This is a genomic window from Pantoea sp. VS1, assembly GCF_002207995.1.
Classification (GTDB): Bacteria; Pseudomonadota; Gammaproteobacteria; order Enterobacterales; family Enterobacteriaceae; genus Pantoea; species Pantoea dispersa.
The window spans coordinates 114,263-160,847 of record NZ_NHZE01000046.1 but is presented as its reverse complement, the minus strand read 5'-3'; the positions used below and the strand labels follow the sequence as shown (position 1 = coordinate 160,847).

The following is a 46,585-nucleotide window of genomic DNA, read 5'->3' as shown; positions in this document are numbered from 1 at the left end:
TCGCGCTGATCTAAACGCTGCGCCGCTGTGTTTTCGCGCAATAAATTGCGCCGCTACGATTGGTGCAGAATGTGATAACGGTACGGGTCGCTGGCAGGTTTCGTAGCGGCGCGATTTATCGCGCTGATCCAACCGCTGCGCCGCTGTGTTTTTGCGCAATATATTGCGCCGCTACGATTGGTGCAGAATGTGATAACGGTACGGGTCGCTGGCAGGTTTCGTAGCGGCGCGATTTATCGCGCTGATCCAACCTCTGCGCCGCTGTGTTTTTGCGCAATAAATTGCGCCGCTACGATTGGTGCAGTATGTAATAACGGAATTATTCGCTGGCACGTTTCGTAGCGGCGCGATTTATCACGCTGATCAAACTTCTGCGCCGCTGTGTTTTTGCGCAATAAATTGCGCCGCTACGATTGGTGCAGAATGTGATAACGGTACGGGTCGCTGGCACGCTTTGTAGCGGCGCGATTTATCGCGCTGATCTAAACGCTGCGCTGCTATGGCTTGTGCTGGCTGGATGAATACACCGCCGGAATCCGCATAAACAGCGTGCCGCGATAGGGGATCGGCAGGAAATCACGGAACAGGGTTTCCAGCGTCTGCTGCGGATCGATGTCGGCGAACAGCTGCGGGTACAGCGTTTTTGCCATGAACTCGGTCACCGCAATATGCCACGGGCTGAGATAAAAATTCATCCAGACTGCCGCTGCATGGCCGTTGCGAATCGCCTTCAGCTCACGCAAACCGTTCTGCTGCGCGGTGAGCTGGCGGAAACTGCTTAGCACCGCGTCGGGCGCGACGTCCGGCCCGAGGCGCAGCAGGCCTGCGCTGGCGTTATCGCCAAAGCCGGTGGCAAAGTAATACTCAGGCTGGGCTGCGATCACCTGCTCCTCACTCAAACGGCCAAACACGCCGTGCTGGGTTTTGCCAGCAATATTGTCGCCGCCGGCGGCGTTGAGCAGCTCGCCCAGACTGCCGTTAATCGCCGTCACGCAGCACTCGTTGCGCCGTCCCAGATGCAACTGCAACAGCACCGTGGGTTTCGGCCCGTGATAGCGCGCCAGCCGTTCCTCAATCACCTGCAGATGCGCACTGTAAAAGCGGTTGAACGCCGCCGCGCGCGCCTGCTGATTCAGCACCTCACCAAAAATCTCCACGCTGCGCCGGGTGTTCTTTAACAGATGTACGCGCAGATCGATCTTCACTACCGGAATATGCGCAGCATTCAGGATGCTGACCAGCCTCAGATCGGCATCATCGTAGCGCGCCAGGCTGGGCAGAATGACCACGTCCGGCCGCAGGGCGAGAATCTGCTCCGGATTGATCGCCTGAGGGCCGCCCGATCCGAGCGTCGGGATGTTCAGCATCTGCGGAAACCGCTGCGCAAAACTGTTCCACGTCTGGCTGTCATACTTTTGCAGATCGCGCGGCCAGCCGACGATGTGGCGGAACGGGTCATCCGGCGCCAGCAGCGCCAGGGTATACAGCATGCGGCTCTCACCCAGTACGATGCGCTGCGGACTATCGGGAACCTCCACCCGATTGCCGTCAATATCGGTGATCACCCTGGCCATCGCGCTGGTGCTGAACGCCAGCAGCAGGAGGGCAGCCAGCCAGGCTCGCCACGTCAGCGGTTTTTTCTCTCGATCAGAATTCAACGCTGGCCTCGACCATCAGGTTACGGGTTTCCCCTTCGCGCACGCGCAGGTTGCCGCCGCTGGAGGTGTAGTAGTGCTTATTGAACAGGTTATTCAGGTTAAGCTTCAGCTGGGTTTTCTCGCCAAACAGCTGATTATTCCAGGCGATAAAGCTGTCGGCGACCACATAATCCGGCAGCGTAAAGCTGTTCTCCGGATCGCCGGCGCGTGAGCCAACGTAGCGCGCACCGCCGCCGACGCGGAAGTCACCGGGAATGCCGTTCAGCGTCAGGTTATGGCTCAGGTAAAGCGCCCCGGCGTGACGCGGTGCATTCTGCAGGCGGTTGCCCTTGTTCGCCGGATTGACGCCATCGTCGACGATTTCAGCCTTATCGTAGCTGTAGTTGGCGCTCAGATCCCAGCCCGGTAGCACTTCACCATTGAGCTCAAATTCAGCGCCGCTCGAACGCGCTTTATTGATGGCGCGCGTGCTGCCGTTGATATTAAGCGACATATCGCGTTCGTCGATGCGGTACAGCGCTACGCTGGCAAACAGCCGGGGCGAAATCTGCCACTTGCTGCCCACTTCCCATGTGGTGCCCTGTTCCGGCTTGCCGACGTTGCCGTCATCGTCGACGTCAGTCGACGGCGTGAAGGATTTGCTCACGCTGCTGTACAGTGAGACATCCGGCGTCAGTTTGTAAATCAGCCCGGCCTGCGGCAGGAACTTGTTGCCCTCGCTGTCCAGCGTTTGCACCACCGGATCGAAGCCCTTTGACGCGCGCTGTTCATAGTGCTGATAGCGTCCGCCCAGCACCGCAATCCAGTCGTCGGTGAGCGAAATGCTGTCTTTGGCGTATACCGAGCGACTGTGCAGGCGGTTAAGCAGGTTGGCGTTGGCGCTATTTTCACTGCTGCTGTTGGTGATCGGTGCCAGCATATCGTATTGCGGATCGTACAGGTTGAAGCCGGTGTTCGCTTTACCCTGATACTGGTGCGCACGGTAAGTCTGGTTCATTTCATAATCGGTGCCGAACACCACATCATGCGTCATGCCAAACAGCTGCGGCGAACCGATCACATCCCACGCCACGTATTTGGTTTTATGGTTGAAGCCACGGTTGGCGTCGGCGCGGCGCGTCACCACGCCGGTGGTGGGGTTGATCGCCGTGACCCGCACTTCGTTGTTGTCGTACTGACGCTGGTTCCAGCCAAAAGTCAGGCGCGTGCTCCACGCCTCATTGAACTGCCAGTCGTAGTGCGCGTTCAGGGTTTTATTGTGGCCCCACGCATGGTTAGCTTTATCGTCCAGGCGATCTTTATAGCCAATCGCCACCGGCTGAGCGTTAACAAACGCCGTGCCGCGATCGTAGGGAATATCGTACTGATAATCTTCGTAGCTGATGAGGAAGCTGGCCTGCTCGCCATACCACTGTAGCGAGGGGGCGATTAAGGTGTGTTTATCGCTGCCGAAATTGCGCCAGTAATCCTGATTCTGCTTTTCGGCAATCAGGCGGAAAGCAAAACCGTTGCCGAGCGGACCGGTGACGTCCAGCGTACCGGCGCCGCCGCCCTCGCTGGCTGCGCGACCGCTGACTTTGGTGTGCCAGGTGTATTGCGGCTTTTTGCTCACAATATTGATCACGCCACCGGGATTCTGGATACCGTACAGCAGCGAAGCCGAGCCCTTCAGCACCTCGACACGTTCGGTGGTGGCGTCGAAATTCAACCCCTGGCTGCTGCGCACGCCATCACGATAGATGGAACCATCCGAGTTGCTGCCAAAGCCGCGGCGTACAAAGCCATCTTCGGTACCTGCCAGCGTATTGCCTTCGCTTACGCCGCTGACAAAGCGCAGCGCGTCGGCGAGGCTGGCGGCCTGATAATCCTCCAGCTGCTGTTGCGTCACCACGCTCACCGATTGGGCTTCATTGAGGCGCGACACCGGCGTTTTACTGGCGACCGAACTGCTGCTGGCGCTATAGCCGTCGTCACTGTTTTGCTGCTGCGCCGTCACGGTGAGGGTGCTGTTTTGTTCAGCGGCAAGGCTGTCAGTACTGCTGAGTGCCGTTACGCCGTAAATAGCGGCAAGGATAGCCGGATGGCACAGTAATTTAACCGCCCGCGGTGAGTTGTTCTGCATCGAATATAAACCTGGTGTAATTGCGGGATTATTTATTCCGCGCAACGAAGCTATCAGTAAAATGCTGCCGGTGACGAACAGGACATTCGCGGCCCGGCATTGTTATGCCATCAGTCAGCGGAAAAAGGCGGCTGAGATGTAATTGAGAATCATTCAAACATGAAAAAATGTAGTAGTAAACGTAAATGATGGTGTGGATACTACAGCAGAACGCGGCAGAAACTTTTGAACCGGGATTGTCATAAAATTTATTTTAAATCAGTTAATTATTTATTTTATGGCGTTTGAGGTTGGCCGGGTTAAGCCAGACGAGAAGGGAGTGGGCAGCGGTAGCAGCGCAAATTTTCACTACAAGCCGGCCTGCCGACGCGGTTCACAACGATGCGATATTACTAACAGGCAACATAATGGCGGCAAATAACATTAAAAATCGGGTGGATGTATTCGGTGAACGCTACCGTGCACGCGTCACGACATTATCGGCCAGCCTGCAAACGGTGGCGCGATATATCCACGAACATCGTGAGGCTATATTAGACGCGACTGCATTGGATATCGCCCAGGCCACCCAAACTTCTGACGCCACCGTGGTGCGCACCGTGCAGGCGCTGGGCTTTGCCGGTTTGCGCGATCTGAAAACCACGCTGGCCGCGTGGTTTGGTCCGGCGCAAAACTCGGAAGAGAAGATGAGCGCGACCATCAGCGAACTGTCGTGTGACATCAACTCCGGCATCGATTTTGTGCTGGGCGGCCATCAGCGCGCCTGCGAAGTGCTGGCAGAACCGGTCAACCGCCAGGCGGTGGCGGCTGCGGTGACACTGCTGCTGGAAGCGCGTCAGGTGGCGCTGTTTGGCATCAACGCTTCCGGCATTCTGGCGGAGTACAGCGCGCGACTGTTCCGGCGCATCGGCCTGCCGGCGGTGACGCTTAACCGTGCCGGGATTGCGCTGGCAGAACAGCTGATTACGCTACAGCGCGGCGATGTACTGATCATGATGGCGCAGAAATCGGCGCACCGTGAGGGCATGACGACGCTGAAAGAGGCGCAGCGGCTGGGTATGCCGGTGATTCTGCTGACCCACGCGCTGGATTCGGCGTTTGCGCAGCAGGCGGATGTGGTGATTAACGTGCCGCGCGGCGGTGAAAATGGCCGCATGCCGCTGCACGGCACGGTGCTGGTGTGCCTCGAAATGCTGATTCTGGCGGTGGCCTCCGCCAGTTCGGCACGCACGGTTAAAACCATGAAACGCATTCAGGATCTCAATCGATCGCTGAAACCCACGGCGAAGAAGGCGGGATAACCGCACATCACTCAGGCGCGGCGGCGGGACGATTCACTCCGCCGTTCGCTTCCGGATCTATTTCACAGACTCGCTTGCAAGGCGCGCGTGGCTGTCGTTAATATTAAGGAAATAAACATTTCCTTAATGAGTCCGCGTTAACGGCGCGGTAGCGCAGGATCGCATCCAATAAGGAAATAATCTTTACCAAAATAACCGGAGAACGCTTATGTCACTGCCTGCCCTGGACGCCGCGCCGCGCTGGTCACAGCCCGTCGATCACCTGCCGCAATTTAACCATGCTTACGCCACGGTCGCGGGTGTGCGGCTGCACTACGTCAGCGGCGGCAATGTGCAGGGACCAGTGCTGGTTCTGCTGGCGGGCTTTCCGCAGAGCTGGTTTGCCTGGCGTAAGGTGATGGCACAGCTGGCGGCAGACTACTTTATCATTGCGCCGGATCTGCCCGGCCAGGGCGATTCCGACAAGCCTGCCAGCGGTTATGACACCACCTCGCTGGCGCACAGCGTGCAGGGATTGTTGCAGCAGTTGGGGGTTGAGCGTTACTACCTGGCCGCGCATGACGTGGGTGCCTGGGTTGCCTGGCCGCTGGCGATGCTGCACGGTGATGCCATCAGCAAACTGGCGCTGCTGGATGCCGGCATTCCCGGCGTGACGCTGCCGGATGCGCTGCCTGCGACGCCGGACAAAGCCTGGAAAACCTGGCACTTTGCTTTTCACCTGTTGCCGGATCTGCCGGAAGCGCTGATCGCCGGTCGTGAAGCGCTCTATCTGCAGTGGTTTTTGCAGCGCAAAGCAGCCAGCCCGATGGTGTTTGGTGACGAAGAGATGGCGGAATATGTGCGGCTGCTGCAGCAAAACGGCGCGCTGCGCGCCGGCATGGCGGCGTATCGTGAGGTCAGCACCTCAGCGGAGCAGAATCGTCAGTTGTTGCAAACCCGGGGCAAACTGGCGATCCCGCTGCTGGCGGTGAGCGCCGATCAGGGCTCTATTGCTGATATGGCACAGCCGCTGCGCACTTTTGCGGCCGACGTCAGCGGGATTCGCCTCGCGCACTGTGGTCACTTTATCCCGGATGAGCAACCGCAGGCGCTGGCCGACGCGTTACGTCAGTTTTTTGTGTAACGCATCACTTAACCCTGATTATCCATGTGTAAGCGGCCGCGCCGTGAAGGGGCTGCGGCTGACTTGCAATAGCCACTGCATTGCGATTAATATAGGAACCAATCGGTTTATAATTACAGAGGAGGGCAGTGATGAAGAACCTGACCGTCATCGGTCGCCCGCGCGAGTTCGAGCTTGAAGAAGCCGCCCGCAGCGCCATGCACGTTTTCTGGGATCGCGGCTATGAAGCGGCGTCGCTACCGGATTTGATCGCCGGGACCGGTTTATCGCGCGGCAGTCTCTACAAGGCGTTCGGCGATAAAAAAGGGCTGCTGCTGGCCGCGCTGGATATCTACATGACCGAAGGTCTGAAAGCCACCTCGGATATTCTGGCGCAGCCCGGCGCGGTTAAAACGGCGATTCGCGCCTCGCTGCTGCGTTATGCCGCGCTCTCCAGCGGTGAGAAAGGGCGGCGCGGTTGTCTGGTGGTGTCGCTCACCACCGAGATGGCCGCGCATGATGAACAGATTGCCGAACGCACGGGGCGCATGTTCCGGCGTTTGCAGCAGCTGTATGCGGCAACACTGGTGCGTGGTCAGCTGAGCGGAGAACTGCCCGAGCGTGATGAGCAGGTGCTGGCCCGCTTACTGGTTTGCCAGATTGAAGGGATGCGCATCCTCGGTAAAACCGGGGCAACGGAAGCAGAAATGAACGCCGTAGTGGACTGCACGATGCGTCTGCTCGACTAATTTTTTTATATTTTGGAACCAATCGGTTCCTTAGTGAGGTGTTGTGATGTCCGATCCGCACGCGTTAAATCCCGAGCCACGCCGCTGGGCGATGTTTATCGTCCTGTTGACAGGCGCATTTTTACCCCCGCTGGACTTCTTTATTGTCAATGTGGCGCTGCCGTCGATTCAGAGCGATTTGGCCACGTCCGGCTCGGCGGAGCAATTTGTCATCTCGTCCTATGCCGGGTTTTATGCCGTCACGCTGATCACCGGCGGTCGCCTCGGCGATCTGTTTGGCCGCGGGCGCATGTTCTTCGTTGGCCTGACCGGTTTTGCGGCGGCTTCTGCGCTGTGTGGCTTTGCCTGGTCACCGGGCGCGCTGATCGCTGGCCGCGTGCTGCAGGGCCTCACTGCAGCGATTATGGCACCGCAGGCGCTGGCCTCGATTCAGGCGATTTTCCCGGAGGCGGAGAAATCGCGCGCGCTGAGCCTGTACGGCGCGGTATTTGGTCTGGCCTCGGTGATCGGTCAGGCGCTGGGCGGCATCCTGATCTCACTCAACCTGTTCAATAGCGGCTGGCGCGCCATTTTCCTGGTCAATCTGCCGGTGGCGCTGCTGGTGGTGCTGTTTGGCATCCCGTTGATTAAAGAGACGCGTGCTCAGCACGCGCGTAAGCTGGATTTTGGTGGAATGGGACTGTCGATGATGACGCTGGGTCTGCTGATCGTGCCGCTGATTGAAGGACGTGAAGCGGGCTGGCCGCTGTGGGCGTGGCTATCGCTACTGCTGGTGCCGGTACTGGGCACTCTGTTCTGGCGCTATGAAAGCCGGCTGGCAAAGCAGGGCGGCGATCCGCTGATCGATCCGGCGATTTTCAGCGTGCCGGGGCTGGGGCTGTCCCTGCTGCTGGCGCTGCTGTTCTACTCGATTGGCGTATTCTTCCTGCTGTTCTCGATCTATTTACAGGGCGCGCTGCATCAGGGCGTACTGAGCGCCGGGCTAATCTTTCTGCCCTTTGGTGCAGGTTTTCTGCTGGGGCCGTTATCCACGCCTTCTGCGCGACGACTGATTGGGCCTTACGTTAACGCCACTGGGATGGTGCTGGAAGTGGTCGGCCTGCTGGGTCTGGCGTGGCTGATGGCCAGCACGCCGGTTGGTGTGTCACCAGCGGCGCTGCCGCTGGCCGTGGGGCTGTTTGTGGTGGGGTTTGGCCAGGGGCTGGCGCTGCCGACGCTGATGCACATCGTCACCGGACGCGTGGCACCCGCCTGGGCCGGGATGATTGCCGGTATCGCCAGCTCCACCTTGCAACTGAGCACGGCGCTGAGCGTGGCCATTATCGGCGGGATCTTTTATGCCGTGCTGGGCACGGGCAAGGGACCGGGAGAGATTACCCATGCCTTCATCGTGGCGATAGTGTGTATGTCGTTCTGCCTGGCGGCCGGCGCGCTGCTGAGCATTCGGCTAGCGCGCAGGCCTGCCGCACAGGCGGCGGTGCTTAAAACACGCGGGAGTTCCAACGCGTTGCGGGACTGATGGCTGAAGACTGGGTGTGATCACCCCCATCACCTTACCCGATGGCGTCCATTCCTCAGAACGACATCGTGACACCGGCGTACCAGGCGCGGCCCGGTTCGTTATAGGTCGATGCCCCGGCATTTTCGCGATAAACGCGCTTATCAAACAGGTTGTTGATACCGGCGTTGGCGCTCAGGTTTTTAGTGATGTCGTAGTTGAGGTTCAGTCCGACAATGGAATAGGGGCTGATTTCACGCTGCGACAGACCGCGGCTGGCCTCGAGGCTGGTTTCGGCATACTGACGTGGCTTCTGCCGGCCGTATTGCGTCCAGTTGATGTTGGCGCTGAGCGCCTCGGTCGCCTGCCACTCCAGCTGCGAGTTGATGGTGAATTCCGGAATTACCGTCAGCGGGTTGCCGGTTTTTTTGCTCTCCGAGCGGAACATATAGGTGGCATTGGTGCGCCACTCCAGCGTGTCGGCGATCAGCGGGATGCTCAGATTGCCTTCCAGGCCTTCGACAATCGCCTTGCCGCCGTTTTCCCAGCGCAGCAGGTTATACGAGCCGGTTGAAGCCACCGGTGTGGTACCGGAGATGATTTTGTTTTTGTAATCATTGCGGAACCAGGTGATGCCCGCGACATAGCCCTGATTACTGAACTCAATGCCCACTTCTTTATTCACACTGATCTCGGGATCAAGGTCTTTGCTGCCCAGCAGGTAACAGCGTGACAGGCCAATCGGACAACCGTTGCCGCGCGTCGACAGGATATAGCCCTCAGTGGACTGATACAGGTTTGGCGCTTTAAAGGCACGCGCAATACCGGCTTTCAGCGTGAAGTAATCACCGAGGCCCTGCGACAGGTTGAGGCTCGGGCTCCAGTTAGCGCCAAACTGATCGTGATAGTCGAAGCGCAGGCCGGGGATCACTTCGGTGGAGTCGGTGGCGGCGATGTTGTCTTCGAAATAGAGCGAGCTGATGGTGGCGCTGTTTTTACTGTCACGCTGCGAACCGTCGCTGGAAACGCCGCCGAAATCGACGCCCGGTGCGCTGGTGGCCTGTACCGATGCCGGATCGTTAAGCTCATCGCGATTCCACTCCGCACCCAGCGTAACGGTTTGATCGACCAGCAGCTGCAGCGGGAAATTGATCTCGCCGCCGGCGCGATAGCTCTCCAGCCGGCTGGTAGCGTACGTATCGCTGTTGATCATCCCTTCGGTGCTGCCGCCGGAGCCTTCTTTCAGGCGGGTGTTATTGGTTTTCTCATAGCTAAAGTTGAGCTTAGAGGTGCCCCAGTCCCAGATGCCGTTGTGCACCACTCCGTAGTTCTGACGATACAGGCGGTTGGTTTCGCTGCCGTACAGCGCTTCCACCAGCCCGTTGGCGCTGGCATTGCTGTTGCTGTTCTGCGTGTCGCCGGCATAAATATTGCCCTGACGGCTGTAGCCATAGCTGAAATCGACAATCTGCGTCGGGGTGATTTTCCACGACAGCACGCCGTTGATGTCTTTGTTACGCACCCCTTCGCGTCCGGCGGCGTAAGCGCCATTTTGCGCGGTATTGATGTCGAAGGCGTCGGCATCCGTTTTGTTCAGGTTGCCGTACAGCCGCATGGTGAGTGCCTCACCGGCCAGCGGACCGCTGAGATTGAAGTTAGCGCGGCGGGTGGCGCCTTCCTTGTCATCTTCTGGCTGGTTAGTGAACAGCGACAGCGAACCGTGCCAGTCATTGGTCGGGCGTTTGGTAATAATGTTGACCACACCGCCGGCGGCACCGGAGCCATAACGGGCAGCGGCCGGACCGCGTATCACCTCAATGCGTTCCACCATTTCCGGCGGTACCCAGTTGGTATCCCCGCGTGAGTCGCGCTCACCGCGCCAGCTGTAACGCACCGAGTTACGGGAGGTGACCGGCACGCCATCGATCAGCACCAAAGTGTTTTCCGGGCCCATGCCGCGAATGTCGATCTGGCGGTTGTTACCGCGGCTGCCGCTGGCGCCGTTACCGGTGAGGTTAACGCCGGGCATTTTGCGGATGATATCCGCGAGGTCGTTAACGGGCGGACTTTTTTTGATGTCTTCAGCTGTAATGGTGGAAACTCCCGGCTGCTGCTTCAGCTCCTGCTCTGCCGTCACAATCATCGACTCATCGTCGGCCAGCTTCTCCGTGGGTTCAGCGGCAAACACCGGTGAGGTTAACAGGCCCGCCAGGCACAGTGCGACCGGACGCTTTTTGCCACATACAGTTACATTCACTTATATCATCTCCCTGATGCGTTAACATTTGTAAGCAAATGCGCATGATAATGAGAATGGTTTGCATTGTATATTGGTGTGCAACTTCTTTACATTCCTGCGTAAATCGCCTCATCGCGCCGCTTTTTTGTCAGTTTTTGTCAAGAGGGCAACATAGATGCTTAGACGGGAACGTTATGGCTAATAAGCAAATCATTCAGCATGGCAGCATAAGCAGGTGCCTGATTTGCAGTAACAATCTGATTTTTGCGCGACGACAGGGCCGCATTCAGGCCAGCAAAGAACCCTATTGCCGGATTTCGGCAATAGATATCTGTTTTTCGCATTTGTGATCGCTGCCTATCTTCCTGAGAATGGCTGCGGGACGTTCAGAGGATGACAATCCTTTGCGCCGCGCGGCTTTACGCGACATGGGCAAAGGGAAAAATACATCGCTACCTCGACGCCTTTTCCCTGCCGGGAAACATTTTAAATATCAGGAGAAAGGTTCCAGTGAAATTCGCAAAAGGTATCACCCTTTTCGCACTCGCTCTCAGTGCGCACACCGCGTTTGCCGCCGAACAATCCGTCCCAACCGACAGCTCACTGCATGTACAGGCTGATGCCGCGCTGAAAAGCCTGGTGCCCGCCGACGTGGCGAAGCGCGGCTATATTGTGGCAGGAACCAACCCCAACACGCCGCCCACCACCTTCTATAAAGAAGACAACAAAACGCTGGCCGGCCGTGAAATTGACATCATGAACGCGGTCGGTGAGCGTCTCGGCATTCAGGTGCAGTGGCGTGATACCGGCGGCTTCGACAACATCATTCCGGGACTGAAAACCGGTCGCTACGATGTGGCCTTGTCCAACATCAACGCCACGCCGGCGCGCGCCAAAATTATCGACTTCGTGAGTTACTACGACGCCAGCCGTCTCGGCATTATTTCGCGGAAAGACGCCAACGTCGCGCCGTTCAAAACCCTCGACGAGGTGTGCGGTAAAGAAGTCGGCGCCGGTTCCGGCACCACCCAGGTGACCCGTCTGGAAGAGGCCAGCAAAGCCTGTGAAGCGGCCGGGAAGAAACCGATTAAAGTGTCAGTGTTCCCGGATCGCCCGGCGGGTGTTCAGGCCGTGGTCAGCGGGCGTGTGCCGATGTTCCTCGGTCCGTACGAAGGCCTGTTGTGGCAGGTGAAAGTGATCAAACCGCTGACCATGAGCGGCGAAATCACCGTGCATGATGCGCCGGTATCGGTCGCCTTCCCGAAAGATTCCGCGCTTGAACCTGCCGTACAGGCAGCGCTGAACTCGCTGATTAAAGATGGCAGCTACCAGAAGATCCTGGATAACTGGGGCATCGGCTTTGGCGCGGTTAAAGAGTCAAAACGTAATCAGGATATCTTTCAATGAGTGACTTTCACGACCACACCGACGATCTGAAAATCGTCGGTAAACGCTACTACGGACGCTGGCTCAGTGCGCTGGTGGTGCTGTTGTGCGTGGTGGCGATGGCGCATTCGATGATCAACAATCCGCGCTTCGAATGGGGCGTGATTGCGGAAAACTTCACCGGCGAGTCAATCCTGCAGGGCGTGCTGATGACGCTGCAGCTGACCGCGATTTCGGTGGTGCTGGGCTTCGCCTTTGGCACGGTGCTGGCGCTGATGCGGCTGTCATCCAACCCGGTGCTGGTCGGCGTCAGCTGGTTCTATACCTGGTTTTTCCGCGGCGTGCCGATGCTGGTACAGCTGTTCCTGTGGTACAACATCGCGGCGCTGTACCCGACCATTTCGCTGTCGCTGCCGGGTCTGGGTGAAATCTGGAGTACTCAGTCTAATGCGCTGGTCAGTCCGTTCAGCGCGGCGGTAATCGCGCTGGTAATGCATCAGTCTGCCTATGCGGCTGAGATCGTGCGCGCCGGGATTCAGAGCGTTGGCAACGGCCAGCTGGAAGCTGCCCGTGCGCTGGGTTACCGTCCGGCGCAGATTTTCCGCCATACCGTACTGCCGCAGGCGATGCGCGCCATCATGCCGCCGGCCGGTAACGAAATCATCGGCCAGCTAAAAACCACGGCGGTGGTATCGGTGATCTCCCTGCAGGATGTGCTGTTTTCGGCGCAGATCATCTATCAGCGCACCTATGAAGTGATCCCGCTGCTGCTGGTGGCGACGCTGTGGTATCTGCTGATGACCTCGGTACTGTCGGTTGGTCAGTTCTACGTCGAGCGCTACTTTGGCCGTGGCGTCACGCGCCGTGAAAAGCGCAGTTTACTCAAGTCGCTGCCCGGTTTCTCCGCGCCTAAAGCCGAAAGGAGCGTAAGCAATGGCTGAAGCGATCGCCTTACGTAAGGTGACCAAACGTTTTTCCGGCGTCACTATTCTGGATGAAGTTAATCTTGATATCCCGGCTGGCTCGGTGACGGTGATCCTCGGACCGTCTGGATCAGGCAAATCGACGCTGTTGCGCTGCATTAATCATCTGGAAAAACTGGATGGCGGCACGATTCGTATCGGTGGCGAGATCATCGGTTACAAACAGAAAGGCCAGGCGCTGCACGAGCTGAGCAGCAGCGAGATTGCGCGTCAGCGCGCCGAAATCGGCATGGTGTTTCAGCAGTTCAACCTGTTCCCGCACCGCACCGTGCTGCAAAACATTGTCGATGCACCGATGCGGGTGAAGAAACAGAGCCGCCAGCAGGCGACCAGCAAAGCGCTGTCGCTGCTTAAGCAGGTGGGTCTGGCCGGGCGCGAAGAAGAGTGGCCGCAGAATCTCTCCGGTGGTCAGCAGCAGCGCGTGGCGATCGCCCGTGCGCTGGCGATGGATCCCGGCGTGATGCTGTTTGATGAGCCCACGTCTGCGCTCGATCCGGAACTGGTGGGTGAAGTGCTGCAGGTGATTAAACAGCTGGCGCACTCCGGCATCACCATGGTGATCGTGACACACGAAATCGGTTTTGCGCGCGAGGTGGCCGATAACATCGTGTTTATGGAAGGCGGGCGGATTGTGGCGGCGGGTCCGACGCAGCAGGTGCTCGACGATCCGGAAAACGGACGGGTAAGAAACTTTATTGCAACGGTGCTGTAAGCACCGTTTTTCATTTTTGACTCCAGGAAGCATGATGACGCAAAAACCGGTGATGCACAGCGCCCACTGGGGTGCTTTTACTGCCCGCCAGCAGGGCGATCGACTGACTATCGAACCGTTTCACGGCGATCCCGATCCCAGCCCGCTGCTGCAAAACTTTCACAATGTCCTGCATCATCCGGCGCGCGTGGCGCAACCGATGGTGCGCCGTGGCTGGCTGGAAAACGGGCCCGGCGCGGATCCGCGTCGCGGCAATGATGACTATGTGGCGGTGAGCTGGGAGCAGGCTTACACGCTGGTGGCGCGCGAACTGCAGCGCGTCGGTGACGCGTATGGGCCGGAAGGTATTTTTGGTGGCTCATATGGCTGGTCAAGTGCCGGCCGTTTTCATCACGCGCAGAGCCAGGTGCACCGCTTTCTTAACACGGTGATGGGCGGCTATGTGCGCTCGGTGAACAGCTACAGTTCCGGCTCGGCTTCGGTGCTGTTACCGCACATCGTTGGCGACATGAATGAGATCGCCCGCCGCGGCGTCAGCTGGGAAGAGATCGCCCGGCATAGCGAGATCGTGCTGGCGTTCGGCGGCCTGGCGCTAAAAAATTCGCAGGTGGCAAGCGGAGGTCTGAGCGAACACACCGAACGCGGCTTTATGCAGCAGGCGGCAGGACGCGGCGCACGCTTTATTTCGGTGAGCCCGTTGCAGAGCGATCTGCCCGATGAGGCGCAGGGAGAGTGGCTGGCGCTGCGCCCCGGTACCGATGCGGCCTTCATTCTCGGTCTGCTGTCGGTGCTGATTGACGAGCAGCGCACCGATGAGGCTTTCCTCGCGCGTTACACCGTCGGCTGGCCGCAAATGGTCGCCTATATTCGCGGCGAAGAGGACGGTACGCGGCGCGACGCACAGTGGGCGGCTGAGATTTGTGGCGTCAGCGCGGCAACAATCATCGATTTTGCCCGCCAGCTGCACGGCAAGCGCGTGCTGGTTACCGTGGCGCACGCGTTGCAGCGCGCGGAACACGGAGAGCAACCGGTATGGCTGGGGCTGGTGCTGGCGGCCGCGCTGGGACAGCCGGGGCTGCCGGGCGGAGGCTACACCTATGCGCTCGGCGCACTCGGCCATTACGGTAAGCATCATAATCTGGTGAGTTTCCCGGCGCTGCCGCAGGGCAGGAACGGGATTGACCGGCTGATCCCGGTGGCGCGTATCGCCGATATGCTGCTGCATCCCGGCAAGCAGTTTGATTACAACGGCCGGCGTCTGACCTATCCGCACATCCGTCTGGCCTACTGGGCGGGCGGCAATCCGTTCCATCATCATCAGGATCTGGCGCGGCTGCGGCAGGCGTTTTGCCAGCTGGATACGCTGATTGTGCACGAGACCGCGTGGACCGCCAGCGCGCGCCATGCGGATATCGTGCTGCCTGCCACCATGACGCTGGAGCGTGAAGATATCGGCGGTGCGCCGACCGATCGTCATCTGTTTGCCATGCAGCCGGTGGCACAACCTTACGCGCAGGCGCAGGATGACTACACCATTTTTGCTGAACTGGCGCGTCGTTTAGGCCGTGAAGAGGCGTTCACCGAAGGACGCGACGCCCGCGGCTGGCTGCGCCATCACTATGCGCAGACTGCAGGAAAAACTGGCCGCGCATCAGGTGACGATTCCTGACTTCGACCAGTTCTGGCTGCAGGGCGTGATTGAACTGCCGCAGCTGAAAGATGGCGGGCGGATGATCAATGCGTTTCGGGCCGATCCGGCGGCGGCACCGCTACCGACACCGAGCGGCAAAATCGAAATCTTTTCCGCCACCATCGCCAGCTTTGGCTATGAAAATTGCCCCGGCCATCCGGTGTGGCGCGCGCCGCAGCAGCAGCCGGATGCGGAACATCCGCTGTGGTTGATCGCGAATCAGCCGGCCACGCGCCTGCACAGCCAGCTGGATTTTGGTGACTACAGCCTGAGCGGCAAACGCGAAGGACGTGAGGTGTGCAGCCTGCATCCGCACGATGCCGCCGCGCGCGGCATTACCAACGGCGACATTATCGAGTTGTACAATCAGCGCGGTCACGTGCTGGCCAGCGCTCGCGTTACCGAAAGCATTATGCCGGGTGTGGTGCAGTTGCCGACCGGCGCCTGGTACGATCCGGTCGATCCCACCGCGCTGCGACCGCTGTGCCGCCACGGCAATCCGAATGTGCTGACGCTGGATATCGGCACTTCATCGCTGGCGCAGGGCTGTAGCGGACAAATCACCGTGGTGCAACTGCGCAAATACCGCGGCGAACTGACGCCGGTGCAGGCATTTATTCCGCCGCAGCCGGTCAGCTACAGCACTGAGATTATCTGAGGCCGTGCAGGGCTTCGCCTACCGCATCAAATAGCCGGTCCAGTTCGGCCGGCTGGGTATCAAACATCGGGCCGAACTGCAGCGTATCGCCGCCAAAGCGGACGTAAAAGCCGGCTTTCCACAGCGCCATGCCCGCTTCAAACGGCCGCACGGTCGCGTCACCTTCACGGGGTGCCAGTTGAATGGCACCGACCAGCCCGCAGTTGCGGATATCCACCACCTGCGGACAATCGCGTAGCCCGTGTAGCGCGCGTTCAAAATGCGGTGCCAGTTCGGCCGACTGGCTAATCAGCGCCTCGTTTTCCAGCACGTCCAGCGTCGCCAGCGCGGCCGCGCAGGCCACCGGATGCGCCGAATAGGTGTAGCCGTGCGCAAACTCAACCGCGTGCTGCGGCAGCGGCTGAGACATAAAGGTATGATAGATTTCGCTGCTGGCCACCACGCCGCCCAGCGGAATGGCACCGTTGGTAATCTGTTTGGCGAAGTTGAGCAGATCCGGTGTGACGCCAAAATACTCCGCGCCGCTCCAGCGTCCCATGCGGCCAAAGCCGGTGATCACCTCGTCAAAAATCAGCAAAATATCGTGCTGCGTACAGATCTCACGCAGGCGCTGCAGGTAGCCGTGCGGCGGAATAATCGCGCCGGCAGAACCGGACAGCGGTTCAACGATCAGCGCGGCAATAGTCGAAGCATCATGCAGTTCAATCAGCTTCAGCATCTCATCCGCCAGCGCCTCGCCCCCCGTGGCGGGCTGGCCGGGGGTGAACGCCAGCTCTGGCTGCAGCGTATGCGGCAGGTGATCAACCTCCAGCAGCTGACCAAAGGCCTTACGGTTGCCGCCGATTCCTCCAAGGCTGGTGCCGCCAATGTTCACGCCGTGATAGCCGCGCGCGCGACCAATCAACCGGGTTTTATTGGGCTGGCCTTTGGCCCGCCACCAGGCGCGCGCCATTTTCACCGCAGTATCCGCCGACTCCGATCCCGAACCGGTAAAGAACACGTGATTGAGATGGCCGGGCATCAGGCTGGCGATGCGCTCGGCCAGCTGAAACGACAGCGGATGGCCGTACTGAAAGCCCGGCGAGTAATCCAGCTTACCGAGTTGCTGCGCGACTGCCTGCTGGATTTCACGGCGCGTGTGGCCCGCTCCGCAGGTCCATAAGCCGGACAGACTATCGAAAATCTGGCGGCCGTCGCCATCGGTCAGCCAGTGGCCGTGCGCGGCGACAATAAAACGGGGATCCTGCTGAAAATAGCGGTTAGCAGTGAACGGCATCCAGTGCGCCTGTAAATTCAGGTCGGCGGTATTGATCGGCTGTGACATCGGGGTTTCTCCGGCATGTGTTAAGCAGAGTTTGCAATCCGCCGCCGGTTAAGTTAAATGCTAATTAACTTGTCTTCACTTATGGATTTACTCACCTGAATGAAAAAGAAAACGCTGGCCCAGGTGACCGACTTCGACCTCAGACTGCTGCGCGTTTTCAAAACCGTCAGCGAGTGCGGCAGCTTTTCCGCCGCCGAAAGCCTGCTTGGCATTACGCGCTCGGCCATCAGCCTGCACATGAGCGATCTGGAAAAACGGCTGGGCATGCGCCTGTGCCAGCGCGGTCGCGCCGGGTTTGCGCTCACTGAGGAAGGGCGTGAAATTTTACGACACAGCGAGACCATGATGGCGGCGGTGGAAGATTTTCGCCAGCAGGTGAACCAGATGCATCAGCAGCTGCGCGGGGAGTTCAACATCGGCATCATCAATAATCTGGTGACGCAGCCGCGCATGCGTCTCACCCATGCACTGGCGGCGCTGCGGGAGAGCGGGGCAGGGATCCGTATCAACATCAGTATGTTAACCGCGGCGGATATCGAGCGAGGTCTGCTGGAAGGACGCCTGCACGTGGGCGCGCTGCCGATGGCGGCGCCGGTCTCCGGGCTGGCGTACGCGCAGCTGTATGATGAACATGCGCAGCTCTATTGCAGCAACGCGCACCCGCTGTTTAACCAGGCGGAGCGGCCGGAACACCACGCGCTGGCAGCCTGCGATGCGATAGCGCCGCTGTTTCGCATGCCGGCGGAGGCGATTGCGCTGCATCAGCAGCTGAACTGCAGCGCCACCGCTTCCGATCGCGAAGGGATCGCATTTCTCATTCTCACCGGGCGCTATATCGGTTTCCTGCCGGACCACTACGCCGCGCAGTGGGTGGAGAAAAAGCAGATGCGCGCCCTCGCGCCACAGCAGTTCCATTACCACAGCCAAATCGCGCTCGTTACGCGTCAGGGGCCGCGTCACAACGCCATCCTGCAACGCTTTTTGCAGGCACTGGCGCTGGACGAGCCCGGCGCTTAGCGGAGGTGTTTACGCAATCTAGTTACAACATACTGTTATGTATACTACATCAACCCGGGTGCCAGCACCGTGCGGCGTAAATTCTGACAGGCCTTGATGGCAGGCGGGGTGACGAGAAAGAAGCGGGCGAAAAAAAGGGGAGAACCATGCGTTCTCCCCTGAGATATCACTGCTTTATGCGCGCAGCGGTTCGCCGCGTACCGGGCGATCGCCCGCCACGAAGTAGTCCGCTTCGCTGCGCGGCAGCGGCTGGCGGCCACGAATGTTGTCGGCGATCTTCTCACCAATCATGATGGTGGTGGCGTTCAGGTTACCGGTGATGATCAACGGCATAATTGAGGCGTCGACTACGCGCAGCCCCTGCAGGCCGTGTACGCGACCTTCGCCATCCACAACCGCCATCTCATCGCTGCCCATTTTACAGGTGCCGCACGGATGGTAAGCGGTCTCAGCATGGTTGCGCACAAACTCATCCAGCTGCTCGTCGCTCTGGCACTCCAGCCCCGGACTGATCTCTTTGCCGCGATACTTATCCAGCGCCGGCTGGTTGATGATTTGGCGCGTGATGCGGATGGCATCGCGGAACTCATGCCAGTCCTGCTCGTGCGCCATGTAGTTGAAAAGAATCGCCGGATGACGTCGCGGATCGCGCGACTTAATGCGCACGTGACCGCGGCTTGGCGAACGCATCGAACCGACGTGACACTGGAAACCGTGCGCTTCTACCGCATTCGAGCCGTTGTAGTTAATCGCCACCGGCAGGAAGTGGTACTGAATGTTGGGCCAGGCAAACTCTTCCCGGCTGCGGATAAAGCCACCGCCTTCAAACTGGTTGCTGGCGCCGATACCGGTGCCTTTGAATAGCCACTCGGCACCAATTTTCGGCTGGTTCCACCACTTCAGGGCCGGATAAAGCGATACCGGCTCTTTGCACTCGTACTGCAGGTACATCTCCAGATGATCCTGCAGGTTTTCACCGACACCCGGCAGATCATGCACCAGCGGGATGTCGTGCTGCTTCAGCAATGCCGCCGCGCCAACGCCGGAGCGCTGCAGAATCTGCGGCGAGGCGATAGCACCTGCGCACAGCAGCACTTCACGCCGCGCATGCACGGTGTGCGACGTATCGCTGGCGCCGTGCAGATACTGCACGCCGACCGCGCGTTTGCCCTCGAACAGAATGCGATCGGTGGTGGCGTGGGTGATGATTTTCAGGTTCGGACGCTGTTTTGCCGTATCCAGATAACCGCGCGCGGTGCTGGAGCGGCGGCCCTGCGGCGTCACGAAACGGTCCATCGGACCAAATCCTTCCTGCTGATAACCGTTGAGATCGTCGGTGCGCGGATAGCCCGCCTGCACGCCGGCTTCAATCATCGCGGCGAACAGCGGGTTGTTGCCTGGCTTACAGGTGGTGATGCTCACCGGGCCTTCGCCACCGTGATAATCATTAGCACCGATATCGCGCGTTTCCGACTTGCGGTAGTAGGGCAGGCAGTCGCGGTAAGTCCAGTTTTTCAGTCCCGGCTGCTGCGCCCAGTTGTCGAGATCCATGGCGTTACCACGGATGTAGCACATGCCGTTGATCAGCGACGAACCGCCCAGCCCTTTACCGCGTCCGCACTCCATGCGGCGGTTATTCATGTGCGGCTCAGGCTCGGTTTCGTACGCCCAGTTGTAGCGTTTGCCCTGTAACGGCCAGGCCAGCGCCGCCGGCATTTGCGTGCGGAAATCAAAGCGGTAATCGGGACCGCCGGCCTCCAGCAGCAGGACGTTAACGCTGCTGTCTTCGGTCAGTCTTGTTGCCAAAACGTTCCCTGCGGATCCGGCTCCGATAATGATGTAATCAAATTCCATTAGTCGCTCCTCAGGTTAAGCTTGATTAAAATACCGACTGAAAACGGGTCAGTTCGACCTGTACAGATTTCACCTGGGTGTAGCTCTGCAGCGTCATCAGGCCATTCTCGCGGCCGATACCGGAGTGCTTGTAACCGCCCACCGGCATTTCAGCGGCGGATTCACCCCAGGTGTTGATCCAGCAAATGCCCGCTTCAATCTGGTGAATGACGCGGTGCGCGCGATTCAGATCCCGGGTGACCAGACCTGCCGCCAGGCCGTATTCGGTGGCATTGGCGCGGCGCACCACTTCTTCCTCGCTGTCGTAGGTCAGGATCGACATCACCGGTCCGAAAATCTCTTCGCGTACGATGGTCATCTCATCACGGCAATCGGTGAACACGGTCGGTTCTACCCAGGCACCGTTATCAAACGCCGCGCCGCTCATGCGTTTACCGCCGGACAGCAGGCGCGCGCCTTCGCTGATGCCGGATTCGATATAGCGCAACACATTGTCACGGTGCGGGAAGCTGACCAGCGGGCCAAAGTTGGTGGCCGGATCGTTGACATCGCCAGCTTTGATACGCGCCACGCGTTCAGCGATTTTGGCCTCAAACGCCTGCTGCAATGCTGTCGGCACAAACACGCGCGTGCCGTTGGTGCACACCTGGCCGGAGCTGTAGAAGTTCGCCATCATGGCGATGTCGGCGGCGAGATCGAGGTCAGCGTCGTCAAACACGATCAGCGGCGATTTGCCGCCCAGCTCCATGGTCACCTCTTTCAGCGTGGAGCCGGCCGCGTTGGCCATCACTTTTTTGCCGCTGGCCACGCCACCGGTGAAAGAGATTTTGTCGATGCCAGGATGGTCGGTCAGCAGCTGACCGGTCACCGCGCCGCGCCCGTTCAGCACGTTGAACACGCCATCCGGTACGCCGGCTTCGCTGTAGATTTCTGCCAGCTTCAGCGCGCTCAGCGGCGTCACTTCGCTGGGTTTGAAGATCATCGCGTTACCGGCCGCCAGCGCCGGTGCGGATTTCCACAGCGCGATCTGAATCGGATAGTTCCATGCGCCAATACCGGCGACCACGCCAAGCGGTTCGCGGCGCGTATAGACGAAGGAGGTATCACGCAGCGGGATCTGCTGGCCTTCCAGCGCCGGAATAAGGCCAGCGTAGTACTCCAGCACATCGGCACCGGTAACAATGTCCACCGCCTGGGTTTCACTCAGCGGTTTACCGGTGTCGAGGGTTTCCAGCGCCGCCAGCTCATCGTTACGCTCGCGCAGGATATCCACCGCACGGCGCAGGATGCGTGACCGCTCCATCGCCGTCATGGCCGCCCAGATTTTCTGGCCTTTTTGCGCGGCGGCGACCGCGCGATCGACATCCGCCTGCGCGGCTTCATGGACCTCGGCCAGCACTTCGCCATTGGCCGGGTTGATGGTCTGGAATGTGTCACCCGCTGCTGCGGCAACGTATTGACCATCAATGTATAAATGCTGCTCGGTGAATCGGGACATGGTTGCTCCTTCCTCAGTGATTCGCGGCACCAGCCAGCTGCTGGCGAATGAATTGGGTGGTGAGCGTTCTGGCAATCGCCAGATCAAACGGTTTGCCGCTCAGCGCGGCGCGCAGCCACAGGCCATCAACTAGCGAGGCCAGACCGTGCGCGGCCAGCCGCGCCTGCTCACGCGGCAGCTCGCGGCGAAACTCGGCAGCGAGCGTGGAAAACAGGCGACGGCTGCTGACGCGTTCCAGGCGACCCAGCTGCGGCTGATGCATGCTGCTGGCCCAGAAGTCCAGCCACGCTTTCATCGCTGCGCTGTGCACCTGGGTGTCGTCGAAGTTACCTTCGACAATCGCCAGCAGGCGCGCTTCGGTGCCGGCTCCCGCCAGCGGTTTCAGTCGCGCCGCCACCGCATCACGCAGCTGACGCGTCACGTCGCGCATGGTGGCTTCCAGCAAACCGTTTTTGTCTTTGAAGTAGTGGCTGATGATGCCGGTCGAGACGCCGGCGCGCCGCGCAATCTGCGCAATGGTCGCGTCATTGATCCCGACTTCGTTAATGGTACTCAGGGTCGCATCAATCAGTTGCCGACGACGTATCGGCTGCATTCCCACCTTTGGCATGACTCCAGCTCCACCGCAATGTAAGGCCCCTATTAAAACTTTTTTTGATTGCACGTTCAATATAAAAAAGAAACTTGTTAGGATACTGTGCTTCGGTTGTTATAAAAGCGCAACGGGATGGTGAATGCTGAACCGTGCCGAACAATCAGGAGGGAAAACAGGAGAACGATACCGATAAGGCCGATCGCTACGGCCCTGCTACTTCATTGAATAATTACAGGAAATTAACCAGAGGTAACCGATGATTAATCCACCTGCCAGTGAAAAAGACAGAATCAATCCCGTGGTGTTTTACACCTCTGCCGGACTGATTCTGACATTTTCACTTGTCACCATTTTGTACAGCGATCTCGCTGCCGGCTGGATCCAGAGCGCCGTCAACTGGGTATCGTCCACCTTTGGCTGGTACTACATGCTGGCCGCTACGCTGTATATCGTCTTCGTCATCTATATGGCCTGTTCACGCTACGGCGCCATCAAGCTGGGCCCGGAGCAGTCCAAACCCGAATTCAGTCTGCTGAGCTGGTCGGCGATGCTGTTTGCCGCCGGCATCGGCATCGATCTGATGTTCTTCTCGGTGGCGGAACCGGTCACGCAGTATATGCAGCCGCCGGAAGGGGCCGGGCAGACCCTGGAAGCGGCGCGTCAGGCGATGGTGTGGACGCTGTTTCACTACGGTCTGACCGGCTGGTCGATGTATGCGCTGATGGGCATCGCGCTCGGCTACTTCAGCTACCGCTATAATCTGCCGCTCACCATTCGCTCAGCGCTCTATCCGATCTTCGGCAAGCGCATTAACGGCCCGATTGGTCACACGGTGGATATCGCGGCGGTGATCGGCACCATTTTTGGTATCGCCACCACGCTGGGTATCGGCGTGGTACAGCTCAACTACGGGCTGAAAGTGTTATTTGATGTGCCGGAAGGGCTGACGGCGCAGATGGCGCTGATTGTACTGTCGGTGGTGATCGCCACCATTTCAGTGACCTCGGGCGTGGATAAAGGCATCCGCATTCTGTCGGAGCTGAATGTCGCGCTGGCGCTTGGTCTGATTCTGTTTGTGCTGTTTATGGGCAAGACGGATTTCCTGCTCAACGCGCTGGTGCTGAACGTCGGTGATTACATCAACCGCTTTATGGGCATGACGCTCAACACCTTTGCGTTTGATCGTCCGACGCAGTGGATGAACAGCTGGACGCTGTTTTTCTGGGCGTGGTGGGTGGCGTGGTCGCCGTTTGTCGGCCTGTTCCTCGCCCGTATTTCCCGTGGCCGCACCATCCGTGAGTTTGTGCTCGGCACGCTGATTATCCCGTTCACCTTCACGCTGCTGTGGCTGTCTGTGTTCGGTAACGCGGCGCTGTACGAGATCATCCACGGCGATGCCGGTTTTGCCCAGGAAGTGATGGCGCATGCCGAGCGCGGGTTCTACAGCCTGCTGGCGCAGTATCCGGCGTTTAAGTTCAGCGCCTCGGTCGCCACCATTACCGGCATGCTGTTTTATGTTACCTCGGCGGATTCCGGCTCGCTGGTGCTAGGGAACTTCACCTCGAAGCTGAAAGACATCAACAGCGATGCGCCAAACTGGCTACGCATTTTCTGGTCGGTGGCGATTGGCGTGCTGACCATGGGCATGCTGATGACCAACGGCATCTCTGCGCTGCAAAACACCACGGTGATCATGGGCCTGCCGTTCAGCTTCGTGATCTTCTTTGTGATGGCCGGGCTGTATAAATCACTCAAAGTGGAGGATCACCGCCGCGCCAGCGCCAGCCGTGATACCGCGCCCTATATTCCGGCGAGCAATGACCGTCTGAGCTGGAAAAAGCGGCTGTCGCGCCTGATGAACTACCCAGGCACGCGCTATACCCAGCAGATGATGGAAACGGTGATCTATCCGGCGATGCAGGATGTCGCCAAAGAGCTTGAGCTGCGCGGCGGTCGCGTATCGCTGGAGAGCGTTGCGCCGGAAGAGGGCCAGCCGCTGGGCTACCTTGATCTGCGCGTGCACCTCGGCGAGGAGCAGGATTTCGTCTATCAGGTGTGGCCGCAGCAGTACTCGGTGCCGGGCTTTACCTATCGCGCCCGCAGCGGTAAGTCGCACTATTACCGGCTGGAAACCTTCCTGCTGGAGGGCAGCCAGGGCAACGATCTGATGGACTACAACAAGGAGCAGGTGATCATCGACATTCTCGATCAGTACGAGCGTCACCTGAACTTTATCCATCTGCATCGTGAGGCGCCGGGCAGCAATATCACATACCCGAGCGTGTAACAGTGCGGGCAGCCGTGCAAAGCGGCTGCCCGGTTAATCACGTGGCGTTCCTCGCATAATTGCCAGCGGCAGCTAGACTCACTAGCTGACCTGAAGGGGAACATAATGAAATTGGGTTTTGCGTGTAAGTACTTTGATTCTGAGGCTAAACAGCCATTTCCATTTAAAACCACCACCCGTACACGTTTTCTCGCTATGGAGCGTAACGCGGCGGCCACGCTGCTACTGACGTTGGCACAAAATAACCTGCAGAACCTCTCTCTGACGCTGGAACAGCTGGCGCAGCAGCCGGATGCGTTGCGGATGATGCGCATCGGCAGCGATCTGCTGCCGCTGTACACCGTGCCGCTGGCCACTGAACTGTATGGCGATATTCTGCCTGAGCTGCAGCCGCTGTTTAGCCGCTGCGGCGAATTGGCCCGCGCGCACAACATTCGCCTGTCGTTCCATCCCGGCCAGTATACGGTGCTGGCTTCGGATAATGATGACGTGGTGGATCGGGCGCTGGAGGATGTCGAGTACCACACGCTGTGCGCGGTACTGATGGGCTACGGCAGGCAGTTTCAGGATTTCAAAATCAACATCCACATGAACGGCAAACGCGGTATAGAGGGTTTTCGCGCGGCGTTTATGCGCCTCAGCCCGGAAGCCCGCAATATGCTGACGGTGGAAAATGACGAAATTTCCTGCTCGCTGGATGACGTCTTGCAGGCGCGTGCGCTGTGTCCGGTGGTGCTGGATATTCACCATCACTGGGTGAAAGAGAATCAGTTTATTCAGGCCAGCGATGCGCGCGTGGCGCTGATTCTGGAGTCGTGGCGCGGCGTGCGGCCGGTGCTGCACTATTCGATCGCCCAGGAAGGGCTGATTCCGGAGAGCGGCTTTCCCGATCAGGAGCAACTCGCCGCCTCAAAGCCTAAGCTGCGCGCCCATTCTGACTACTATTTCAACCAGACGCTGAATGACTGGGCGCTGTCGTTTGATCGCTTCGACATCATGTGCGAAGTCAAAATGAAGAACCTCGCACGCGATCGCCTGTATGACTATGCGCAGACGCGCTGATTAACCGCTTACGGCGCCGTGATCACAATGGCGACGCGGCGATTTTGCGCCCGGCCCTGCGCAGTGTTATTGCTGGCGACCGGCGCGCTCATGCCCAGCCCGCGCGTCACGATGTTTTGCCGTGGAATCGCCGCGCCGGTGGCCCACTGATCGGCCACCGCGTTGGCGCGTTTCAGCGACAGCTGCTGGTTGTAATCTGCTTTGCCGTAGTTATCGGTGTGACCGTCAACGCGCAGATGTTCAATGCCGGTGGCGGCCAGGCTTTTCGCCATCTGCGCAATGCTGGCTTTGCTGGCGGGCGTCAGGTCAGATTCATTGATGCCAAACAGGATCTTATCGGACAGGCCCAGTCCCCAGCCTTCGGCGTTTTCGCTGAAGCCGGCGTCGCGCATCGCTTTAATCTGCGCGTCGCTAAAACGTCCGGTTGACTGACAGCCGACACAGGCCAGCACCATAACCAGCAAACATGATTTCAGTTTCATACGCGTACCTTACTCATTCCTTTGTTTTTATACATGTGCATATCGGCGCGCTCCAGAATCGACGCCACCGAATCGCCATGCTGCGACCAGGCGTAGCCGATGGTCACGGATGTGGTGATCTGCGTGCCTTCCGAAATCACAATCGATTGCGCGATTGCGGTACGAATATCTTCCGTCAGCTGCTGCAGATCGGCTTCTGAGGTGCGGCTGGTGATCAGCATGGCAAACTCGTCACCGCCCAGCCGCGCCACCAGATCGTCCTGATACGCCAGCGCGCTGAGGCGCGCCGCGATGGCCTTCAATACTTCATCACCGGCGGCATGGCCCCAGTTGTCGTTAATGCTCTTGAAGCGATCGCCGTCGAGAAACAGCAGCACAAAATTCTCATGCGCCAGCTGCTGATCCAGCAACTGCGACAGGCGGCCAACAAACGCCGAGCGGTTGGCAAGTCCGGTTAACGGATCCTCCAGCGCTTTGGCCGCCAGTGAACGGTTATCGCGCAGCAGCGAGGCTTTTAGCGTCTGCATTTCACTCAGCAGCGAGTTGAGATCTTCGGAAAACAGCTGAAACTCTTTGGTCGGATTTTGCGGTACGCGCGTCGAGAAATCGCCAGAGCGAATCACGTAATGGATGGCGCTGGTGATATTGCGCAGCGAGCGCAGAATACCGCGATGCAGAAATTCACTCAGCAGGCAGGAAATCACCAGCACGCACAGCATACCGATGGATAAAATCATCACCGAATAGCGAATAAAATCGGCCGCACCGCTGACGGTGCCAGCCAGCATTAAATGGCCGACCTGGGTTTCGGCGTGATTAATTTCCACCGCCAGCGGCTGCTGATAAATCCAGCGACGCAGTAGCGTTTCATACCAGCCGCTCTCTTGCTGGCGATCGTGCCAGTCCACCAGTACGGTATTGCCCGCCGTGACCAGCTTCGCGGAGGCAAACATCCCTTCATTGCCGAGCAGGGCTATTTTGTTGCGGGCATCATAGCTGTCTTCAAATACCGTCGCGGCGGTCAGGCTGGTGCTGAGTGTGGCGGCAATGAGTTCGAGGTTTCTTTTCTCATAGCGTTTAATGAACAGTAAAGACGTCGATGTCAGCAGCAGCCAGCACAGCAGTAATATCACGGCGGCATTGACGGTGCTGATACGACGCAACTTATTGCGAATCGATGATTTATCTTTTTTTATGCTATCAAACTTCATCTTATTTGCTTCCTTTGCGGGACAGCAACAACACGTCCGGGCTCACTCTGACACCGCTGCGCGCCAGCGAGTCAAGGTTGACGGAAAATGCGGTGTGATCGCGGTTAAAGATCAGACAAAAGGCCGCGCCAACCGCACAGTCCGGGTTGTTTTCCGCGATGGACAGGACGGCTTTACCCTGTAGCATCGCCAGCAGTTCAGTTTGCTGCTGCGGCGTCTGATCGCCGAAGTAAATGGCATCGCAGCGCTGGCGGCTGAGTTCGCTGGTCTGGTTAATCCACACCACGCTGAACGGCGTCGGGCCCTGAGGCTGCGCAAGGTGCTGTGCTGAAGCTAATACGCACAGCTGTGGCGGCTGTGTTAACTGTGGCCAGTGGGTAAAACTGATGATGCCGCTGACGATGCGGTTAGCCTGATCGTCACGCTGAACCGCACTGTTTGCCGCCTGAGCAGCAGGAAAACAGAGGAGATAAATGAGAGAAAATACGGGAAGAAATGCGCGCAGGCCCTGCAACAAATAGAGCAGCTGGCTGTCGCCCTTCACCTTTAATTGTAGTTGTAACATAGCGCTATCTCTGAACAGCAACCGGGAAATAGTACCATCGCGCTGTACAAAAGAGTACCGCCGTACAGGCGCTGATACCGCGATCAGGCAGGGTAGAATAAATTCGTCAGGACCGGATTTAAATAGAGAGTTAAAAGAGTAATGAATAAAAAATCAGCAGCATAAGCGTATTAAGGCTGACTTCTGCCGGATATGCCCGCAGCAAAATTAGCGCAGCGGCGAGATTTTTCGCAAAAAGATTTGCCCGGCGCCGCCGGATATTCCCTTTGTGGCGTAATGGCCCTGAATTGAACAATCATTCAGCGCCATTCACCGCATATTTTTAATTAAAAATCCAAATCCCGGCCGTTGCTGGCAATGACCCGCTGATACCACCAGAAGGATTTTTTGCGCAGCCGGTTGAGCGTGCCGTTACCGTGGTCGTCGCGATCGACATAGACAAATCCGTAGCGTTTACTCATTTCACCGGTCGACGCCGCGACCAGATCGATGCAGCCCCAGGTGGTGTAGCCCATCACCGGCACGCCGTCAGCAATCGCTTCACCCATGGCGCGAATGTGCTGTTGCAGGTAGCTGATGCGGTAATCGTCTGCAATTTCCCCGCTGGCATTGATTTCATCGTGCGCGCCGAGACCGTTTTCCACCAGAAACAGCGGTTTCTGATAGCGGTCGTACATCATATTCATGGTGATGCGCAGGCCAAGGGGATCAATGCCCCAGCCCCAGGCGCTGCGCGCCAGATGCGGATTGGTCAGTGACTTCACCACGTTGGCGGCGCTGCTATTCTGTTCATTCATCTCTGCCGACGCGCAGCGCGAGGCGTAATAGCTGAAGGAGATGAAATCGACGGTGTGGCGCAGCAGTTCGCTATCGCCCTCCGCCATGACAATCTCCACGCCTTTCTCGCGGAATACCCGGGCGGCGTAAGCGGGATAAGCGCCGCGCGCCTGGACATCGATAAAGAATAAGTTCTCGCGATCTTTCTGTAACGCGGCCCACACATCTTCCGGCTTGCAGGACCACGGATAAAAGTTGCCGCCGGCCAGCATGCAGCCAATCTGATTCTGCGGATTGATCTCATGGGCGATTTTGGTTACCAGCGCGCTGGCGACCAGTTCATGATGCGCTGCCTGATATTTCACCTGTTCGTGATGTTCATCCGGCGCGAACACCAGTCCGGCACCGGAGAACGGGCTGTGCAGCAGGATATTGATCTCATTGAATGTCAGCCAGTATTTCACCAGACCATCAAACGCTTCGAAGCAGGTGCGGGCGTAACGCGCGAAGAAATCGATCATTTTACGGTTGCGCCACGAGCCATATTCGGTGACCAGATGCATTGGCACATCGAAGTGACACAGCGTGACCAGCGGTTCGATGCCGTATTTGCGGCACTCTTCAAATACGCTGCGATAGAAGGCGATACCTGCCGCGTTCGGCGTCAGCTCATCGCCGTTGGGATAAATGCGGCTCCAGGCGATGGAGGTGCGAAACACCGTGAAGCCCATCTCCGCCATCAGGGCGATATCTTCTTTATAGCGGTGATAAAAATCGATGGCGTCGTGGCTCGGATAGAACTCGTCGTCGCGCAGCGTAAAGCGCGGCTCCAGCCCCAGCTTAACCGCCATGCGGTGCTCGCCGTGTGGAATCATGTCCACCGTGGTTAAGCCTTTACCGCCGGCGCGATAACTCCCCTCTGACTGGTTGGCGGCTAACGCGCCGCCCCATAAAAATCCCGCAGGAAATGTCACTTCAGACATCACTCACCTCAATCACAGTCCATTATTAATTCGCGCTGACCGGCTTTGCCGCTTCCGGCTTACAGGGGCGCGGCGCGGTCTCCGTCACCGGAATATCTTCAAAGCCAAGAATCAGCGTAAGAATGAACGACAGCACCACTGAGAGCACCATCACGCCAGCCACCCAGACGATGCTCATCGGGTTGGTGGGATCGAAAAACTGGACGCTGGTAAACAGGCCCGGTGAGGCCATCGAGTGGCTGGCGAGGCCGCCAATGCCGGCCACCGCACCACAGATAAAGCCGCTGATCAGGCTGGCAATCAGCGGGCGCTTCAGGCGCACCGCCACGCCGTACAGCGCCGGTTCGGAAATGCCGGCGACGATGGCGGAAGCTGCCGCCGCGAACGCCGTCTGCCGCAGTTCCGGATTTTTGGTTTTGAACGCCACCGCCAGCGATGAGCCGCCCAGTGACAGGTTGGCGCCAATTTCCGACGGCATCACCATGCCTTCTTTGCCGGTCTCAGCGATGGTCTGAATAATGGTCGGGGTAAACACGCGATGCATGCCGGTCATCACCAGCAGCGGCCACAGCCCGCCCATGATCGCCACCGACAGCCAGCCGAGATAACCGTGAATGGTGTACACCAGCGCCGAAATACCGCTACCGATCCAGATACCGAGCGGGCCAATAAAGACGATGGCGATGGGGGCAGCAATCAGCACAATCAGCATCGGTTTAAGGAAGTTTTTGGTCACCGCCGGGGTAAAGCGATCGACCCAGTATTCGATGTGCGACAGAATCCACGTCATCACCAGCGCGGGGATCACCGTGTAGGTGTATTTCACCGCGGTGACCGGCACTGAGGCGAATTCCACCACCTGACCCTGCGCCGCTTTGGCCATCAGGTCGATAAAATTGGGATGCACCAGCACGCCGGCAATGGCAATCGCCAGCGACATGTTGGTTTTAAATTTAAGCGCCGCCGAAGCCGCCACCATCACCGGCAGGAAGAAGAAGGCGCCATCACCAATCACATTCAGGATGATCAGCGTCGACGAGCCTTTGGGCAGCACGCCGCTCATCTCCAGCATCATCGCCAGCAGTTTCACCATTGATCCGCCAATGATCGCCGGGATCAGCGGTGACATGGTGCCGACCAGCGCATCGAGAATGCCCGCACCGATACTGCGCAGCGTGATTTTACGTTTCACCGGCGCGCTGCCGCTGTTGCCCGGCGTGCCCAGTTTCATCACTTCCTGAAAGGCGAGATTGACGTTGTTGCCGATGATCACCTGACACTGGCTGTCGGTGTGCACCACGCCCATTACGCCGGGAATGGCTTTCAGCGTAGCGTTGTCGACGCGCGCGCTGTCTTTCACCACGAAGCGCAGGCGTGTCATGCAGTGGGTAACGGCTTCAATATTCTCTAATCCGCCGAGCGAGGCCACAATGGCTCGTGCGGCGTCAGCGTAGTTGGTCGCCATGAATGTTTGTCTCTGATTGTAGGGTAGAGGAAACGTCGGTTTCGTCTGGCTGTTATGTGTTCATGAGAAACCGGTTTCACAAAATCATGAACAGGAACATTCATTCAGACAAGAAAAATCGCTATCTTCGTTTTAATTTTGTGATGTTGATCGGCTGGCTTGCGGCGGATTCTTCACTCGCAGGCGCAGGGCGACAAGAAAATTCCCCGTCTTATTCATCGCTTAGGTACACTGAGGCGATGAGCAGCGAAGCAGAGTGAAGCATGGCAACCATACTTGAGGTGGCAAAAAAGGCCGGCGTGTCAAAAGCGACGGTGTCGCGCGTGTTGTCCGGCAACGGCTATGTCAGCCAGGAGAAGCGCGATCGGGTGTACCAGGCAATTGCCGAGACCGGCTTCCGGCCGAATTTGCTGGCGCGCAACCTGGCGACTAAATCCAGCCAGACCATTGGCCTGGTGATCACCAACACGCTGTATACCGGCAGCTATTTCAGTGAAATGATGCAGCATTCGGCGCGTATTCTTGAGCAGCAGGGCCGTCAGCTACTGCTGGTGGACGGCAAACACAGCGCCGAAGAGGAGCGTGCGGCGATTCAGTTTCTGCTCGATCTGCGCTGCGATGGTGTGATCATCTATCCGCGTTTTCTCACCATCAATGAGATGGACAGCATCATTGCCCAGCACCGCCATCCGATTCTGGTGATCAACCGACGGCTGCGTCAGCACGACAGTTACTGCATCTACTCCGATCAGCAGCGCACCAGCGCCGAGGCGGTGGCGCAGCTGATTGCGCTCGGCCATCGCGATATCGCTTTTATCACCGGATCGCTTGACTCGCCGACCGGGCGCGAGCGCCTGGCCGGTTATCACGCGGCACTGGCGCAGCATCAGCTGGTGGCGGATGACGCACTGGTAGTGGAAGGCAAATGGCAGGCGCAGCACGGGGCAGCGGCTGTAGAAACGCTGCTGGCGCGTGGTAAACCGTTCAGCGCGCTGGTCGCCAGTAACGATGAGATGGCGGTGGGCGCGCTGAAAGCGCTGGCGGCGCATAACATCCGCGTGCCGCAGCAGGTGGCGGTGCTGGGTTTCGACGATATTCCGCTGGCGCCCTATACCATTCCGGCGCTGGCCAGCGTGCGCATGCCGGTGACCGGCATGATCGAGGAGACCATTGAACGGCTGGTGTCGATGCTCGACGGCGGCGAAATGCGCAATCGTAAAACCTTTGCCGGCGAGCTGATTTTGCGTGAATCCGTCGGTCCCGGCCCGTTTTACCCTGGCTGAAATCAGGCGTTCAGCAGCGCCTGCTTGAACGAATAGATGTGCACGCGCGCAGCGTCTTCTGCCCGTGTTACGTCACCCTGCGCCAGCGCCGCAATGATTGCGTCATGCTCGGCAATCACCTCCTGCATGTGCTGCGCGCTCGACAGGGTGGTTGCCCAGAAGCGCTGCGCCTGGGCGTGGATGATGCTGAGAATATCTGACAGACGACCGTTGCCGGCGATGTCAGCCAGCACCTGATGAAATTCGCGGTCCAGCAGCATCATCTGCTCACGATCTCGCGCCACGCTGGCGGCGGCGATGCGCTGATTCAGCACCTGTAGCTGGGCAATCTGCGCCGGATTCACGCGCTGCGTCGCCAGCCGCAGGCACAGCGCTTCATTTACCAGCCGCACTTCAATCAGCTCCAGCGCATCGTCAATCGACAGCGGTGCCACCATCACCCCTTTACGCGGGATAATCTGCAGTAACCCTTCGGTCGCCAGTCGGTGTACCGCCTGATTAACCGGCGTGCGGCCCATTGCCAGATCCTCCATCACCTGCGCGGTATTGAGATATTCACCTGGCTTATAGCGCAGCGTAATCAGGCGATGCCTGAACGCCAGATAGGCCTGTTCATTCAATGAAACGCTTTTTTGTCCGGCCTGTGACTTCACATTTTCAGCAACTGAATCACTCATCACGCAGATCCTTATTTGGGTACTGAGACATCTTACACAAAAACCTGGCATGAAAATGGCTATCTTGAAATTGCAGTGAAATTTCACACGCATTTTTCATCAGGAGATCATCGCATGCATTTACGCTTTACAACCGACTCACAAACCGCCCCGGTGCTGGATGTCGACATTAAGCAGCTGGTCATTGCCGGATGGGTTGGCCGCGACCAGGCGGCGGTGCTGCACCATATCAGGGAGCTGGAGGCGCTGGGCGTGCCCGCACCTGGTGCAGTCCCGCTGTTTTATCGCGTAGCCACCCAGCAGCTGGCGCAGCACAGCCCGCTGGAAGTGGTGGGCGAGCAAACCTCCGGCGAAGCCGAGCCGTTTGTGTTTTTCCATCGCGGCGAATACTGGGTGTCGCTGATTTCCGATCACACCGATCGTCACCTGGAAACCTTCAGCGTGGCACTGTCGAAGCAGGCCTGCGTTAAGCCGGTCGCCGGTCATGCGTGGCGTATGGCAGAGGTTGAGCCGCACTGGGATCGGCTGGAGCTGCGCGCGTGGATCAAAGTCAATGGCGACTGGGTGACTTATCAGCAGGGCACGCTGGCGTCTCTGCTCACGCCGATGGATCTGCTGGCGCGCTATTTCGGCGATCGCCAGGTCAGCGAAGGCTTTGCGATGTCATGCGGCACGTTGAGCGCGATTGGCGGCATCCATCCGGCCAGCGAGTTCCGCATGGCGCTGCACGATCCGCTGCTGAATCGCACGCTGGAACACCACTATGTCACCGGCACGCTGCCGGTGATTGCCTGAGGGGACGCGTATGACCACCTTATGGCAGGCGAGCCAGCAACTGCGCGCGGGAGACCTCACCGCAAGCGCCGCGACGCAACAGGCACTATGCGCCGCTGAGCAGCCGTCAGGCGAAGGCGCACGCGTGTTTACGCGGACCTACGCCGACAGCGCCGTTCAGCAGGCGCAGCAGGCTGATGTGCGCTGGCAACAGCAGCAGCCGCGCAGCCCGATTGACGGACTGCCAATCAGCATCAAAGACCTGTTTGATGTGGCGGACGAACCCACCTGCGCCGGATCGCGCGTGCTGGCGGATGCGCCGCCCGCCGCGCGCGACGCGCATATCGTGCAGCAGCTGAAACAGGCCGGTGCCGCTATCGTCGGCAAAACCAACATGACCGAGTTCGCTTTTTCCGGGCTCGGTATCAATCCGCACTACGGCACGCCAGCTAACCCATGGCAGCGCGGCGAAAAACGCATTCCCGGCGGTTCTTCATCCGGCGCGGCGGTGGCGGTGGCCGACGGCATGTGCCTCGCTGCGGTCGGCACGGACACCGGCGGCTCGGTGCGGATACCGGCGGCGCTGTGTGGGCTGACCGGCTTCAAACCCAGCGCCAGCCGCATCAATCAGGCTGGCACGCTACCGCTATCGGCGGCACTCGACAGTATCGGCGTAATTGCCCATGACGTGCGCAGCTGCTGGCTGCTCGACAGCGTCATCGCCGATCGGCCTTTGCAGCTGGCAGAGCGTGATATCACGCGGGCGCACTTTGCGATTCCACAGACCCGGGTGCTGGACGGGCTGGATCTCGCGGTTAGCCAGGCGTGGCACCACGCGCTGGCACAGCTGCGCGCGCAGGGTGCCACGCTCACCGAGCTGCCGCTGTCTGAACTGGCGGAACTGGAAACCATGAACGCCCGTGGCGGCATCACCGCCTGGGAAGCCTGGCAGTGGCATCAGTCGCTGCTGCAGTCGCACGCGACGGGTTATGACCCGCAGGTGCGGATGCGCATTGAGCGCGGCGCGTTGCTGAATGAGGCCGACGCACAGCTGCTGTATCAGCAGCGCGCCGACTGGCGGCAGCGGGTGGAGCAGGCGGTGGCACCTTTCGATGGCCTGCTGCTGCCCACCGTGCCGCTGATTGCGCCGACCATCGCCGAACTCGACGACCCGGAGCGCTATCGCCAGGTCAACCTGCTGATGCTGCGCAACACCAGCGTGATCAACATGCTGGACGGCTGCGCCATCTCCCTGCCTTGTCATCAGCCCGGCAGTGCGCCGGTAGGTCTGATGCTGGCCGCCACCCATGGCCACGATGCCGCGCTGCTTAGCTGGGCGCTGGCGCTTGAATCCATCCTGCAACGGAGTCTCTGAAAATGACACATCCTCACGGCATGCTGTTCGTCGCCACCAACGTCGCTGCTGAAAACGAAGCTGATTTCAATCAATGGTATGACCATGAACATGTCGCCGAGCGCGTCGCCATCGACGGCTTTCTCAGCGGCACGCGCTATCAGGCGCTGGATGCTGAACGCAAGTACCTCGGACTGTATGAAACCCGCTCGCTGGAAACCTTTACCAGCGCCGATTACTACGCCGCCTTTACGCGCCAGACGCCGTGGTCGGTAAAAAACCTGGAGCGGATGATCAAACCGATGCGCCGCGTGTGCGCCATCACCCAGCAGCACGGTCAGGGCAGCGGCAGCCACCTCGCGGTGCTGACGCTACAGGCTGGCATTGAAACTGCAACGCTCAACGCCTGGCAGCAGCAGGTTGCTACGGTGCCGGGCTATATCGCCTCGCGCTTACTCTCGCCGGACACCACGCTGAGCACGCCGCTGCCACAGGAAGATCGGGCGCAGCGTGCCATGCAGCCGATGCTGCTGCTCAGCTGTTCGTGCGCCGATGCCTGCCAGACACTGGCGGCGGCCGCGTCACAGGCGCTCAATGCCCGCGCTGAATTTTATGCGCTCAGCTGGCAGCTCACTAAACAGGAGATGGCTCATGGCGAATACTGATTCTACTCTGCCGCACGCCGCGCGTGCCGCAGCAGGGAAAACCCACACCGGCCGTCTGGCTGCGGCCAGCTCCATCGGCACCGCGCTGGAGTGGTACGACTTTACCGTTTACAACATCATGGCGGCGCTGGTGTTTAACCATGTGTTTTTCCCCAGCTTCGACCCGCTGGTCGGGACCATTCTGGCGTTTTCAACTTACGCGGTCGGTTATGTATCACGTCCGGTGGGCGGTTTTATCTTTGGCCATCTCGGGGATGTCGCCGGGCGCAAGGCGGTATTGATCACCACGCTGGTGATCATGGGCGTGACCACGGCGCTGATGGGCATGCTGCCCGGTTATGCGCTGTGGGGCATCTGGAGCCCGATTCTGCTGGTGGCGCTGCGCTTTGTGCAGGGCATCGCGCTGGGCGGCGAATGGGCCGGCGCGGTGTTGCTCTCCATGGAGCACGGCGAAGCCAGTAAGCGCGGGCGTAACGCCTCGTTCGCCCAGGTCGGGCCTTCCTGCGGCACGCTGATTGGCACCGGTTTTATTACTTTAGTGACGGTGTCACTTAGCGGCGAGCAGTTTCAGGAGTGGGGCTGGCGTATCCCATTCCTGCTCAGTCTGTTGCTGGTGATGTTTGGCCTGTGGCTGCGGCGCGGCGTGGAAGAAACCCCGACTTTCGTGGCGATGCAGCAGGCGGAAAAAACCAGCCACACGCCGCTGAAAGAGGTGTTCCTGCGCTATCCACGTGAACTGCTGATCGCCGGCGGCTCGCGCATCGGCTCCGACGTGCTGTACGCGCTGGTGGTGGTGTTCACCCTGACATACGTCACCACCGTACTACAGCTGCCGCGTCCACTGGCGCTGATGGCGACGATGGTCGGCGCGATTGGCAACGCATTGACGGTGCCGCTGTTTGGCGCGCTGTCCGACCGCCTTGGCCGCCGTCCGGTGTACATTGCCGGCGCGCTGCTGGCTATCGTCTGGTCGTTTGTGTTTTTTGTCCTGCTCGACAGCACCCAGCCGTGGCTGATTGTGCTGGCGGTGGTGATTGGCCTGCTGATTCACGCCATGATGTACGGTCCGCAGGCGGCGTTTGTCACCGAGCAGTTCCCGAGTCACGTGCGCTATGCCGGTTCGTCACTGGCCTATACGCTGGCCGGCATCATCGGCGGCGGTTTTGCGCCGCTGATCATTACCTCGCTGTACAAAGAGCTGGGCAGCACGCTGTGGGTGTCGCTATACGTGACGCTGGCGCTGGCGATCACCCTGTTTGCCTTATGGAAAGCCAAAGAAACCGCGCACCAGTCGCTGTAATGACCTCTGGCGAAGGATCGCCACCTTTTATTAAATATTCATGTGCAGCGCCGGTTCACTCTGCGGCGGTTCGGTGGAGATTTGCGGCAGCGGCAGCGGTCGTCCGATGTAGTAACCCTGAATGGCATCGCACGCCAGCTCCTGCAGCTGCGACATCTGCACCGGCGTTTCCACGCCTTCCGCGGTTACCGACAGGGAATAGGCTTTGCCGAGTCCAATCATGTTTTCCACCACCTGGCGCGCCTGGGGCGAATCGGCCAGCGGAAAAATAAAGGATTTATCGATTTTGATGCCATCGAACGGGAAGGCGCGCAGGTAGCACAGCGACGCATAGCCGGTGCCAAAATCATCAATCAGAAATCTCACCCCCAGCGCTTTCACCGCCTGCATCACCGCCAGGGTTTTGTCCGGATCGCTCAGCAGCGCGTTTTCCGTGACTTCAATTTCCAGCCGCTGGCTCGGCAGACCGCTGAGCTGCAGCACCCGGGTGATGCGTTCGGCTAAGGCGCTATCCTGCAACTCGCTGGCGGAAATATTCACTGAAACCGCCATTTCCGGTCGGTAACGGGCGATATCCTCGCAGGCATTGAGCAGCACCCAGTCGCTCAGCGCGCTGATCAGGCCGGTCTCTTCGGCCAGCGGAATAAACTGATCGGGCATCAGTAAGCCCAGCCGCGGATGCTGCCAGCGTACCAGCGCCTCGACCGCGCTGATGCGCTGCGCGATCAGGTCATAGCGCGTCTGATAGACCAGCCGCAGCTGGTTCTCCTGCAGCGCTGCGCGCAGCTCATGCTCCATTTCGCGCCGCTGCACAATTTTCTCTTCCATGTCACGGTCGAAAAATATCCACTGGTTGCGGCCGCTGTTTTTCGCTTTATACAGGGCGATGTCGGCGAAGCGCAGCAAATCGCTGGCGTTGTCGGCATCCTGTGGGGCCAGCGCGATGCCGAGACTGCCGCCGATGTGGATGTCGTTGTCGTACACCGGGAACGGCAGATTGAGCTGGGCGATGAGTTGCTGACACAGCGCGTCGACCTGCTCGCGGCTGCCCGCCTCCGGCAGAATCACCACAAACTCATCGCCGCCGAGCCGCGCCACCAGGCCGTTGCCGTTGAGCGTGCGCCGGATACGATCTGATACCGCATGCAGCACCTGATCGCCCGCCGCATGACCGTAGAGATCATTGACCGGTTTGAATTTATCCAGGTCGATCATAATCATCGCCAGCAGCGGCTGCGCCGGCAGCGGCAGGCTCAGCTGCCCCGTGAGGAATTCGCGCATCTGCACGCGGTTGGCCAGTCCGGTCAGTTCATCGAAGTGCGACAGATAGTGCGCGCGCGCCTGCGCTTCAACTTCCAGCGTTACGTCGCTGGCGCTGCCGCGAAAGCCGCTGACGCCGTGCGCCAGGCTGACGCGCTTGAGGGTCAGATTACAGTAGCGCGGCTGATGCTGAGCGGAGAGATAGCGGCAGCCGTTCAGCGTGAGCTGACCGCCCGAGTCTGCCAGCTGCAAAAGCCGGGCGCGCTGGTGCTCATCGCACAGCAGGAAATCCAGTAGCGTGCGCTGCAGCCACTCCTCGCTGGTAAACCCGGTCACTACCGGGAAGCGGCCGGAAACCCAGCTGAAGCGCAGCTGGTCGTCCATCTCCCAAATCCAGTCGGTGGTAATTTCGGCGATATCACGGAAGCGGCGTTCGCTGGCGCTGAGCGCCCGCTGGCTTTGCGCCAGCAGCAACGTATTTTCATCATTGAGCTGCGCTTTACGCAGCGCGTTGCGCATCAGCATGATGGCGCCATACAGGGTGATCAGCATGGCGATCACCAGCAGCGGCAGCAGGGCGGTCAGCAATTTACCGCCGGGGCTGCTGCTGGTCCAGCGCAGCGTGGCGTCATGGCCGTCGGCGGCGAGGCGAAGGCTTTCCGCCACTGGCGCGCGGGGTGCAGCGAATTCCACCCGCAGCGCGTTGATGCCGTACTCGTGCCCCAGCTGCTGTAATTTTTGCGGCGTCAGGCGATCGGCAAAGATCATCAGCGATGGCGCACCGGGCACCTGCGGCACGCTGTTATCGCCACCGGTAGTGATCCAGGCCGCGCACAGCAGCACTAACTGCTGATTTACCACCACAAAGCGCGACAGCGCCTTACCGTCATTGTGCTGTAACTGTTGACGCAGCGCGGGCAGTTGCTGGCGACCGAGCCAGCCGGTGAAATCGCGTTGCTGCAGCTGACCGTCGATCACGCTGTAAACCGTGTCGCCGCGCGGCGCGATGACAAACACGCCCTCGTAGGCAAAGGTCTGGAACAGCGACTCACCCAGATTCTGCCGCGTCCACGCCCAGTCAGTATTCAGCGTGCGGTGCAGATTTTGATAGGCTTCGCCCCATTCTGCATTATCGGAGAGGTGAAACTGCATCACTGCCTGACGCGTCTGCAACGCCTTGTCCAGCAACAGGCGGTTTTGCCGCGCCTCCTGCTGGTTGAGATCGCTGGCGATAAAGCACAGCGTCACCAGCGCCACCATAAAGGAGAGAAAAATCAGCAGCACCATCAGCAGCATCGGCTGGCGCATCAGTCCGCGCATCCGACCATCGGTCGGGAAATCCATCAGTGAACGTTTCGCCATCATAGACTTATCACAAACCAGTAAAATGATATTTCATAAGTACGTTATGAGTATCGGCATGACTGCGCCGAACCTGGGCGAAAAAGTAAAAAAAGCGTGAGCGGAGCGGCAAAAACAGATCGCATATTCGGCCAGGTGCCCGACGATGCCGTGGTGTAATCAGATCTGCATAAGGTCTGTTAATAACAGGCCCTGCCGCTGCGTTTCCGCCAGTGCAATACGGCGAATGCCGGTAAACTTTCCCCGTTGCGTTAATAGCTTAGTGTTTATTTCATGCTGATGACGATAAATATATTGCAGCCATAATTTATCAGAGCGTGATTTAACGTTCAGGACCTGAAGAATTTCCTGATTAAATGATGATGCGTTATCCAGGACTATTCTTGTTGAGTGTAAATCTTTGTCAGTGCTAATTTGCTGAAACCCATCTGCTCCTCTTTCCAGAGACCACTTATGCAACCACGTATCACGCATCTTGATGGCATGCGCGGATTAGCGATCCTGCTGGTGATTGCTTATCACGCCTATGCTCGCTGGCCCGAACTGTTGCCGTATGCCGCCACTACCCAGCATATTCCGCTGCTGGCATTTGGCTGGGTCGGCGTGCAGTTGTTTTTTATGATCTCCGGCTTTGTCATATTTATGACGCTGGATAAATCATCCGACTACCTCAGCTTTCTCAAAAAACGCTGGCTGCGCCTGTTTCCGGCAATGCTGATAGCCAGTCTGCTGCTGTACGTTGCCGGCGGCTTTTTTCCGGAGTGGTCGCTGATGACACCGGAAAGCCGCAACCTGCTGCCCGGTCTGATATTTATTAATCCTGAGACGCTGACGCAGCTCACCGGCATTGAATTCCGCTCCATGGCCGGATCGTTCTGGTCTCTCTATGTTGAAGCGCTGTTTTATCTGATTATTGGCGCGGTTTATTTCACCCTCGGACGTAAATATTGTCTGCCGGCGCTGATTGTGCCGATGTTATTACTTTCCGCCTCATCGGTATTGAAATCACTCGGCCATCCGTTATTAATCGATGTAATTTCAAAATTCGGTTTTATTCACTATGCCTGGTTTATGGTCGGCTGTCTGGTTTATGAACGTCTGCACGGGCGCGATAAACGTTATCACTACGCACTGACCGCGCTGGCCTTGCTGATTAATTTCAGCTACTACGTTAAAAACAGCGGCGTGGTCGCCGTGATACCGCTGCTACTGGTGATGCTGTTTTTTATCGCCAGCTTTTATTCCAGACAGATTGAGCGCTGGCTTTCCCTGCGCTTTTTCACCGCCATCGGATTTGTCAGTTACGCCCTGTATCTGATTCATGAAAATTTAATGATCGCGATATTGATTAAGCTTAATGGCTATATCAAAAGTGAGGCGGTGATGACGATGCTGCCGGTGGTGGTGGCCAGCGTACTGTATTACGTTGCCTGGCTGATCAGCAAATATGCCGAACCGGCGCTGCGTAATGCGCTGAAGTGGAAGCGGCAGCCCGCGCCGCAGGCGGGCAGCGGGCTGTAATCGCGCGGGAGCCAGCGCTCCCGCGTACGCTGTCACACATCCAGCCGGTGAATGACGTTCACAAACTCGTGTACGCCACTGTTGATTTCCCGCAGGCTGCGCGACAGCACGCTGATCTTCTCCTGTTCGGTCACCACAAATTGCCTGACCTCATCCAGTTGCTGATACATCTGCTGGATCAGGTCGGCATTTTGCTCCACGACCACGGATATCTGTTTGGTGGCGCTGGCGGTCGAGGCCGCCAGGCGGCGCACTTCACCTGCCACCACGCTGAAGCCACGTCCGGCCTCGCCGGCGCGTGCGGATTCGATGGCGGCATTCAGTGCCAGAATGTTGGTCTGTGAGGCAATCAGGTTGATGGTTTCCACCACGTCGCTGATGCTCCTGGCCGAGGCGGTGAGCTGCGCGCCAATTTCGGCGGCGGCATTCACCTGCTGCGCCACCAGCCCGGAGTTACGCACCGTTTCATCCAGCACTTCATTGGCGTTATCGGTAATTTGTGAGGTCTGCTCAGAGGTGGTCAGCGCGATATCCGCCACGCGCTTCGCCGCCTCGACGCGCGCGGTGATATCCGAGGCGATCTTAATCACTTTGTAGACCTTACCATCGCCGTCAAACACCGGGTTGTAGCTCGCCTCCAGCCAGATGCGCTCGCCGCTGGCGGTCTTACGCTCGAAGCGACCGACAAAATGTTGACCATTGCCAATTTTGCGCCAGAAGTCCGGGTTCTCGCGGTAAAAATTGTCGAAGCAGAACAGGCGATGATGCTGGCCGGCGATGGCTGGCAGGGTATAGCCCATGTGGGTGAGAAAGTTGGCGTTGGCGGTAATGATGTGACCGTCCGGCGTGAATTCAATCACCGCCATCGAACGGTCCAGCGCCGTTATCACCGCCTCTTTATGCTCCAGTTCCTGATGACGCGCAGTGATGTCGCTCGCGACCTTGATCACTTTGTACACTTTGCCACGCTCATCGCTCACCGGAAAATAGGTCGCGCTGAGCCAGAAGCGCTGATGCTGCTTGTTGAAACGCTCAAAAATGCCGTTCACCGATTTGCCGGCGGCCAGCGTTTGCCAGAAGGCGTAATAGTCGGAAGACTGGCTGTAAGCAGGGCTGCAGAAAATCCGGTGATGCTGTCCCTGAATTTCATGCAGCTGATAGCCGGTGACCTGTAAAAATTGTGCATTGGCGCTGAGGATTTCACCGGCCGGTGAAAACTCAATCCACGCAACATGCTGCTTTATCGCTTCAATATCCTTAGCAATGTCGCCACTTTTGGCAAATGGCAGAGAAAGGCTCGATTTTTTCACCCCGAACATGAGAGACCTCAGGCGCTTGGTATGCTGTTGAACGAAATGCAGGCGCAGATGTGCGCGTGCTAACGCATTCGGCGCGTCCAGTGGACGGCACCGCATGATTTCCCCGGTTGTCCATTACAGCCGTGCCACAGGCACAGGCTGCTGTCTCGCTGCGCACCGATGTGCGCAGGTGGGGTGTGTAATGGTGTTACCTGCCTGATGTTGTTAAAGCGCAAGCTGAAAGCTGTTTTTGCTATGCAACTTTGATTATCGACCGTGGCGTTAAAAATGTGAGAAAAAAGTGATCAACGCCGCGCGTGCGGGTAAGAAAAGTGTCCAGCGGACTTGTTAAAAGATGCATGTTAAATGTATGTTAATGCCCGAGACGTGACGCAATCAACGCCCGATGACGGGTTGGAGAAAAACCACCATGACGACCGCGCTGTGCCAGCTGTTAAAACTGCAGTATCCGCTGATTCAGTCACCGATGGCCGGTGTCGCCACGCCGCAGCTGGCCGCAGCGGTATCCAATGCCGGGGCGCTGGGATCGATTAGCGTTGGCGCGGCGACACCGCAGCAGGCGGCAGAAATGATTGCCCACACCCAGGCGCTGACGCGTGGCCCGATCAACGTCAACGTATTTTGTCACGCGCCGGCAAGGCGGGATGCCGCGCGCGAGGCGGCGTGGATCAGCCGGTTCAGTCCGCAGTTTGCGCAGTACCAGACGGCGCTGCCGCCAGCATTAACGGAGATCTATCAAAGCTTTTTGCACAATGAGGCGATGCTGACGGTGCTGGAGCAGGCGCGGCCGGCGGCGGTCAGTTTCCATTTCGGCATTCCCGATGCCACGGCCATCGCCCGGCTAAAGCAACGTGACATTGTCACGATGGCGACCGCCACCAGTCCGCAGGAAGCGCGGGCAATTGCGCGCAGCGGTATCGATATCATTGTGGCGCAGGGTTATGAAGCCGGTGGCCATCGCGGCCATTTTGATCCGGGCGCGCCAGACCAGCAGCTTACGACCGTTGCGCTGGTGCAGGCGATTCGGCAGCACACCACGCTGCCGGTGGTGGCAGCGGGCGGCGTGATGGAAGGTGCCGGCATCGCGACGATGATGAAACTCGGTGCCAGCGGTGTACAGCTCGGTACGGCGTTTGTGCTGTGTCCCGAATCGGCGGCCAGTGCGGCCTATCGTCGCGCGCTGCTGGCAGCTGGCGAGCGTGGCACGGTAATGACGGCGGCGATCTCCGGGCGTCAGGCACGCTGCGTGCGTAACGCATTTTGTGAATTGTGCCATGACGTAACGCCGGAGGAGATTCCCGACTATCCGCTGACCTATGCGCTGGGTAAAGCCCTGGCGGCGGCAGCGGCGGCGCACGGCGAGGACGGCTTCGGTGCGCAGTGGGCGGGTCAGGGCGTGGCGCGGGTGCGCGCGCTGCCGGCGGCACAGCTGGTGGAGACGCTGGTTGCTGAGTGGCAGCAGGCATAAAGCAGGCTGCTGCCACATAGTGCGTAACGTTACAGGCCGAGCGCGCGCGTTACCGCTTCCGGCATTGACGGCCGCCCATTGGCGAGGCAGGTGGCGACAAACGTGGCCTCGGCATATACCACGCCGTCGACCTTGATTTGCTGCACGAAGTTCACGCGATTGCGCTTCTCGTTCTGCTCCAGCGCGCAGGTGACTTCCACCTTATCGCCTTTCACCAGGCTCTTGCGGAAGCGCAGCGTGTACTCCAGCACCATGTAAATCTTGCCCAGACTGAACTCTTCTTCAATGTCGATACCCAGCGCCTCGCGCATGTAAGCGTGGCGCGTCCACTCCATGTAAAACGGGTAGTACAGCCCGTCGACCACGCCCTGAAAATCGATATGGCTTTCATCTACGTCATAGTGCTTTACGAACATTTTTGCATCCTGATAAGCGCGTTACGCGGTGAGGCAATGGGTATACCGCAGAATGACGCCGCGGGAAAACGGCAAGATGTTGCAAAGTAATTCCACTGTCGCCTGGCGGAATGAATGCTGGTATTTTCCCGTACTGCAGCAGAAACTGACAGCTGCATCACATATCCATAATCAACTGGCTACCTTTTTGTGACAAATCACGCAGCCCGGACACATTTTTCTGCGCAGGGTCGCGCGGCCAAACATAATGGTTTTACTATGTACACACACATTGTACAGAGTAAAACAACAACACTGGCCGATTTGCGTTAAGCCATGACTCTGTGAGGAACTCTATGTCTGACAAGATAACCCGCGCGGCCGCTGTGCCCGATATTGAGCAGCAGACCGTAAAACGCGTCATCTGGCGCATTCTGCCGTTCCTGATCGTCTGCTATCTGATCGCCATTATCGATCGCGGCAACATCGGCATGGCGTCCCTGCAAATGAATGAAGACCTCGGGCTGAGCAAAGCGGTGTTTGGCCTGGCAAGCAGCCTGTTTTTTGTTGGCTATTTTCTCTTTGAGGTGCCAAGCAACCTCGCGATGCAGAAGATTGGCGCCAAAATCTGGATTTCGCGCATCATGGTGACCTGGGGCATTGTCTCGGTGTGTACCGCGTTCGTCAGCAGTGCGGAAATGCTGTACGTGCTGCGCTTTCTATTGGGTGCCGCCGAAGCCGGCTTCTTTCCCGGCGTCATCCTTTATCTGACTTACTGGATTCCGGCGAAATATCGCGCGCGCGTAATTGCGACCTTTATGGTGGCGATCCCGGCAGCCAACTTTATTGGCTCGCCGATCTCGGGCGCAATCCTGACGATGGACGGCTGGTTCGGCCTGCGCGGCTGGCACTGGCTGTTTATCATCGAGGGGTTCCCGGCGATTGTGCTGGGCGTGCTGGCTTTCTTCCTGCTCAGCAACCGTCCGGAAAATGCCCACTGGCTGACCAGCGAACAGCGCAACTGGCTGAGCGGCAAACTGGCTGAAGAGAATGCACAGCGTAAAGCGATTGGTCATATCACCCTGTGGCAGCTGCTGCGCCACAAGCATATCTGGGTGATGGCGCTGATTTACGCCGGCGCGTCGGCAGCGGGTTCGACGCTGAGCGTCTGGTCACCGCAACTGTTGAAATCTTTTGGCCTGGATAACTTCACCACCGGTTTGATGAATGCGATCCCGTACGGTCTGGCATCGATTCTGATGATTGTCTGGGGCCGCAGCTCTGACCGTAGCGGTGAGCGTCGCTGGCACACTGCGCTGACGCTGTTCCTGATTGCCGGTGGACTGCTGGCGGCGTTCCTGACCGATACGCTGGCGGGCAGCGTGGTGATTCTGTCACTGGTGCTGATTGGTGCTTACTCGATGAAAGGGCCGTTCTGGGCGCTGGCCTCGGGCTGGATGTCCTCAACCACCGCAGCGGCCGGTCTGGCTGCTATCGGCGCGATGGCCAACCTGATTGGTGGCGGGCTGATGGTGAACGTTTACGGCATCATCAATGAGAAAACCGGCAGCCATGCGATGGCGATGATTCCTCTGGCGCTGCTGTGCGCGGCGGGCGGCATTGCGGTATTGCTGATGGGACGCAGCAAAAAGCTACACGTTGAAGCGGAACAGCCGGTGGCCAGCACCGGGAAATAATCTCATGAGCCTGTGCCAGGGAGGGCACGCATCTGGCTCATCACGTCTGACGTTATCCTGCTTTCATCCTCTAAAACATCCGTTTCCCGATGCGCCACAGGCACACCGGGAAACGCGGCGTTATTATCTCTGCTCAGCGCTGCGCTGGCGCCACGGATCTTTCACCATGGCGACCGCCAGTGCGCCAATCATCAGGACTGCCGCCACCGCCAGCAGCGCCCACATAAAGCCGCCGGTAGACTGACGCACATAGCCGATCAGCGAAGGGCCGAAGAAGCCGCCGAGATTACCA

General features: G+C 58.7%; 36 protein-coding genes and 1 pseudogene (1 of these 37 only partly in view). 19 read left to right on the top strand and 18 right to left on the bottom strand.

All coding sequences use genetic code 11. The annotated features are described in order from the left end of the window. Window positions 1-497 precede the first annotated feature (497 nt). The gene (locus CBW22_RS20000) at window positions 498-1,574 is read right to left on the bottom strand and encodes an ABC transporter substrate-binding protein (RefSeq protein WP_088517684.1); all 1,077 of its coding nucleotides are present in this window, start codon (window positions 1,572-1,574) and stop codon (window positions 498-500) included. A 73-nt stretch (window positions 1,575-1,647) separates the two neighbouring features. After that, window positions 1,648-3,780 carry a TonB-dependent siderophore receptor gene (locus CBW22_RS19995; protein WP_088517675.1) on the bottom strand — a complete coding sequence of 711 codons (2,133 nt, stop codon included), beginning with the start codon at window positions 3,778-3,780 and terminating at the stop codon, window positions 1,648-1,650. Window positions 3,781-4,187: 407 nt separating this feature from the next. Here CBW22_RS19995 and CBW22_RS19990 point away from each other — a divergent pair, with 407 nt between their 5' ends. The 4 genes from CBW22_RS19990 to CBW22_RS19975 all read left to right on the top strand — a co-directional run bounded on the left by CBW22_RS19990 (window position 4,188) and on the right by CBW22_RS19975 (window position 8,451). Then, entirely contained in the window at window positions 4,188-5,081 is an 894-nt protein-coding gene (locus CBW22_RS19990) for a MurR/RpiR family transcriptional regulator (protein ID WP_021509539.1), read from the top strand. Between the two features lie 208 nt (window positions 5,082-5,289). Next, window positions 5,290-6,204 (top strand): alpha/beta fold hydrolase, encoded by a 915-nt coding sequence (locus CBW22_RS19985; RefSeq protein ID WP_058758834.1) that lies wholly within the window; start codon window positions 5,290-5,292, stop codon window positions 6,202-6,204. 131 nt (window positions 6,205-6,335) lie between these two features. Next, a complete protein-coding gene (locus tag CBW22_RS19980) occupies window positions 6,336-6,932 on the top strand; it encodes a TetR/AcrR family transcriptional regulator (RefSeq protein WP_088517674.1) in 597 nt (198 codons plus the stop codon). Between the two features lie 46 nt (window positions 6,933-6,978). After that, a complete protein-coding gene (locus tag CBW22_RS19975; protein ID WP_217899532.1) occupies window positions 6,979-8,451 on the top strand; it encodes an MFS transporter in 1,473 nt (490 codons plus the stop codon). A gap of 55 nt (window positions 8,452-8,506) precedes the next feature. On the opposite strand, the gene CBW22_RS19970 is transcribed toward CBW22_RS19975, so the two are convergent. Then, window positions 8,507-10,687, bottom strand: a complete 2,181-nt coding sequence (locus tag CBW22_RS19970; protein WP_058781407.1) for a TonB-dependent siderophore receptor — start codon at window positions 10,685-10,687, stop codon at window positions 8,507-8,509. 492 nt (window positions 10,688-11,179) lie between these two features. Between CBW22_RS19970 and CBW22_RS19965 the strand changes: the two genes are divergently transcribed. The 4 genes and pseudogenes from CBW22_RS19965 (at window position 11,180) to CBW22_RS19950 (ending at window position 16,098) form a co-directional block, all read left to right on the top strand. Continuing rightward, on the top strand, window positions 11,180-12,076 hold the full coding sequence (locus CBW22_RS19965; protein WP_021509534.1) for an ABC transporter substrate-binding protein: 897 nt from the start codon (window positions 11,180-11,182) through the stop codon (window positions 12,074-12,076). Next, complete coding sequence (locus CBW22_RS19960) at window positions 12,073-12,996, top strand: amino acid ABC transporter permease (RefSeq protein WP_021509533.1); 924 nt, start codon at window positions 12,073-12,075, stop codon at window positions 12,994-12,996. The genes CBW22_RS19965 and CBW22_RS19960 overlap by 4 nt, the downstream gene beginning before the upstream one ends. Then, window positions 12,989-13,750, top strand: a complete 762-nt coding sequence (locus tag CBW22_RS19955; RefSeq protein ID WP_058758829.1) for an amino acid ABC transporter ATP-binding protein — start codon at window positions 12,989-12,991, stop codon at window positions 13,748-13,750. Before CBW22_RS19960 ends, CBW22_RS19955 begins: the two co-directional genes overlap by 8 nt. A 34-nt stretch (window positions 13,751-13,784) precedes the next feature. Next, window positions 13,785-16,098 (top strand): annotated as a pseudogene (locus tag CBW22_RS19950) (molybdopterin-dependent oxidoreductase). On the opposite strand, the gene CBW22_RS19945 reads toward CBW22_RS19950, so the two are convergent. Beyond that, window positions 16,091-17,422: an aspartate aminotransferase family protein gene (locus tag CBW22_RS19945; RefSeq protein WP_088517673.1), complete on the bottom strand. Its 1,332-nt coding sequence runs from the start codon at window positions 17,420-17,422 to the stop codon at window positions 16,091-16,093. The pseudogene CBW22_RS19950 and the gene CBW22_RS19945 sit on opposite strands and share 8 nt — an antisense overlap. 99 nt (window positions 17,423-17,521) lie before the next feature. Here CBW22_RS19945 and CBW22_RS19940 point away from each other — a divergent pair, with 99 nt between their 5' ends. Then, window positions 17,522-18,439, top strand: a complete 918-nt coding sequence (locus tag CBW22_RS19940) for a LysR family transcriptional regulator (protein ID WP_088517672.1) — start codon at window positions 17,522-17,524, stop codon at window positions 18,437-18,439. Between the two features lie 174 nt (window positions 18,440-18,613). Here the strand turns inward: CBW22_RS19940 and betA are convergent, their stop codons facing one another. Genes betA through betI form a run of 3 tightly spaced genes read right to left on the bottom strand, consistent with a single transcriptional unit; the run spans window position 18,614 to window position 22,401 of the window. After that, entirely contained in the window at window positions 18,614-20,293 is a 1,680-nt protein-coding gene (gene betA, locus CBW22_RS19935; RefSeq protein ID WP_088517671.1) for a choline dehydrogenase, read from the bottom strand. 25 nt (window positions 20,294-20,318) lie between these two features. Next, window positions 20,319-21,791: a betaine-aldehyde dehydrogenase gene (gene betB, locus CBW22_RS19930; RefSeq protein ID WP_088517670.1), complete on the bottom strand. Its 1,473-nt coding sequence runs from the start codon at window positions 21,789-21,791 to the stop codon at window positions 20,319-20,321. Between the two features lie 13 nt (window positions 21,792-21,804). Further along, window positions 21,805-22,401, bottom strand: coding sequence for a transcriptional regulator BetI (gene betI, locus CBW22_RS19925; protein WP_088517669.1), 597 nt, complete (start codon window positions 22,399-22,401; stop codon window positions 21,805-21,807). A 241-nt stretch (window positions 22,402-22,642) separates the two neighbouring features. Between betI and CBW22_RS19920 the strand changes: the two genes are divergently transcribed. Together CBW22_RS19920 and CBW22_RS19915 are read left to right on the top strand one after the other, a co-directional pair. Then, window positions 22,643-24,673, top strand: a complete 2,031-nt coding sequence (locus CBW22_RS19920; RefSeq protein WP_021509525.1) for a choline transporter — start codon at window positions 22,643-22,645, stop codon at window positions 24,671-24,673. Window positions 24,674-24,778: 105 nt separating this feature from the next. Next, window positions 24,779-25,735, top strand: a complete 957-nt coding sequence (locus CBW22_RS19915; RefSeq protein ID WP_058758822.1) for a UV damage endonuclease UvsE — start codon at window positions 24,779-24,781, stop codon at window positions 25,733-25,735. Window positions 25,736-25,743: 8 nt separating this feature from the next. On the opposite strand, the gene CBW22_RS19910 is transcribed toward CBW22_RS19915, so the two are convergent. The 5 genes from CBW22_RS19910 to ascF form a co-directional block, all read right to left on the bottom strand. After that, entirely contained in the window at window positions 25,744-26,217 is a 474-nt protein-coding gene (locus CBW22_RS19910; protein WP_059011298.1) for an OmpA family protein, read from the bottom strand. Further along, complete coding sequence (locus CBW22_RS19905; RefSeq protein WP_058770539.1) at window positions 26,214-27,428, bottom strand: diguanylate cyclase domain-containing protein; 1,215 nt, start codon at window positions 27,426-27,428, stop codon at window positions 26,214-26,216. The genes CBW22_RS19910 and CBW22_RS19905 overlap by 4 nt, the downstream gene beginning before the upstream one ends. Before the next feature lies 1 nt (window position 27,429). Then, a complete protein-coding gene (locus tag CBW22_RS19900; RefSeq protein ID WP_088517668.1) occupies window positions 27,430-27,993 on the bottom strand; it encodes a YfiR family protein in 564 nt (187 codons plus the stop codon). Window positions 27,994-28,319: 326 nt separating this feature from the next. Next, a complete protein-coding gene (locus CBW22_RS19895) occupies window positions 28,320-29,753 on the bottom strand; it encodes a 6-phospho-beta-glucosidase (protein WP_021509520.1) in 1,434 nt (477 codons plus the stop codon). A gap of 25 nt (window positions 29,754-29,778) precedes the next feature. Then, the gene (ascF, locus tag CBW22_RS19890; RefSeq protein ID WP_088517667.1) at window positions 29,779-31,218 is read right to left on the bottom strand and encodes a PTS cellobiose/arbutin/salicin transporter subunit IIBC; all 1,440 of its coding nucleotides are present in this window, start codon (window positions 31,216-31,218) and stop codon (window positions 29,779-29,781) included. A 263-nt stretch (window positions 31,219-31,481) separates the two neighbouring features. Here ascF and CBW22_RS19885 point away from each other — a divergent pair, with 263 nt between their 5' ends. Continuing rightward, window positions 31,482-32,501 (top strand): LacI family DNA-binding transcriptional regulator, encoded by a 1,020-nt coding sequence (locus CBW22_RS19885; RefSeq protein WP_088517666.1) that lies wholly within the window; start codon window positions 31,482-31,484, stop codon window positions 32,499-32,501. Window positions 32,502-32,503: 2 nt separating this feature from the next. Here the strand turns inward: CBW22_RS19885 and CBW22_RS19880 are convergent, their stop codons facing one another. Next, on the bottom strand, window positions 32,504-33,178 hold the full coding sequence (locus CBW22_RS19880) for a GntR family transcriptional regulator (RefSeq protein ID WP_088517665.1): 675 nt from the start codon (window positions 33,176-33,178) through the stop codon (window positions 32,504-32,506). A gap of 114 nt (window positions 33,179-33,292) precedes the next feature. Between CBW22_RS19880 and CBW22_RS19875 the strand changes: the two genes are divergently transcribed. The 4 genes from CBW22_RS19875 to CBW22_RS19860 are packed head-to-tail and all read left to right on the top strand — an operon-like array spanning window position 33,293 to window position 37,271. Further along, entirely contained in the window at window positions 33,293-33,973 is a 681-nt protein-coding gene (locus tag CBW22_RS19875; protein ID WP_088517664.1) for a DUF2848 domain-containing protein, read from the top strand. A gap of 10 nt (window positions 33,974-33,983) precedes the next feature. Further along, window positions 33,984-35,327 (top strand): amidase, encoded by a 1,344-nt coding sequence (locus tag CBW22_RS19870; RefSeq protein ID WP_088517663.1) that lies wholly within the window; start codon window positions 33,984-33,986, stop codon window positions 35,325-35,327. 2 nt (window positions 35,328-35,329) lie between these two features. After that, window positions 35,330-35,971, top strand: coding sequence for a DUF4286 family protein (locus CBW22_RS19865; protein ID WP_088517662.1), 642 nt, complete (start codon window positions 35,330-35,332; stop codon window positions 35,969-35,971). Then, window positions 35,958-37,271, top strand: a complete 1,314-nt coding sequence (locus tag CBW22_RS19860) for an MFS transporter (RefSeq protein ID WP_088517661.1) — start codon at window positions 35,958-35,960, stop codon at window positions 37,269-37,271. The genes CBW22_RS19865 and CBW22_RS19860 overlap by 14 nt, the downstream gene beginning before the upstream one ends. 30 nt (window positions 37,272-37,301) lie before the next feature. Here CBW22_RS19860 and CBW22_RS19855 read toward each other — a convergent pair whose 3' ends face one another. Together CBW22_RS19855 and CBW22_RS19850 are read right to left on the bottom strand one after the other, a co-directional pair. Then, window positions 37,302-39,896: a bifunctional diguanylate cyclase/phosphodiesterase gene (locus CBW22_RS19855; RefSeq protein ID WP_303396008.1), complete on the bottom strand. Its 2,595-nt coding sequence runs from the start codon at window positions 39,894-39,896 to the stop codon at window positions 37,302-37,304. A gap of 156 nt (window positions 39,897-40,052) precedes the next feature. Next, window positions 40,053-40,367, bottom strand: coding sequence for a hypothetical protein (locus tag CBW22_RS19850; RefSeq protein WP_088517660.1), 315 nt, complete (start codon window positions 40,365-40,367; stop codon window positions 40,053-40,055). Between CBW22_RS19850 and CBW22_RS19845 the strand changes: the two genes are divergently transcribed. Further along, window positions 40,347-41,414: an acyltransferase family protein gene (locus CBW22_RS19845; RefSeq protein ID WP_088517659.1), complete on the top strand. Its 1,068-nt coding sequence runs from the start codon at window positions 40,347-40,349 to the stop codon at window positions 41,412-41,414. The two genes, CBW22_RS19850 and CBW22_RS19845, sit on opposite strands and share 21 nt — an antisense overlap. A 32-nt stretch (window positions 41,415-41,446) precedes the next feature. On the opposite strand, the gene CBW22_RS26910 is transcribed toward CBW22_RS19845, so the two are convergent. Then, window positions 41,447-42,733 carry a methyl-accepting chemotaxis protein gene (locus tag CBW22_RS26910; RefSeq protein WP_088517658.1) on the bottom strand — a complete coding sequence of 429 codons (1,287 nt, stop codon included), beginning with the start codon at window positions 42,731-42,733 and terminating at the stop codon, window positions 41,447-41,449. 409 nt (window positions 42,734-43,142) lie between these two features. On the opposite strand from CBW22_RS26910, the gene CBW22_RS19835 reads away from it, so the two are divergent. After that, entirely contained in the window at window positions 43,143-44,201 is a 1,059-nt protein-coding gene (locus CBW22_RS19835; RefSeq protein WP_088517657.1) for an NAD(P)H-dependent flavin oxidoreductase, read from the top strand. A gap of 29 nt (window positions 44,202-44,230) precedes the next feature. On the opposite strand, the gene CBW22_RS19830 is transcribed toward CBW22_RS19835, so the two are convergent. Next, complete coding sequence (locus tag CBW22_RS19830; protein WP_088517656.1) at window positions 44,231-44,617, bottom strand: acyl-CoA thioesterase; 387 nt, start codon at window positions 44,615-44,617, stop codon at window positions 44,231-44,233. A 335-nt stretch (window positions 44,618-44,952) separates the two neighbouring features. Between CBW22_RS19830 and CBW22_RS19825 the strand changes: the two genes are divergently transcribed. Next, on the top strand, window positions 44,953-46,293 hold the full coding sequence (locus CBW22_RS19825; protein WP_021509507.1) for an MFS transporter: 1,341 nt from the start codon (window positions 44,953-44,955) through the stop codon (window positions 46,291-46,293). Between the two features lie 123 nt (window positions 46,294-46,416). Here CBW22_RS19825 and CBW22_RS19820 read toward each other — a convergent pair whose 3' ends face one another. Continuing rightward, on the bottom strand, window positions 46,417-46,585 hold the 3' portion of the coding sequence (locus CBW22_RS19820) for an MFS transporter (RefSeq protein ID WP_088517655.1). Its footprint extends 1,199 nt past the window's final position; only the last 169 of its 1,368 coding nucleotides appear in the window; its start codon lies beyond the right edge, outside the window; the stop codon is at window positions 46,417-46,419.

Bases quoted from the DNA above. Each gene is read 5' to 3' on its own strand.
- CBW22_RS19875 (WP_088517664.1), top strand. From the start codon at position 33,293: ATGCATTTACGCTTTACAACCGACTCACAAACCGCCCCGGTGCTGGAT.
- CBW22_RS19960 (WP_021509533.1), top strand. From the start codon at position 12,073: ATGAGTGACTTTCACGACCACACCGACGATCTGAAAATCGTCGGTAAA.
- CBW22_RS19980 (WP_088517674.1), top strand. From the start codon at position 6,336: ATGAAGAACCTGACCGTCATCGGTCGCCCGCGCGAGTTCGAGCTTGAA.
- ascF (WP_088517667.1), bottom strand. From the start codon at position 31,218: ATGGCGACCAACTACGCTGACGCCGCACGAGCCATTGTGGCCTCGCTC.
- CBW22_RS19985 (WP_058758834.1), top strand. From the start codon at position 5,290: ATGTCACTGCCTGCCCTGGACGCCGCGCCGCGCTGGTCACAGCCCGTC.
- CBW22_RS19940 (WP_088517672.1), top strand. From the start codon at position 17,522: ATGAAAAAGAAAACGCTGGCCCAGGTGACCGACTTCGACCTCAGACTG.
- CBW22_RS19995 (WP_088517675.1), bottom strand. From the start codon at position 3,780: ATGCAGAACAACTCACCGCGGGCGGTTAAATTACTGTGCCATCCGGCT.
- betB (WP_088517670.1), bottom strand. From the start codon at position 21,791: ATGTCCCGATTCACCGAGCAGCATTTATACATTGATGGTCAATACGTT.
- CBW22_RS20000 (WP_088517684.1), bottom strand. From the start codon at position 1,574: ATGGCCAGGGTGATCACCGATATTGACGGCAATCGGGTGGAGGTTCCC.
- CBW22_RS26910 (WP_088517658.1), bottom strand. From the start codon at position 42,733: ATGTTCGGGGTGAAAAAATCGAGCCTTTCTCTGCCATTTGCCAAAAGT.
- CBW22_RS19945 (WP_088517673.1), bottom strand. From the start codon at position 17,422: ATGTCACAGCCGATCAATACCGCCGACCTGAATTTACAGGCGCACTGG.
- betI (WP_088517669.1), bottom strand. From the start codon at position 22,401: ATGCCAAAGGTGGGAATGCAGCCGATACGTCGTCGGCAACTGATTGAT.
- CBW22_RS19990 (WP_021509539.1), top strand. From the start codon at position 4,188: ATGGCGGCAAATAACATTAAAAATCGGGTGGATGTATTCGGTGAACGC.
- CBW22_RS19860 (WP_088517661.1), top strand. From the start codon at position 35,958: ATGGCGAATACTGATTCTACTCTGCCGCACGCCGCGCGTGCCGCAGCA.
- CBW22_RS19845 (WP_088517659.1), top strand. From the start codon at position 40,347: ATGCAACCACGTATCACGCATCTTGATGGCATGCGCGGATTAGCGATC.
- CBW22_RS19825 (WP_021509507.1), top strand. From the start codon at position 44,953: ATGTCTGACAAGATAACCCGCGCGGCCGCTGTGCCCGATATTGAGCAG.
- CBW22_RS19835 (WP_088517657.1), top strand. From the start codon at position 43,143: ATGACGACCGCGCTGTGCCAGCTGTTAAAACTGCAGTATCCGCTGATT.
- CBW22_RS19830 (WP_088517656.1), bottom strand. From the start codon at position 44,617: ATGTTCGTAAAGCACTATGACGTAGATGAAAGCCATATCGATTTTCAG.
- CBW22_RS19920 (WP_021509525.1), top strand. From the start codon at position 22,643: ATGATTAATCCACCTGCCAGTGAAAAAGACAGAATCAATCCCGTGGTG.
- betA (WP_088517671.1), bottom strand. From the start codon at position 20,293: ATGGAATTTGATTACATCATTATCGGAGCCGGATCCGCAGGGAACGTT.
- CBW22_RS19905 (WP_058770539.1), bottom strand. From the start codon at position 27,428: ATGAAGTTTGATAGCATAAAAAAAGATAAATCATCGATTCGCAATAAG.
- CBW22_RS19910 (WP_059011298.1), bottom strand. From the start codon at position 26,217: ATGAAACTGAAATCATGTTTGCTGGTTATGGTGCTGGCCTGTGTCGGC.
- CBW22_RS19855 (WP_303396008.1), bottom strand. From the start codon at position 39,896: ATGATGGCGAAACGTTCACTGATGGATTTCCCGACCGATGGTCGGATG.
- CBW22_RS19870 (WP_088517663.1), top strand. From the start codon at position 33,984: ATGACCACCTTATGGCAGGCGAGCCAGCAACTGCGCGCGGGAGACCTC.
- CBW22_RS19865 (WP_088517662.1), top strand. From the start codon at position 35,330: ATGACACATCCTCACGGCATGCTGTTCGTCGCCACCAACGTCGCTGCT.
- CBW22_RS19880 (WP_088517665.1), bottom strand. From the start codon at position 33,178: ATGAGTGATTCAGTTGCTGAAAATGTGAAGTCACAGGCCGGACAAAAA.
- CBW22_RS19895 (WP_021509520.1), bottom strand. From the start codon at position 29,753: ATGTCTGAAGTGACATTTCCTGCGGGATTTTTATGGGGCGGCGCGTTA.
- CBW22_RS19955 (WP_058758829.1), top strand. From the start codon at position 12,989: ATGGCTGAAGCGATCGCCTTACGTAAGGTGACCAAACGTTTTTCCGGC.
- CBW22_RS19975 (WP_217899532.1), top strand. From the start codon at position 6,979: ATGTCCGATCCGCACGCGTTAAATCCCGAGCCACGCCGCTGGGCGATG.
- CBW22_RS19915 (WP_058758822.1), top strand. From the start codon at position 24,779: ATGAAATTGGGTTTTGCGTGTAAGTACTTTGATTCTGAGGCTAAACAG.
- CBW22_RS19900 (WP_088517668.1), bottom strand. From the start codon at position 27,993: ATGTTACAACTACAATTAAAGGTGAAGGGCGACAGCCAGCTGCTCTAT.
- CBW22_RS19850 (WP_088517660.1), bottom strand. From the start codon at position 40,367: ATGCGTGATACGTGGTTGCATAAGTGGTCTCTGGAAAGAGGAGCAGAT.
- CBW22_RS19885 (WP_088517666.1), top strand. From the start codon at position 31,482: ATGGCAACCATACTTGAGGTGGCAAAAAAGGCCGGCGTGTCAAAAGCG.